Below are 53,672 nucleotides of genomic sequence, written 5' to 3'. Positions count from 1 at the left end.
AACCCCTTTTCGGTAAAGGTATATGTGGGACTATCTCCAATTCTATGGTATCTTTGTCAAGTACTTTGTACATGGGCTATGGTATTTGCGTGTGGTAACACAAATGTCCGTAGCCCTATCTTTCGATCCAAAAAAAGTTTAAATCACTTCATCTATAGCTTCCCTTTCCCCAAACTATCAAATCCATAAATTCCTACTACAAAACCTATTAACATCACTTATTATACCCCCGATATTTATATTAAAAATAATTTTATATCTTTACCGAAACCATACCAGACCGTACTAGATTTGCAAAAAAGATAGTTCCGTACCTGATTTAATATTCCCACTATGAGAAATGTATTGACCTTTTTATGTATAATTTTCAGCTCGTTTTATGTCTTATCACAAGATATGCTTGTTGAAGCAGAGAGTTTTGACAACCCTGGCGGTTGGGTCGTAGATCCACAATTCGTGGAGCAAATGGGCTCGCCTTATCTCAATGCGCACGGCATGGGCAAACCTGTAGAAAATGCATCTACAAAGGTTAATTTTAAAAAATCGGGCACCTATCATATTTGGGTACGTACCATGAACTGGGTCCCCGGCGAATGGGAAGCCCCCGGAAGATTTCAATTAAAGGTAAACCAAACCGTGCTCGACACGGTTTTAGGAACCCGCTCCGGTTGGGGATGGCAGTACGCCGGACAGGCCAAAATCAATAAAAAACAAGCCACTCACATTGAACTGCAAGACCTTACGGGCTTTAACGGGCGTTGCGATGCCATCTATTTTTCGACAAAAAAAACCACGCCCCCCTCTTCCTTAAAAAAATTGACCGCTTGGCGTCAAGAAATTACCGCCGAACCCAATGCCCCCGAAGACTTAAAAACCTATGACCTGGTAGTTGTCGGTGGCGGACTGGCAGGTTGTGCGGCGGCCATAGCAGGAGCCGAACAAGGACTGAAGGTTGCCTTAATTCATGACCGGCCCGTCTTAGGCGGGAATGCCAGTGAAGAAATCCGGGTACACACCGAGGGCATTTATGGTAATTTTGAGCGCATCCTAACAAAAATTGATACCAAACATTATCCTAATGGATCGGCCGAGGCCAAGTTCGACCAACAAAAAAGAGATCAAAACGTTAAGAGTTACGAGAACATCGACTTATTTCTGAACTGGCGTGCCTATGATGCCATTTCCGAAGATAACAGTATCAAATACGTAGATGCCAGACAAACCTTTACAGGGGAAAGAAAACGGTTTACGGCCCCCTATTTTGTCGATTCTACCGGTGATGGTTGGATCGGTTTCTGGGCAGGTGCCGAATTCTCGTACGGTCGGGAAAGTGTCGATACCTACGGAGAACACTGGGAAGAACATGGCGAACTATGGAGCCCGAAGGAAGCCGATAACGCCGTCATGGGTTCTTCCGTACTTTGGGGGTCTACCGACACCGATACGCCCCAGAGCTTTCCTGAAGTACCTTGGGCCATGCCGGTCGCAAAAGACTATGCCGAGGTCAATGGCGAATGGCAGTGGGAGTTTAGCCGAAACGACCTAAGCCAAATTGACGACGCCGAAGAAATACGCGACCATATGCTTCGTGCCATATATGGTTCGTTTTCCAACGCCAAAAAAGACGAGGTCAACAAAAACCGAAGGCTGGAATGGGTTTCTTATTTGGTCGGTAAGCGCGAATCAAGACGATTGGTGGGCGACCATATCTTTACGTTTAACGATGCCAAGGAAGGACGCAAATTTCCCGATGGTGTAGTTATCGAAAAACGAGCGGTAGACGTGCATTACCAAACGGTCTTGGAAGACGAGAAAAATCCAGATTTCATTTCCGAAGCCCTTTTTTATAGAGGACCACAATACTACATTCCTTACCGAAGCCTGTATTCAAAAAACATCAAGAACCTGTTTATGGCCGGGCGTAACTTCAGTTGTTCGCATGCGGGACTCGGCGGACCGAGGGTTATGCTTACCACGGGACAGATGGGTGCGGCCGTAGGCTATGCGGCTTCCCTATGTAAAAAATACGAGGTTATGCCCCGTGATATATACACCGGCTATTTAGACGAATACCTAAATTTGATCGAGGAGCAGAAATACGAAAAAATTCCCACCTCTAAAAAATGAGACAGATTGCCATAGTCTTCCTCTTGCTTGTATCCCATCTTTGTGAAGCGCAATTCGGGTCGGCTATCGCATTTCCCAATAATTCCAAAAGAACAACCCTGGATACCAGTCCGGAGTTCTTCGTCTTAAACTGGGAAGAAGGCTCCGTGCTTGATATCGCGGAAACGCCTATGACCATAATGGTAGATTCGGTCGGGGCCCAAAAAATAAACATACTGCGTAACAAAGACCGCGCGCCCGTACTGTATTCCTCCAATATTGTTACTCCCGTTTGTGCCGATGGCGACTGTAAACTGATGCATATTACCTTATACTGGACGCTCTTGGGCGATTATGCCGGATTTGACCGCTCTGTTGAAGAGCCATTGACCAAACACGACCATGACGAGTTTTTATTCACCGATTACTGGAAGCTACACGAATTGCTTCAAGACCATAATTCCATTTTAAAGAGAAGGGCCATCGATGAACTGGTCACCAAACCGAAGCCCTCTAAAATAGAAGGTGTCGATGCCTTGTCGGGAGCAACGGTAAAAGAGGTGAAAGAATCCGTTGTGTCGGGCGCACTCTACTCCTGTTATGTGGCCTGGCACTTGGTCCATGGTAAAATCAAGGAAGAGCTAAAAGCATATACGCTTGGGCAACAAAATGAAGATATGTTGCTTCGTATGCTCAACAGTACACATACCAATTACCAAATGTATGCCTTGGAAAACCTTGACCAGAATCAATACAAGGCCAATTTCCCTAGAATTTCGGAGCTTTTTAAATCGGGAATTCCTCTGGTCCGGTCCTTCATCATTAAAAACCTGGCCGATATGTTTACCCAATCGCCATCGACCATGCAGCCCTTTTGGGATGCCCTACCGCATATTGACATTAATACCCGAAGTCTACTCCTGAAGCATATCGATACCGCTTCGGAGGCTACGGTAACCGCGATTTCGACACAATTGGGTGTATTGACCAAAAACCAGCTTCTCAAGTTTCTATCGCATTTGGAAGATAAAAAGTCATTATCTGCCGAAATATTGGAAAACCTACGGCGCTTTGCCGCTTCATCTAAAGAGAAGAATGCCTATATTGTTGTTCAATTTTTAGAAGATTACAGCTAGTTGCCCCTTTAAACCCTTACTTTATGATATCGTTCGTTATTGCTATTGCTGTGTTGGTTATCGGATATTACACCTATGGAAAATTGGTGGAAAACATCTTTGGTATCGATACAAAAAGGGAAACCCCGGCAATACGCTTACGTGACGATATTGATTTTATGCCCCTGCCCGCTTGGCGCATATTTCTTATCCAATTTTTAAATATCGCGGGCCTAGGTCCCATTTTCGGGGCCATTGCAGGAGCCATGTTCGGTCCTGCCGCCTTTCTGTGGATCGTACTGGGAAGTATTTTCGCAGGAGCCGTCCACGATTACTTTTCGGGCATGCTCTCCGTTCGCCATAACGGATTAAGCATAAGTGAAATCGTTGGAATTTACTTAGGACCTAAAATGAAACATATCATGCGGTTCTTCACGGTGATACTCTTGATTTTTGTAGGTACCGTTTTTCTGATGGGGCCGGCAAAAATCATAGACGGCATGACCGGTAATATGTGGAACCTTTGGGTTTGGGTAGGAATAATTCTCGCCTATTACATTTTATCTACCCTGCTGCCGATTGATAAAATGATAGGCAAACTTTATCCCGTTTTCGGTATTGCCATGCTTTTAATGGCCTTGGGTTTGCTCATTGCCCTATTTTTCGGCGATTACCAGATTCCTGAACTGACGCCTGCCAACTTAAGGAACATGACCACCGACCCCGAAGCAACCCCACTTTTTCCCATACTTTTCGTAACCATAGCCTGTGGAGCCATATCAGGCTTTCACGCGACCCAGTCGCCACTCATGGCACGTTGTATGCAAAACGAGAGATTGGGCCGGAAAATCTTTTTTGGTACGATGATTACCGAAGGCGTAGTGGCCCTTATATGGGCGGCGGCGGCCATGACTTTTTTCGGGAATGTAGGCGGACTCAATGAAGCCATGTTGGCCAACGGGAATAACGCAGCTTGGGCGGCCAATGAAATATCGCTGAATATGTTGGGGCATGTAGGCGGCATTTTGGCCTTATTGGGTATTGTAGCGGCCCCTATTACATCTGGTGATACCGCTTTTCGCTCGGCAAGGCTGATTTTATCCGACATTTTCAAGAACGACCAAAAGAAAATCAAGAACAGGCTCTATATCAGTGTCCCTCTTTTCATCATCGCTTTTGCCCTTACCCAAATCGATTTCGGAATAATATGGAGGTATTTTGCCTGGAGCAACCAAACCTTGGCCACGGTTGTCCTATGGACGATTACCGCCTACTTGATCTACGAACAAAAGATGTTTTGGATTACCCTTATACCTGCCCTTTTTATGACGATGGTATGCACCACCTACATTCTTATCGCCCCGGAAGGCTTTCAATTGGACAATGACTTGGCCTATATGGGAGGCGGTATCCTTACCTTAATAATCTCGCTGCTTTTTTGGTATTATGCCGTTCAGCGCAAGAAAGTATTTGCGCAGCTGATGTAATCGGAATGTTAGAGCGAGCTTCTTAAAATCAATTTGGTTTCATTGCCCTTTCGCTCCCTTCGCCCCTCCAATATCATTTTGGCGGCCTCCTCGCCCATTTTCTTGAAGTCGGTGCTGATTACCGAAATACCTCCATCTAAAATCTCCTTGGTACTAGTGTCGTTATAACTTATGAGTCCGATTTCCTTGCCAAGCTTCCAGTTCGATTTACGCGCCAGTTTTATGATCTCTACCATATCACGGTCATAGGCATCAATGGTAATATACAGACTTCCCTTTTCAAAATAATCAGGAGAAAAATCATCGTATACATCGCCTTTAAATTGGTGTTCCGAACAGAACCGCTCAAAACCTTTTTGGACAAAATCACCATGGGGTGCATTCCTGCGGTTGAAAAGGACCAATCTTTGATATTTATTGACCAATTCGATATGTTCCTCCAATAGATTGAAAATATCGTTTTCAAAATCTTGAAAGACCATGCCGCATCCATTGTTGACATTAGGTTCATATTTATCAAGAATGATCAACTTTTCCGGCGGTATCTTGTTCAACACCTTTTGAACGGATTTAGAATCCTTGATATAGGTGGTTATTACAAAATGGGTGTAATTCTTTAGGTTATCCAGAATTAACGGAGCAAATATCTCAATATTCTGATGGTGAAAATACAGACGCACTTTGACCTTATCTCCTAAACTCGAAATCAATGAGTTATAAAGATCTTCCTTAAAAGGCGTAAACTTATCGAGCATAAAAAACACCTTGTACTCGGTCTCTACCGAAAGATCGTTCACAAAATAACCAATTTTGTCGACCGCCCTAACGATTCCCTTTTCACTCAAATGGTTCAATGCCTTAAAAACCGTTTCCCGACTGAAATTAAAATGCGCCGAGAGCTTGTTCACCGATGGCAACCTTTCGTCCAGTACCAACTGCTTCTGTTCGATCTGTGACGTAATACTATCGGCAAGTAAAAGATATTTGGGCTTCTTCGAGTTCTTTTCGATACTAAGTTTTACCATTTATTGTTTCTTGGTGGAACGGAATGACGACAAAAATACTAAAACTAAAAATGCCCTAGTCCGTATTGGTATGTCTTTGAATTTTCCTGAAAAATACAATCTATTTTCAAAAAATCAAGATTAAAACGGCACATCCTACTTCAAATCACTCCCTTCACACATCTCTCATTTAAGACAAAACAATAAGGAAAAATCTTATTAAACCTATTTAATATGAGAGTTTTACAATTGTAAGACCCTTAAAATCCATATTTCACAAAAAAATATTTGGCAAACTTAGATTAATGTTATTTATTTGTTAACGGACTAGACCAGACTAGACTTGTAATCTAGTACGGTCGACCCTATATAACTCACTATTCACCTCTCAACTAAAACTAAAGCTTATGAAAAAAGCGGTCTTATTTTTTCTCCTATCGATATTCGCGCTTTGCGAAATATCGGCACAAATTATGGTCTCAGGTACCGTAAGCGATGAACAGGGTATCCCTATACCCGCTGCCAACATTGTTGAAAAGGGAACGACCAACGGAGTTGTTGCCGACTTCGACGGAAACTTCAGCATTGAAACCCAAGAAGGGGCAACCCTTGTTTTCAGCTCAATCGGTTATGGAACCGTTGAAAAAACCGTTAACAGTGAAACAACCTTAAACATAACCATGGCAGAAGAAGCCTCACAACTCGATGAGGTGGTCGTAGTAGGGTACGGAACACAAAAGGCGGTCAACCTTACCGGATCGGTAGAAACCGTAAAGGCCGAGGAAATAGCTAAGCAACCCGTTGCCCAGGCCTCGCAGGCATTGGCAGGTCTTGTTCCCGGTCTTACAGCGACCCAATCTAGTGGCCAACCGGGCTCAGACGGTGCTGCCATTCGTATTCGCGGGGTGGGAACTTTAGGTAATGGTGCCAAAAACAACCCCTTGATTTTGGTCGATGGTATTCCTGACGACATCAACGGATTAGATCCCAGTGACATTGAATCCATTTCCGTTTTAAAAGATGCCTCGGCAGCGGCCATATATGGTTCACGTGCTGCCAACGGGGTAATCCTTATTACTACCAAAAGAGGTAAAGAGGGAAAAATAAGTACTTCCTATAATACCTATGTTGGAATACAGAGCGTAGCGCAAAACTTAAAGTTCTTGGATGGACTTGGTTATATGGAAGCTTTTAACTCTGCAGAACCTGGTGCTTTTTCCGATGACATACTCAACCAATACCGTTCTGGTAATGGCGTAGGTACCGAAGCCTTGCCCGACACCGATTGGGTAGACCTGCTTTTTAATTCGGCCGCCGTACAGCAATACCACAGCCTTTCGGTTCGTGGGGGATCTGAAAAACTTAAAGTGGCCAGTTCCATATCTTTTACCGACCAAGACGGTAACATCGCCAACTTCAAGTTTAAACGATATAACGGTAGGTTCAACCTAGATTATGCCCTAAGCAAAAAGCTAGATTTGGCCTTTGACCTCAACTTTAGAAGGGAACAAAAAAGTCAACCCGCCCGTCTTCAAGACATTACCCGTTCAGCATACCGCCTTCAGCCCCTGTTCATCGCCTATAACGATGATGGGACTTACGGTCCTGGTTTTGGAGGTAGTAACCCTGTGGCCTTGGCCAATTCGTCCGCAAAGGATGAAACCATTTCAAACTACTTCAGGGCTTTGGCAAAAGTGACCTATAGACCTTTTAACAACTTTTCTATCTCGGCCACCTATGCCCCTCAATTCTTTGACAGGGACCAAGATGATTATAGGGCTAAATACACCTATTACGAAGGTTCTGGCGGACCTGCTCAAAGTACTATTGGCGCCGGTAAGTCTGAAAGTTCCCTATTTAAAGAAACTTTCACTACGTTCCAAGACAACTTTAACGCCGTTGCCAACTGGGGCAAGAAATTTGGTGATCACGACATCTCTGTCTTAGGAGGATATGAATTTCTAAAATTCAAATCGGAAGTATGGTCCGCTAGCAGGAGAGGATTCGTTCTAGATGAATTTAGGGGCTTAGACAACGGATTGCCCGATACACAATTAAACTCAGGTAGTTCAACCCTTAACGGATTGGAGTCCTTATTCGGACGGATCAACTATACCTATAAGGATAGATATCTATTTGAGGCCAATGTTAGAAAAGATGCTTCTTCCCGTTTTGCCAAAGGTTATCGTTCGGCCACCTTCCCCTCTTTTTCAGTGGGCTGGGTAGCATCGGAAGAGAACTTTCTAAAAGATAATGAAACGATTAACTTTTTAAAGTTCAGGGCTTCTTGGGGACAATTGGGCAACCAGTTCATCTTTTCGGCCAACAAGACCGACAATAATGGGGATGCCGTACAAGGTGCCGACGGTTCGGCCGTGGCAGAAGAAGTCAACTTCCCCTACACCTCGCTTTTCGGCCTTGGTAATGCCAATGCCGTTATCGGTGGTACACCTACCGTAGGTGGAGCCCAATTGGTTTTGGCCAATTCGCAATTGCAATGGGAAACCGGGGAAACCCAAAACATTGGTGTAGATGCCAAATTTCTCAATAGTAAATTATCCTTTACCGGTGAGTATTATGTTCGTAAAACAAAAGACATCCTTTTAGGCGTTACCATACCCACATCGGTTGGTTTAGAGGCCCCTGTACAGAATGCGGGTGAAGTCTGGAACACAGGATACGACATCAGTTTGGGTTGGAACGATATGATCGGCGAAAACTTTCGCTATGGCATCAACATCAATTACTCCGGTTTTGATAACGAGATCAAAAGCTTGGGCGGCCTTGACCAATTGCCTCCAGGAAACACCATTAATCGTGTTGGGGAAGAAATTGGTGCAATCTACGGCCTAAAGGTAGACGGTCTTTACCAAGAAAGTGATTTTGACGTAGACGGAAACCTCAACGCTTCCTTGCCCACACCTGGTTTTGGGGCCATTCAAGCAGGTGACATCAAATATTCCGATATTTCAGGTCCAGAAGGGGTTCCCGATGGCTTGATCACCAATGATGACCGAACCATTATAGGTAGCAATATTACTACTGAAAACTGGGGACTTGAGCTATTTTCCGCTTACAAAGGCCTTGACCTTTCGGTTTCCTTGTTAGGTGCCGGAGGAAGGGATGTGGTCTTGGAAGGAGATGCTGGTTGGGCCTTTTATAACGCAGGAAAAATCCAAGAATGGCAAGCCGACTATTGGACACCCTCCAATACGAACGCCCAATACCCCCGCTTGACCCCAGGAAGTTCACACCCGAACTGGCGCGTGAACGAAACCTGGATGCACGATGCCTCCTATGTAAGGTTAAGAAACGTAACCCTCGGGTATAAATTACCCTACGACCTGATCGACAAGTTTAGTATTTCTGCCGCTCGAATCTATGTGTCGGGTCAAAACCTAGCCACTTGGGACCATATGCCAGAAGGTATAGACCCATTGACCCCACAATTTTCACAAGGTAGTTTTTACCCTGTAACCAAGGTTTTCACAATGGGCCTTAACGTAACATTCTAATCGCATAATTTCTATACAATGAAAAATATAAAATATATCATCTTGATAAGTCTAAGCTTGCTGGTTTTCCCTGCTTGTGAAGACACCGTATTGAACTTAGAAGACCCGGGCAGTCCTACGGATGCAACTTTCTTTAGAACCGAAGCGCAACTAGAAGTTGCCCTTACGGGAGTCTATGAAAGTCTAAACTACGTGCGAAATGTTCCTTTTCCACAATTATTGGATCACACCACCGACTATGCCTACAACAGGGGTAATGTCGGAGGTACCGTAGCGGTCACTACCGGTGGTGTTACTTCTACCGAGGCAATCGTAAACGGTTTCTGGGACAATTTCTACACAGGCATCCAACGCGCCAACAACTTGCTCACCAACATGAACAAGGCCGAAGACGCTTCAGACCCCAATCGCTTCGAACAGATCAAGGCCGAGGCTTTATTCTTAAGAGCCCTCTTCTATAGCTATTTGACCGAGCTCTATGGTGATGTTCCCTTTAGGACAGAGGTAACCTCATTGGAAGATCTTGAAATAATCGCCAGAACGCCCAAAGCTGAAATCGTTGCGAGCATCATTTCTGACTTAGAGGAAGCTGCCGCGATCTTGCCCCCTACCCAATCGGCCAACGAAAGAGGACGGGCTTCGGGCAATGCCGCCAATGCACTGATTTCACGTATTGCGCTTTACAACGAAGATTATGAACTGGCCGAAAAGGCTGCACTCAAGGTTATGAACTCCCCCGAGGCGCCTAGCCTATACCCCGACTACGAAGCCTTATTTACCGATTCAGGTGTTGGCTCCGCTGAAGTCTTACTTGACCTTTCGTACATGAACGGCACAAAAACACACAGTCTTTCTCAAGTACAAGGAAGTCGTTTCGGTGGATGGTGCCAATTGGTACCCAACCAACAAACAGTCGATAGTTATGAGACCGTAAACGGACTTCCCATTGACGAAGATCCTGATTTTGACCCTGCCAATCCGTTTGAAAACCGTGATCCCCGTTTGGCGGCTACGATTGCGCTACCAAATAACATATGGACAGGTCACATCATTCAACAACACAGTGACAGTATCGCGACTTGGCGTATAGAAGATGGTGTAAAGGTGGAAAGAGTCTTTAACCCTAATGCGGCCAACCCGGCAGGACGAAAAATCATAGATCCCTATGATGGTACCGAGTATGTAACCGGAGGAGCCAACCGCTTTACAGCCTTTACGGGTTATTTCTGGAAAAAATTCTCTGACGCCCCTAGGTTATTGGGTTCATTGACCGGAGGACCAAGTCCCCTTCAATCGGAACAGACCATTTACCTTATGAGGTACGCCGAAGTACTGTTGAACTATGCCGAAGCCAAGATAGAGGCCGGAACCATAGATGCAAGTGTATTAAATGCCATCAACGATGTACGTGAACGTGCTTACAACAATAGTGGCTTTACATATCCCGAGGTAACGACTACCGATCAGGCCGAACTCAGAAAAATAATCAGAAGGGAACGCAAGGTAGAATTTGCCGACGAAGGTTTACGCCTCTTCGATATAAGAAGATGGAAAATAGCCGAAAAAGTATTAAATACCACCGTTTTGGGCGGACCTGCAAACGGCTTCAGCAAAATAGGGGATTTAGACTTTGTTCCCAATATTGATGATGACGGTTATATCGATTACACCGGGGCTCCCTCACAACCAAGGGTTGAATTGGGGAACCTTGATTATAGGGAATTGGAAGAAAGAACATTCGATCCCGGAAAGCATTACCTATGGCCCATACCCCAAGCCGAGATTGATGCTACCGAGAATGTCGTAACCCAAAATCCCGGGTATTAAAATTCATTGATTTTGTTTTTGTTAGTTTTTTTGAAAATAGGGGATATTAGGTCTATCCCCTATTTTTTCACTACATAAACAAGAATAATAAAGTATATTCATAAACAAGAATGGGCACCATAGATATTACGGTAATACTAATTTTTACTTTACTCGTGTTTGTATGCGGACTAAGTTTCTCAAAGTCCGGCAAAAACATGAAGTCATTTTTTGCCGCAGGCGGGGCACTGCCCTGGTGGATGAGCGGACTTTCTCTCTTTATGAGTTTCTTTTCCGCGGGCACCTTTGTGGTATGGGGCTCCATAGCCTATTCCAGCGGCTGGGTAGCAATCACCATTCAAACGACCATGTGCATAGCCGGTGTACTTATCGGTTTTTTCATCGCCCCGAAATGGCAAAAAACCAAAGCGCTGACCGCCGCCGAGTTCATTACGGACCGCTTAGGTTACAGCACTCAAAAAATTTATACGTATCTGTTCCTGTTAATATCCATTTTTACTACTGGTGCATTTTTATATCCCGTAGCCAAGATTGTAGAGGTATCAACAGGTTTCCCCATAAGTACCAGCATAATCGTACTAGGAATCTTAATTTTAATTTACACGGCAGTTGGCGGCCTTTGGGCCGTAATCGTTACCGATGTACTTCAGTTTGTAGTACTTACTGCGGCCGTTTTAATCGTGGTACCGCTTTCACTTGATAAAATTGGGGGCATAGGGAACTTTGTTTCGCAAGCACCCGAGAATTTTTTCAATTTGGTAAATGAGGAGTACACATGGGGCTTTATGATTGCCTTTGGATTGTACAACCTCTTCTTCATTGCGGGCAATTGGGCCTATGTACAACGCTATACCAGTGTGGCCACCCCAAAAGATGCCAAAAAAGTAGGATGGCTTTTCGGCGGACTCTATCTCGTTAGTCCGTTAGTTTGGATGTTGCCCCCTATGATCTATAGGGTACTGAACCCAGATTTGGGCGGCTTGGCCGACGAAGGGGCCTATCTCTTAATGTGTAAGGAAGTACTGCCCGTAGGAATGTTGGGGTTAATGTTAGGCGGAATGATCTTTGCCACATCGAGTTCGGTCAATACAACTTTAAACATCTCGGCAGGTGTCCTGTCCAATGACCTTTACAAACATTTTAGGCCCAATGCCGACAACGATCAATTGGTCAAAGTCGGTAGAATGGCAACCATAGGTTTGGGCATACTGACAATTATAATCGCCCTCTTGGTACCATATATGGGCGGCATCGTAGAAGTGGTCATGAGTTTGGCGGCCATAACGGGCGGTGCCATGTTCTTACCTCCCATGTGGGCCTTGTTCAGTAAATACCAAACGGGCAAAAGTGCCTTGATCGTTACCGTAGTCACTTTGGCCATCAACGCTTTTTTTAAATTCTTGGCCCCTAGCCTTCTCGATTTTTCGTTTGACAGGGCCCAAGAAATGGGATTTGGCATGGGTATTCCCGTATTGCTTTTAGCGGCATTTGAAATATATGCCCGTACACAGAAAAAACCGACCATAGCCTACGACAACTATCAACTTAAAGTTGCCGATAAAAATTTGGAGGCGGAAGAAGAATCCGCTTCCGGAAACCAAAAAGGCACACGGGTCATAGGTATAGGCGTAGCCCTAACCGGTCTATTGATCGTAATACTATCATTCATGGCCGAAACCGGAGCGGTACTCGTAGGTGGAATGGGACTTTTTGTCTTACTGTTAGGCAGTTTTATTATCTATAAATCGAGTCAAAATATTTCAGGCTAAGCGGCTCTACCTACATTTTTTCCTTAACACACCAAATCAAATTATTAAAGTTCAAATTGCATTTTATGATTTCAGAAGCATATAGTCCACAAACGAGAAATACAAAGACCGTAAAACTACAGGCCGACCTTGTTGTCGTCGGTGGAGGTCTTTCAGGTGTCTGTGCCGCCATAACCGCGGCACGATCCGGCCTAAAAGTCGTTCTTATACAAGACCGTCCCGTACTTGGTGGAAACGCCTCGTCAGAGGTTCGGCTGTGGAGCCTGGGTGCCACCTCTCACATGGGCAACAACAACCGATGGAGCCGTGAAGGCGGATTGATCAATGAAATCCTTTTAGATAACCTAAAACGAAATAAAGAAGGCAACCCATTGTTGTTCGACACCGTACTGCTTGAAAAGGTATACGAAGAGAACAATATTACCCTTCTACTTAATACAGCGGTCTATGAGGTTGAAAAAGGCAAAGACGACCAGGTAAAGAACGTAACCGCCTTTTGTAGCCAGAACTCAACGACCTATATCGCCAGCGCCCCACTTTTCTGTGATGCTTCCGGTGATGGTATAGTTGCCTTTATGGCCGGAGCCTCGTTCCGTATGGGGGCGGAGACCAAAGAGGAGTTTGATGAGGGATTCGCACCGAATATCGAAGATTATGGCAACCTTTTAGGGCACTCTCTGTACTTTTACACTAAAGATGTAGGCAAGCCTATTAGCTATACGCCTCCCTCCTTTGCCATAAAGAATGCAGAAGAACTTCCACGTATCAAAAACTTTCAGTTAGGCGACCATGGTTGTAAATTGTGGTGGGTAGAGCACGGCGGACGCCTCGATACCGTCCATCAATCGGAAGACATTAAATTTGAACTGTGGAAGGTGGTTTATGGGATTTGGGACTATGTAAAGAACAGTGGCAAGTTTCCCGAAGCGGCCAACCTAACGTTAGAATGGGTAGGCACCATACCCGGCAAACGGGAAAGCCGTCGTTTTGAAGGCGACTTTATGCTGACCCAAAAAGATATTGTCGAACAACGCGATTATTACGATGCGGTCTCCTTTGGCGGTTGGGCCATGGATTTGCATCCCGCCGATGGCATCTATAGCGAACACAACTCTTGTACCCAATGGCATGGTAAAGGCGTATATTCCATACCCTACCGTTGCTACTATTCAAAAAACATCGAGAACCTGTTCCTTGCGGGCCGGATTATCAGTGCCAGTCATGTGGCCTTTGGTTCTTCAAGGGTTATGCTCACCTGTGCACACGGAGCCCAAGCGGTAGGTCAAGCCGCAGTTCTATGTAAAGAAGAAGGTTTACTTCCTAAAGACATTGCTTCCAAAGAACACATTGCAAAGCTGCAACTGGCCTTGAACAGAAACGGACAAAGTATTCCCCGCATCGCCCTGAACGACACCGATGACTTGGTAGCAAAGGCGAATGTAGAAGCGAGCTCTAGCTTAAAGTTCAAAGGTTTTTCGGAAGCGGACGACTGGCACCCCCTAAAGTTCGGACTTGCCCAAATGCTACCGCTTAAGGCGAACGAAACCTATAGTTTTGAAATTGAAGTAGATGCCTCGGAAGCAACCAGCCTAGAACTTCAGCTTAAAAGTTGTTCGACCCCTAACCATTTTACCCCAGATGTGGTTATTGATAAAAAGGAAGTCGACTTACAAAAAGGAAAACAAAAAATTACTTTTACCACTACCAAAACACAGGAGCAAGATCATTATTCGTTCTTCTGCCTAATGAAAAACGAAAAGGTAAAAGTCCGTCTTTCAGATGAGCGTATCACAGGTTTAATGACTGTTGAGAATAAAATAAATAAAGCGGTATCCAATTACGGAAGACAAGACCCTCCGGCCGACATCAATGTTGACAGTTTTGAGTTTTGGACCCCCGAACGCCGTCCTAAAGGAAAAAATATAGCCCTTCAAATGGCAAAGGCCCTACCTATTTTTGAACCCGATAATATCAAAAACGGCGAAGTTCGGCCCAACGCTAACGGAAACACCAATGCCTGGGTTGCCGAAATAGAAGATAAAAACCCGACACTGCACTTAAAATGGGACGATAAAGTCAATATAAAAAGCATAAAACTCTTTTTTGACTGCGACTATGACCACGCCTTGGAAACTACCCTTATGGGACATCCGGAAGATGTCATTCCTTTTGTGGTGGACAATTATACGGTCAAGGATGCTTCCGGCAAACTCTTAAAGGAAGTCAAAGGAAATTACCAGGCCATAAACACCATTGAATTGGACGAAGCAATTAGTACCGATGCATTGGTCTTCGAGTTTAGCAAAAAAGAAAGGCATATACCTGTTTCCCTATTTAAAATATCAGCTTATAACTAATCCCTATAAAAACAAAATGGTTAAGAACGTAATTGGAATTTGTATCATTCTAATTCTGGGTACTTCGCAAGTCGATGCCCAGAAAGATACCCCTGTCCGATTACCTGATATCGCTTCCTTTGACCAAGACCTATTTGTTCCTGATATCACCCAAGGCCCACCTGAAGCGGGTAAGCGGGTGCGTCAAACCTTGGCTTCGTACCAAAACACCGAAGTCTACCACTTGCTCTACCTGCCCAGCAATTATAAAGAGGGCGAAAAATACCCGGTCATTGTCGAATATCCGGGCAATGGGCCATATACAAGTGCTGCCGGTGACCTTTCAACGGGCCAGGTAGACGGTTGCAATTTAGGCTACGGCCTTAGCGAAGGCAAAGATTTCATTTGGGTGAGCATGCCCTTTATCAGTGTTGATGGCCAAGAAAACCAAAAATGGTGGTGGGGCGACATCGAAGCAAGCAAAAAATACTGTATGGACGCGGTCAAAGAGGTCTGTGACAAATATGGAGGTGATGCTTCCAAGGTCGTTTTGGCCGGGTTTTCACGAGGAGCCATTGCCGTAAACTATATCGGGCTTCGCGATGATGAAATTTCCCCTCTTTGGAAGGCCTTTATCGTCAATTCGCATTATGACGGCCTAAAGACATGGGACTACCCCAATTCCGACAAGGCTTCCGCCCTTGAACGGCTGAAACGGCTGAACGGGAGGCCCCAGTTCATTTGTGCCGAGGGTCATGGAACAAGTAAAAGTAAAAATTACCTTGCCCACTCAGGAATTCAAGGAAATTTTACTTTTATGGATATTCCCATTAAAAACCATACCAATACTTGGCCCCTATACCAATTGGAAGAACGGAAGATTATAAGGGCATGGCTATCGGAAGTAATCGAAAAAAACTAAAAAACAACAATGTACCATGAGAAAAGTAATCTTGACATCGGCATTCGCTATCGCCATTCTGATAAGCATTACTTCATGCAAAAATGCGACCGAGGAAAAAAATAAAGTCCTTAGCATGCGCTATGGCAATACCGTGGTTTCCTTGTTGACTGCAGCCAACGGCCAACTAGCCTTCCTTATCAACAAAGACCGGCAGGTGGTTCTAGATACTTCGTTATTAGGTCTTAAGGTCGAGGGCAAACATTTAGGAAAGAATGCCTCCCTATCGCTTTTAGAACAAAAAGAAATAGCCCTAGAATACCCTCTTAACGGCATAAAAAGTAAGGCCTCGTACACAGGAGATCTATACATATACGAGGTTTCCGAAGCGGATGGAAGCGATTGGAAATTAGAATTTCAACTTTCCAATGAAGGTGTGGCCTACCGTTATATGGTTTCTGGCGAAGGTACCCAACATGTACAGGGCGAAGAGAGCAGTTTTAAACTACCGAACGAAACCAAAGTATGGTACTTTGAGCGTGATAACGATTGGAAGTTGAAATCGCATGCCGGTGAATGGCTTTCCGCCGATATTTCCGAGATGCCAACGGTTTCCAAAATGGGTCCGATACAAGGCTTGACCCTCACTTGTGAACTTCCACAAGGGGGATATGCACTGTTGGCCGAAGCCGGTCTCTTTAATTATAGCGGTATGCGTTTGGAAGCCATAGGCAAGAATTCGTTCAAGGCGAATTTCGAAGAAGGCGATGCCGGGTTTGATGTGAAAGGTAGACTTACCACTCCTTGGCGCTGTGTTCTTTTGGCCGATACCCTGAACGATTTGGCGAACAATACTATGGTAGCCTCCCTTAACCCTGCTCCAGATGCCAATTTATTTGCCGATACCGACTGGATCAAACCCGGAAAGTCCGTTTGGCACTGGTGGTCGGGAAAATACGTCAACTATAAAGAAGAGCACGATATGGTCGATGATGCCCAGTCGCTTGGTTTTTCATATTCCATGGTAGACGAAGGTTGGGAAAGATGGCCCAATAAATGGGAGTCGGTTACCAAGCTTTGTGATTATGCGAAGGAAAAAGGAGTCGGTATTTTTGTTTGGAAGCATTCCAAGGAAATCAATTTCCCCGAAAACGATTATGCGGTAATGAGGCATTTTTTAGACAGCGTAAAGCAGACCGGTGCCGTTGGGGTAAAAGTCGATTTTATGAACGGCCAGGGCAAATCGATCATCTCCTTTGATGAAGCCTTACTAAAAAAAGCGGCAGAACGGCAATTGATGGTCAATTTTCACGGTTGCCAACAAAGTTCGGGCGAATATCGCACCTACCCGAATGAGGTTACCCGTGAAGGTATACGTGGCCTAGAGGTGAACCATATGAAAGAGGGTCCCCTACCCGCTTCCCACAATGCCGCATTGCCGTTTACAAGATACGTTACCGGTCATGGCGACTATACCCCACTCGGCCTTACCGAGCCAGGTGAAACTACTTGGGCCCATCAATTGGCTACTTTGGTCACTTTTTATTCGCCCTTTAACTGTATTGCGGAAAACACCCAGTTTCTACTGAAAACCAAGAGTGTTCAGCCTGCATTGGATTTTATTAAGACCGTGCCTTCGGTCTGGGACGAAACCTTTGTCTTGCCCCAAAGTAAGATCGGGGAATTGGCGGCCATAGCCAGACGTAAAAACAACGACTGGTATTTGGGCGTACTCCGTAGTGGTCCTTCCCAAGAAATGCAAATCGACTGTAGTTTTTTAGGGGATGGTGAATACCTCGCTGAAATCATTACCGACGATACCGAGGCCGAGCGTATTAATTTGGAAGGACTTAATAAAGAAGCCAACCTACGCCAATGGAATACGGCCCTACCCTTTAAAAAATCGACCGAAACGGTTTCTCAAGAAAAAACGATAAGCATTCATTTGGCCGAGCACGGTGGTGCCACCATAAAGTTTACCAAAAAATAAATAAGACCCATGAGAGATTTTGCTTGCCTAGCACTTTTTACAATCGCTTTTCTAAGTTCATGTTCACCTAAAAAAGCTGATACGGTTCTAAAAAACGAAACCCTTTCCCTTAACGGGGAATGGCACTTTTTAGCTTCTAACGAAGAAAGTGAAGAACAGCTATTGACCGCAGATTACACCGAGTGGGATACCCTGAGCGTACCAGGAAACTGGGACGTTGAGAACAAATACGCCCATTTTAAGGGCAAGGGGTATTACCAACGTAGTTTTACCCTTCCCGAAAATTGGCAAAAAAAACAGGTCCGATTAAAGTTCGATGCCGTTTACGAAACCTCCAAAGTGTGGTTGAACGGTAAGTTATTGGGCGAACATGAAGGGGGCTACACCCCTTTTGAATTCAACATAACCGACGAAGTACGCACCGATAAACCGAACTCGATTTTGGTCATGGCCGACAATACCTTTAGAAGAGGTGCTTGGTGGGCTTGGGGCGGTATAAGCAGAGACGTATCCTTACTTGCCCATAACGATGTTCGCTTGGTTCGTCAACATATTTCAGCTGTGCCCGATTTTGACAACGGCGTAGTGGACTTTGCCATTTCCTATAAAATTGAAAATAATTCCGACTCCCCACAAAACCTGAAGATCAATCCTGATATCCTTGGGCCCGACCATAAATCGTGGCAACCGCAAACCCTTGAAGTGACGGTAGCCGCAAACGAGACCATAGAAAAGGTATTGACCTTTAAAAAGGAGTTGAAGGAAGTAGAATTATGGCATTTTGACCGACCACACCTTTACGTTTTAAATAGTAGCCTCGTTTCTAACGATCAAGAAGTCGATGCCGTTTCCGATAAATTCGGTATTCGAAAAATGGAGGCCATTGGTGAACAATTATTTCTCAACAACGAGGCTGTTCGGCTAAACGGTTTCAACCGGGTACACGACCATCGCCTGTACGGTAATACCGAGCCCGACGAACTTATAAAGAACGATATTCTAGACATCAAAGCCCTTGGAGGTAACTTCTCAAGGATCATGCACGCGCCTGCATCGAAGAACCTTTTACAGTTCTGTGATAGTATTGGCTATATGGTTATTGAAGAAATTCCCGTTTGGGGCCGTGGCGCACCCAATGCTACCCCCGATAACCCACGAACAAAGAAATGGTTGGACGAAATGATTGCGCGCGACTTCAACCATGCCAGTGTGGTCGGTTGGAGCATGGGTAACGAAATTGGCAACCCTGACGGTGAATGGCAAGATATGACCATGACACCCGGCCAGTACGAATATGTAAACGATATGCTAGACCATGTGGCCTCCCTAGACTCTACACGCTTGAAAACCGTGGTAAGCTTTACATCGCACCTGCCCTTGGCCCAACCTGGTAACGAGCCCTACGAAAAACTTGATTTGCTCTGTATGAACTCCTACGGGGAAACCTATGAAAAAGTGGGCAGGGCCCATGCAAAGTTTCCGGGGAAGCCTATTTTTATTTCAGAGATTGGTAACAAACAGATCGGACTCACACCCTATGCCGGGTTCAGTGATACCCTCATTGAGCAACTTGACAAAATAAGAACGCTTCCCTACGTCGTAGGTTCCGCGCTATGGACCTACAACGATTACCGAAGCGACTACAAGGCTACACCTCCCTCCGAAAACAGGGCTTGGGGCGTGGTCGATGTATGGAGAAACAAGAAAAAAGCCTACAAACAGATTCAAGATATCTACGCGCCTGTTCAAGGTTTAAAAGCTAGTGTTGGTAAACAGTCCCTTGCAATCACTTTGCTCCCCAGAAACGAACAAGACATTCCCGCCTACATTATGGAAGGATATACCCTGGTATATGAGCTTTTTAACGCCGAAGACCAATCAATCGGCAAAGAGCGTATTGAACTTCCCATCATAAAACCCGGGGACGACGCCCTGGAGTTTAACTTCAAAAAAGAAAACAACGTCGCCCGAATCGATGTCGGTCTATGGTCACCCATGCAAATCGAGGTAAAAACCGCTTCATCAAAAGTATGGAAAAAGCCCACCGTAGAAGCCTCCGACTCCCCTGTAATAGAGTTTTTGGGCCGGAAAAGCGAAAGTATTTCCATAGGCTATACCGTAAGCGAAAAAGATTCTATTTTCACTTTTAAATATGGAAACGCCCCTGAGCATCTGACCGAAGAAATAACTACAGATCTAATGGGGGCCATCAAAATTAAATGGCCTTTGTCAGAACCCTTTTTCGTGAAATTAAAATCCGACGTCACGGATTGGTCCACTACAGAACAACTCATAGAGTAACATAAAAAATTTCAGAACCAAAACCAGAATCCTTGCATATGAAACTGATAAAAACCTTTTGTTTGGCATTACTGCTCATTCCATGCCATGCAATGGCCCAAGACAGTACTAACGACCGTCCGAACATTGTTTGGATCATGCTCGAAGATTGGGGTCTTGACCTGGGATGTTACGGCACCCCGGGAATAGAAACCCCCGTTACCGACAAGCTCGCCTCCGAAGGCATACGCTATACCAATGCCTTTTGTACCTCCCCGGTTTGTTCCACTTCGCGTTCGGCCATGCTTACGGGCTACCACCAAAACTATATCGGGGCGCAACAGCACAGAACGGCCAAAGAAGACAAGAAACCTTTGCCTTATGGCATTAAACCTATGCCCGTACTCTTAAAAGAGGCAGGGTATTTTACGGCTTTAATGATCTACGACAAAACCGACGCCAATTTTAGCGGCGATTTGGGTTTTATGGGAAAAGATTGGAAGGAACGTGAAAAAGGACAGCCCTTTTTCGCCCAAATAACCTTGGGCGGTACGCACCGAAAATGGAATCGCGATGCCAAAAACCCCATAGACCCTGCCGATGTAGTACTCCCACCCTATTATGTTAACACCCCTTTTGCCAGACGTGACTGGGCCAATGGTTTGGAACAGATGCAAATTTGCGATCGCGAAATCGGTGACATTCTCGATCGATTGGAAAAAGAAGGTCTTGCCGAAAATACCTTGATCTTTCTTATTGGCGATAACGGCCGCTGCCATATTCGCGGAAAGCAGTTCTTGTATGATCCGGGACTTCAAGTGCCTATGATCATCAAATGGCCCGGTAAGGTCGCTCCCGCCCAAGTAAACACAGATATGGTACAGACCATTGATATTACCGCTACCATTCTAGACGTCGCCGGGGCCAAACCGAAACATGAGCTACAGGGAAAAAACCTTTTTGAAGAGGAATCGAAGAATAGGGAATACATTTTTGCCGCAAGGGGACGAATGGGCGGTACCCACGATGCGATGCGTACCATCCGTTCAAAAAAATACAAATTGATCCATAATTTGATGCCGGAACGTGCATGGTTGCAATACAGTGGCTACAAAGAAGATATGTACCCCATGTTGGCCGAGATGAATATCATGTATATGGAAGGAAAGCTTAATGAAGACCAGGCGAAATTCTTCGCACCTTCAAAGCCCGAGTTCGAACTCTTCGATATAGAAAAGGATCCCTACGAATTGAACAACCTTGCCAACGACCCGCACTATGGGGATATTAAGGATAAACTCTTGGAAGAACTGTACGTTTGGAGAAGATCGATCAAAGACGAAGGGGTATCGCAAGAATTCAGGGAAGGCGGACTCTCGTCCAAATACCCTACCCGAACACTTGAAGAATGGAAGGAACGCTACGAAGCTTGGAAGCCCTGGGTATTTCGCAAGCCTAAATCAAAAGTGAAGCATCCTTTCGTTAAGAAAGACTATTAAAAACAAGACTTATGCAGCTCAAATCCTTTGTATTCCATACGCTATTCCTAGTATTCGGAATTTGCCATGCCCAGACCGAAAAAGTCGACCTCCCCGGCGAGGAGCGGATGTTACTTAGCGGAAATTGGAAATTCCACGCTATTTATGGCGAAGGCTCGAATTACATTGATATTTCCGAAACCCTTGAAGATATTGTCATCGACAATACCGATAAGGACCGGGTTTCGGTAAAAGGAGATTGGAAAACCCGATCGGAAGGAGAACGCGGGTCCGGCTTTTTGGGTACCGATTATTTACAGCGTGACTTTAAATCCGGCGAGTCGGATCAAAACTATGTACGTTATCGTCCCGAATTACCCGAATCAGGGTTTTACGAAGCATTTGTCCGCTTTCCCTTTGCCTCACATCTAACGGCGGAAGTGAATGTCAACCATGCCCAAGGAATTACGGCTGCCTATTTTAACCAACGAAACCGTTGTGACCAATGGTTGAGCCTTGGGGTATTCAGTTTTGACAAGACTTTAGACAGCTATGTGGAAGTAACCGCCATCACGGCCAGTACCGTAGTTGCCGATGCAGTGATGTTCAGACCGGTATCGAAGGAAAAAATGGAAGAAGCGGATATTGAAAAGTCTTCCGTTTTTCAGGTTGATTTTGATGATTCCAATTGGAAAGACCTACGGGTACCCGGGCATTGGGGCATGCTCAACGCATATTCGAACTATACCGGTAAAGGCTGGTACCGGAAAACCTTTGAGTTGCCCAAGAACTGGAAATCGGTTTCAAACGAGCGGATTAGGTTAAAATTTGATGCCGTATACCACATTGCCCGAGTCTTCTTAAACGGGGAATTGGTCGGGCTACACCAAGGGGGCTTTACCCCATTTGAATTTGATATTACCGACAAACTAAATTATAACGGCCAAAACGTACTGGCCGTAGAAGCCGACAACAATGCCCTTGTAGGGGCTACTTGGAACTGGGGCGGCATCATTCGCGAGGTACATCTTATAAAAAACAATGATGTGCGCATCAGTTATCAATACATACATGCCGATCCCGACCTAAAAAAAGGTTCGGCAAACCTGAAGCTTAAGGTTCGAATCAAGAATTCATCGACTCGCCAACGTTCCGTTTTGCTGGCTGCGCATATTGAAGAAGCCTCAAGTCCTGTTGATTTGACGTACAAGGTAAAAGTACCGGCCAACAGCACCCAAGAAATACAACTGGCCACAACCCTACCCGCCACCGATGTAAAACTTTGGCATTTTGATACCCCTAACCTATATCATCTCACAACAACGATATCGGAAAACGGGCAGGTTTTAGATACCCAAAAAGACCGATTCGGTATCAGAAAAATAGAGTTGACCGACTCCCAACTGATTTTAAACGGCGAGCCCGTACGCTTGTCCGGTTTTAATCGGGTTAGCGACCATAGGTATTGGGGCTCTTCCGAACCGCAATATTTGATCGACAAAGATGTAGACCTCATGAAAAATGCCGGGGCCAACTTTATGCGCATCATGCACGGCACCCAGAACAAAAAATTAATGGACCGCTGTGATGAGAAAGGTATTTTGATTTTTGAGGAAGTCAATGTGCGCGAACTCACCAACCCCGAGTTTACGCCCCCGCATTATCCCTTGGCCAAGCAATGGCTTAAAGAAATGATTGAACGCGATGTCAACCACCCCAGTATTATCGGTTGGAGCGTTGGCAATGAGCTAAAAGACCACTTTGATTATGCCAAAGAAACGATTGACTACGTCAAGAAGGAACTAGACCCATATCGCTTGGTTACCTGTGTAAGCAACAGCGGATGGCGCGATTCGGCAACTCCCGAAAACGACCCTAACACCTTAGTGGATATCATTATGCACAACCTCTATCCTTTTCAAGGGACTCCCGATAAAGTGTTTAAAACCTTACGCGCGAAATGGCCCGACAAACCGATATTCATCTCGGAATACGGCATAAAGCCCATGGCCACCACTTCCTTGGATGGCGACATTCCCGAACTATCGGAATGGAACGATCATTTAAGGGGCAAAAACACCTATGTAATCGGGGCATCGTTGTGGACGTTCAACGACTATCGGAGCGGTTACGCGGCTACTTCACCTGAGGAAAACCGAGTTTGGGGCCTGGTCAATACATGGCGACAAAAACGAAAGTTATACCATCGCATCCAAAAAGAAAACAGTCCCCTAGCCGATTTGAAAATCGATGGGATCGATTTAAAAAACGGAGGGGCCAAGGTAAGAATCACACCAAAACCCGTAAATGCTTACCCCGTCTATAGCCTCAAGGGCTATACGCTTGAATTTACGATGTATGATAAGCAAGGGGAAATTCTTTTTTCCAAGACCCACAGCCTTCCCCATATCGTTCCTGGTGGCAAGCCTACGGAAGTCGCTATCGATTGGCAACGGTATATGACCGGTATGGCCCAAATACATGCCGCGGTGATTTCACCCAACGGCTATATTAGGCACCAGACCTCGATCTCCCTTGAGCTTCCTGAAAAGACATCTATTCTCGCCATAGAAAAGGGGCATGGCACCGTACGCGTGCATTACCGGCCTGTTTTCGGAGCCGACACCTATTACGTCGCATATGCCGATGGAAAGGGCCTCGAAAGGAAGTCCGACACCAGCACGACCCATAGTATTGATATAAAAGACCTCGACCCTGAAGAAGAGTACACCTTCAGCGTCATTGCCCAAAATTCGAAAGGAAAAAGTGTTCCCTCCGGCACGCGTACCACCAATGCGAACGCTGATGTACTTCCTCCTATGATCTGGGATGCCTTTCTATCGGACGGAAAGCTCGTCGTTGGCTATTCGGGAGCACCGGACGATGTGGAATATATAGTGAAATACGGTTTACGAGACAGTTATTTCCCCTATAAAAACAGTACGCGGACCAAGGGTATGACCGTCATCGATTTTGAAGGCGACGACCCCCACTTCGTGAGCATCAAGAAAAAGACCAAGACCGGAGAAAGTGATTGGTCAAAACCGATCCATGTTTACACAATAAGAAACAAGGAGAGATATAGAAACTAAGTAAAAAAAATTAACCCATAAAAGTTTAACATGGGAAACCACCCATGGCATTTCAGCTCCATTAAAAACAACAATATGAAAACACTCAGCCTAGTCATTGCTTTTGCCGGTATTTGCCATCTAACGGCATGTAAGAACGAAAAAAAGACCCTCTCGACAACCGAGACACCGGCAGTAAGCCAAGTATCGGAAAAAAGTAAAATCCCCGACTACAAAATAGAATTCGGAAAGGTCTCGCCCAAATCCATATTCAGAAACGACAGTCTCAGTATCTGGGGCGGTTCTATGGTCAAGGGCGAAGACGGACTTTTCCATATGTTTTACTCCCAATGGCCTAAAAATATTGGTTGGGAATGGGTAAACTACTCCGTAATAGCCCATGCGGTATCAGAATCGCCCTTTGGCCCTTTTAGACATAAAGATGTTACCTTACCGGACCGCGGGGCGGAATTCTGGGACGGTTCTACGACCCATAACCCGACCGTACATAAGTTCAATGGAAAATATTACCTGTATTATATGGGGAATACGGGCGATAAAAAAATAGTAAGTACGCCCGGAAAACCTAAAATAAACTGGGTACACCGCAACAACCAACGCATAGGGGTAGCCGTAGCCGATTCGCCCAACGGCCCTTGGAAGCGGTTCGACAAACCTGTTTTGGACATATCTCCTAACGACGATGCCCTTGATGCCTTAATGACATCAAATCCGTCGGTATGCCAAATGCCCGATGGAAAAATCTTAATGGTCTATAAGGCCGTAGGGAAAAAAGACCCCTTACCAGGTGGTGGCCCCGTGGTTCACATGGTAGCCATAGCGGACAGTCCTACCGGTCCGTTCAAGAAATATCCCAATCCCGTTTTCACCTTCGAAGGCAAACGCTTTCCTGCCGAAGACCCATACATTTGGTATCAAGATGGTAAATTCAGGGCCATTGTAAAACGTATAAAAAACGACGGTAAAACACGTGAATTCTCTTTGGTACACTACGATTCGGAAGATGGTATCCAATGGGAGAGAGCCAAATATTTTGAAATTTCCAAGCGCATCGTCGAATGGGAAAACGGAAGAACCCAACAGTTCGAACATTTGGAACGTCCGCAAGTATACATGGAAAACGGCGAACCTATAGCTCTCTTATGTGCGGCCGACACCCTTGATGCCAAGGGAATTCGAGAGTCGTTCAACATTCAGATTCCTTTGAAAATAGAAAAAATAGCCCCCTAAAATAGGACTCAAAACAAAAGCTGTTCAAACTCTAAAACAACACCTATGCAAGTCAATCTTTTTCTCAAGCAATCGACCTTTAGTCTTCTAATGGCCCTATCGCTTATCGCTTGTTCCGAACAAAAAACGGAAACCAAGTCGACCCCAACGGAAGATTCCGCAACTACGGAACACAAAGTATTTCCCCATAAAATGCCCTCCGAAAAACCGGATATGCCCTTAAGTGCCGCCGCGGAACGTATGTTCAGCTATCCCGCTCCCCGGGTACAGGATAACGAGCTTTTTTCGCAGTTCAAATATACCCGTCTTAAAGGCTTTGATTACAATAATGGGGATGGAACCATCTCTCGACGAGACCCCTCAAGGCCCATTTTAGTGAATGGGAAATATTATATCTACTACACTAAAAGAGATACCAAAGTGCCCCCCATCGGTTGGAACCGTGCCAAGGAAGCTACCGATGAGATTCCATCTACCGATTGGGACCTATGTGAAATTTGGTATGCTACCAGTGAAGACGGAACAACATGGAAAGAAGAGGGTGTTGCCATTGCAAGACCCGAAAAGCCTAAGCCCGGATGGCGTTCAGTGGCTACACCCGACATCTTGGTTTGGAAGGGAAAATATTATCTATACTACCAAGCGTTTAACGAGCCGAGCGGACTAAGAGGCGATTGGTGCCCTGTTTCGGTTTCCTATGCAGATTCTCCCGACGGACCATGGACACATGGTGGCGACTCCGTAATTCCTTTCGGAAAGAAGGGCGAATGGGACCAAGATGCCACACATGATCCACAGCCGATAGTCTACAAGGGAAAAATTCACCTCTACTATAAGGCCGCCTATAACAAATGGCCCGATATTCGCGATAAATATGCCGTGGGACACGGTCTTGCCATTGCCGATGATCCATTAGGCCCATTTGAAAAACACCCCTTGAACCCCGTAATGACCTCGGGACACGAAACCACCTATTTCCCCTTTAAGGAAGGAGTGGCCACATTGGCCATAAAGGATGGTAACGAACGATATACCATGCAATATGCCAAAGACGGTGTCAATTTTGAAATTGCCTCGGTAGTTTCACTGGCCCCAACCGCAGCCGCTCCTTTTGCCGCGGATGCCTTTACCGATTCGGGTAACGGAAGAGGGGTTACTTGGGGGCTATGCCACTTTACCAATGCTAGTAACAACCCTAAAAAAGGCTATTCGATCATCGCCCGATTCGATTGCGACCTAAGCCTTGACGTTGATGACCCATTCTATAAAAACACAGGGGTATGGCACAGACCAGAGGTTTATTTTGCCCAGGCACCCCGCAAAAACCTAAGTCCCGAAGGACGATAAAATCAGCTCATTATCAAATTATAACAGTAACAAGAGCGGTTGTTAAACGGTAGTAAAAACGTAATTAAAAGACTAAATTTAGCAAGGACCTTTTTTTAGGGTACGGAAAACCCTTTATCATTCTCTTTTCCTTTAAAAAGGTCCATTTTAACAAAAACGAAACTACCAAACCTCTACTTTTATGAAATTCAGTCCTTTTGCCCTAGTTCTAGTTACATTGCTGTCCTTTAATTTTTCCATCGCCCAAAACCAAGATAGCAAACGCCCCAATGTGGTTCTTGTTTTTATCGATGATGAAGGATATGGCGATGTAGGCGTCTATGGTGCCACCGGTTTTGAAACGCCCCATATCGACCAATTGGCCGCAAAAGGCACACGCTTTACCAACTATTACTCGGCACAACCTGTTTGTAGTGCTTCTAGGGCGGGTCTTATGACCGGCTGTTATCCAAATCGCATAGGGTTCTCGGGAGCGCTTTTCCCACGACATGAGATCGGCTTGAACAAAGATGAGCTTACCATGGCCGAAATGTTCAAGGAGCAAGATTATAAAACGGCCTGCTTCGGCAAATGGCATATGGGTTGGCAAAAAGAATTCTTGCCATTGCAACATGGGTTTGATGAATTTGTTGGCCTACCCTACTCCAACGATATGTGGCCGCACGACAGTGCTACGGGGGAACATCTTTCCGCTGAAAAAAATAGAGCTAAGTTTCCTGATTTACCAATTATTGAAGGGAACAAAACCATAGCGTATGTCAAAAGTTTAAAAGACCAAGACAAGTTGACAACCCTATACACCGAAAAAGCGGTAGACTTCATCAATAGAAATGCCAATGAGCCCTTTTTTCTATATGTACCCCATACCATGGGCCATATTCCCCTCGGCGTATCGGATAAATTTAGGGGAAAGAGCGAACAAGGCCTTTATGGCGATGTTATGATGGAAATCGATTGGTCGGTTGGCGAAATCGATAAGGCCCTTAAACAGAACGGTATAGCTGACAACACTATTTTTATTTTTACTACGGATAACGGACCTTGGTTGAATTTCGGAAACCATGCCGGCTCTTCAGGAGGTCTTCGCGAAGGTAAAACCACAAGCTGGGAAGGCGGACAAAGAGTGCCCTTTATCATTCGCTGGCCAGGAAAGACCCCAGAAGGAACGGTCTCGGACAAATTGGCCTGTGCGGTAGATTTGCTTCCTACCTTCGCGGCGATTACCAATGGAAAACTATCCGACAATAAAATAGACGGCGTAGACATATCACCGCTTTGGAAAGGACAATTTTCAGAAACGCCTCGTAATACCATACTATACTATCACGGAAAGAACAACTTGAACGGAGTTCGAAAAGGCAATTGGAAACTGGTATTGCCCCACACCTACAGTAGCTATAATACCGAACCCGGCAATGATGGCAAAGGAGGAAAAAGAATAAAAACCGTAGTAGAGCAGCCCGAACTCTACAATATGATGCGCGATCCGGGGGAAAGATATAACGTAATCGCCTATCATCCCGAAAAAGTAAAAGAACTGATGCTAGAAGTTGAAAAGGCCCGTAAAGCATTGGGCGACCTGAACGTCGGCATTGAAAGAGGAACTGAAAACAGGGAAATCGGCAAACTCTAAAGAACATTTTTGACATCCATAATTTACCAAAACCAAAATGACATTTATATGAAACTGAATCGACTCATCTGCTTGCTGGCCTATCTTCTACCTTTGATTACCATGGCCCAAGAAAAGAAGCCCAACATCGTCTGGATTTTTTCCGATGACCATTCCTATCAAACCATTGGTGCCTACGGTGGTAGGCTACAAAGTCTGAACCCAACGCCCAACATCGATAAATTGGCAGCGGAAGGTATGCGCTTTGACAAAGCCTATGTTGAAAACTCAATTTGCGCCCCCAGTAGGGCCACGTTGTTAACGGGAAAAATGAGCCACCTCCACAAAAAAAAGGACAATACCAAAAAGACCGTATTTGACCACGACCAACAACAGTTTCAAAAAATTCTTCGGCAGAACGGCTACCAAACAGCCATGATCGGCAAGATCCACCTTCCCGGAAAAATGCAGGGTTTTGATTATTGGGAGGTACTTCCTGGACAAGGCAAATATTACAACCCTGATTTTATTACCGAGGAAGGTGACACAAACTACAAAGGCGAATACGTTACCGATGTTATTACCGACCGTGCCCTGAATTGGTTAGAAAACGAACGCGATCAAGACAAGCCCTTTATGATGATGGTACACCACAAAGCACCACACCGTAACTGGGATCCGGCAGAACGCTACATGAGCAAATACGAAGATGTAGAAATACCCGAGCCCGATAACTTTTTTGACGACTATGCCACCCGCACTACGGCGGCCCATAAACAAGAGATGGACATTGCTACCAGCATGAATACCCATATTGACCTAAAGGCAGAAGGTGACCGCTATGCCAATGACCCGAGATATAAGGAACGCTACGCTAAATTCGCCGCAGCCAAGCTTAAGGGAGAAGCCTTGGTGAAATGGAAATATCAGACCTATATGAAAGACTATTTACGTTGTATCTGGTCCGTAGATGAAAGTGTGGGCCAGATAATGCAATCGCTTAAAGAACAAGGTCTAGACGAGAACACCATCGTTATCTACTCCTCTGACCAAGGCTTTTACATGGGCGAACACGGATGGTTCGACAAGCGCTTTATGTACGAGGAATCGTTTCGTACGCCCCTGATCGTAAAATGGCCGGGAACGGTAAAACCAGGAAGCGTAAACACCGACTTGGTACAGAACATTGATTTTGCAGAAACCTTTCTTGACTTGGCCGACGCCCCCATTCCAGATGATATGCAAGGAAAGAGTGTCGTACCCCTATTAAAGGGCAAAGCCCCTAAAAAATGGCGTAAATCTATCTACTACCACTATTATGAATACCCCGGGGCCCATGCGGTCCGCCGCCATGAAGGTGTGGCCAACCAGCGTTACAAACTGATTCGTTTTTATGGGGAAGATGTGCCCAATGGGGAAGAATGGGAATTTTACGACTTAGAGAAAGACCCTTCGGAAATGAACAATATATATGGCGTATCTACAGTGGCGAAGCAAATTTCAAAAATGAAAAAAGAGCTCGCCAAATTGAAGCTTCAATATGCCATAGCCGAGTAAATAAAATTGCAGTTACAAACAAAATAGACGATGAAAAAAATACTACTGGCCGCCTTGTTATGCGCTTCAGCCTATGGTTCTGCGCAAGAATCAACACCTGACCCAAAAAAATTCGAACCCTACGTTAACCAATTGGGGTATAATATGGGCGAATCTAAACGCTTTGTCTGCTATGGCGCCGAAGACGACACTCCTTTTCAGATTATAAATACCCGTACGTCAAAAACGGTATTTGAAGGTAAAATCCTGAATAATGAAGGATGGTTTTCAGGGTTTAACCCCACAGGCTCAAACGATGAATATATCATCAAGGTTGAGGGCCATGGAAATTCGGTTCCATTTTCCGTAGCCGACCACCTTTTGGAAACCGCATCTTCAAAATTGGCCTATGACTTTTTTGTCGATGCCAGGGGGTTTGCCGATTTGGAAACCTATGATATGGCTTCGGTCTATGGGGGCGGCCCCACTCGTGACGTCGGGGCATACGGACTCGAAGCCGTCTTCGAAGTCTTACAATATGCCAGCAACCCGGCCCTCTTCGACAATTGGAAAACCGAACTGGGCGACAAAAAAGTGGCCGATCTTATCGACCTTATTCTTTGGCACGCCGAATTCGCCTATAAATACATTGACTATAATGGCCCCGTAAAAACCCGTCACGGCACCTTGGGCTATCAAGGACAGCCGAGAATGACATACGATTATTGGAATACCTTAGACCAACTGGCTGCCGTTTGTGCCGCCTATCATTCCTTCTTAAAACCATACTTGCCCGAAGAAACCTATCAAAAATATCGAAAAGCCTGTTTAGACCATTGGGAAGCTTATGACCGTCATAAGGTTGTTCGATTTTGGACGTACAGTACAAAATGGGTCGATAAAGGCTTTCAGGAATTTAATGAAATGGGCAATGCCTACGGGCAATCGGTCTTTCGTAACCTCTTCATGTACGAATGCGAAAGACATGAAAAAGACGGTAATCCCGAAAAGTTTTTGAAATGGGCGCAATCAGGCGCTTCCGATATCATTAGCAATTGGGACTTTAATAACCCCCGTCATATGTGGTGGATAAGAAATGCCGAACATATAACGCCACAGGCCCTGTCGTTCTTTTTATTGTTGGCACCCGACAAGGCCCCTGAAGGCACAAAAGAAAAGCTGGAAGCCTGGGCACTTCATATGAAACAAAAGAGCAATAACTTCTGGAAATACCGCAAACATAGCGAAACCGAATGGGCCCACCCCAAAACCAAGGAATTGGGCGGGGCTCCGGCCTTAGGAGGCTCCATGTTCGCCGTGGCACATTTACTGAACGACCCTGATCTTCGTGCCTTGGGCTGGGCGCAAACCGATTTTGTTTTCGGAGTGAATCCCGTAGGAACCCATCTTAGCAACAAAAGTGAGGATCGCGTTAAAATCGGGGACTATTGGCCGGGAGTCGAAAAAGGATGGCCACAGTCGCATCCACATGGCTACGGCGAACTCGGTAAGGTCAGGGGCACCCTAGACGGCTCGCCCTTAGACGGACAATTTCCCATTGCCGAAAAGCTCGAAGCTATTGAAGGGAAAAACGAAGGTCGCGTTTTCGGAAAAAATGCCTACGCGACGGAAGGTTGGGGTATCTCCAATCGAGGGTGGCAGGCCACAGTAACCTTCTCTACCCTAGGAAGCCATAGTCTCAAAGTTTTTGATGCGAAACACAAAGAGGAAATATCAAGTGTAAAACCAGGCCAAAACATTACCATTCAATTGAAGGCGGCCCTAAACCTTGACCGAAATGCTATTGACCAAGGATGGGTGTTGTTAAAGCATGGGGAAGAAACTAAAAAAATCAATTTGAAGGAAAGCGGAGCCAATACCGGAACCTTTGTTGGTAGCTTCAAAATACCGAAAAATTCGTCGGTAAGCTTTTTAGTTTTATCTTACGGCTATCTAGGCCTTGACAAATCGGTCAGGCTAGACGTAAAAAACTAAACCAACACCTCTTTTAACATGAAACATTTTTTAGATTATTCAGTTTTTTTTATCCTCGTAATAGCAGTGGTATCCTGCAAGAATAAATCTGAAAAAATGACCATGGGAGAGGTGAAACAAGAAGTTCTTGAGCCAAGTATAAAATTGTTGGTCGGCACGCATGCCGAAGGGGATGATGCGGGCATATACCAACTGGATTTCAACACCTTAACAGGTGAACTATCCAACCCAAAGCATGTGGCCAAGGAAGGAAGGGCCGGTTACCTCTACCTGTCAAAGGACGACAAAAGGGTATACTCTTCCAACGGGACAAAGCCTGGGAGCGTTTCAGCCTTTGTATGGAACGAAGACGGAAGCCAGTTGGAAAAAATCTCCAATTTACCGAGTGAAGGTGATGGGGCCTGCTATATTGAATTGAGTCCAGGTGAAGACCTTCTAGCTGCCGCCAACTACGGCTCGGGAAGCATTGTTATGTATGCCGTTGACGAAAACGGGGAAATAACCGGAAAGCCCGTAGCCCGACAACACAAAGGCAACGGCCCACATCCCAATCAAAAATCGGCCCATGCGCATTGTGTAAAATTCAGCAAATCGGGCGATTTTCTCTATGCGGTAGACCTTGGTACGGACCAAATTTTGGCCTATCCGGTCTCCAATGACGGTTCACTGGAAAAAGCACATGTGGCCTTACAGTTAGAACCCGGTGACGGACCGCGCCATTTGATATTTCACCCAACGGAAAATAGGGCCTTTATCATCAATGAGCTCTTCAGTTCGGTAATTTCGGTGGAAATGGATACCAAGACCGGTACTTTTACGGCCATTGACAAAAAGAGCACACTTCCCTTAGGATATGACGGTCCGAATGCCTGTGCCGATATCCATTTGAGCGATGACGGAAAGTTTTTATATGCCAGTAACCGCGGGCATAACAGTATTGCTATTTTTTCGGTATCGGACGATGGGCATATGACCTCTTTGGGCACCGAGCCCGTTCAAGGGGATTGGCCTCGTAATTTTACTTTGTCGCCTGACAATAATTTTCTGCTCGTCGCCAATAGAAAAACCGACGACATTGCCGTATTTAAACGGGACAAAGCCTCGGGATTACTGTCATTTACCGGTAAAAAAATAGGCCTACCTCAACCGGTATGCCTTAAATTCAGATAGTTATTCTCCCCTCTTGGCTGATAAATGTAAAAAAATTGCCATGGATTTACGTGTCGCCAAAAGGAGAGAGCAAACTACTTCGAAGCAAGCCCGCGAGGCATCAAAAGGAATACACCTTGATTTCGAGGCAAGTCTCGGGGCATTTAATCTCGATTATCGAGTAAAACTAACTATCCGTGCTTTCTAAATTATATCTAAATTGATATACTTATGTTCTTGATCTACTTCTTCTATGACCATTCGCTGCTCTCCGGCAGGAAAGTCCCATACTAAAGTATCACCTTGGGCATAACCGATCACGGCCGCACCCATGGGGGTCAAAATTGAAATTTTATTACTGTTCACATCGCTCTCGGTGGGCACTACCAGTTTGAACTTTTTGCGCCATCCCGTTTCAGATACAATGCTAACGGTCGAATTAAAACGAATAACATCTTCCGGCATCTCGGCTTCGTCCCGAATTTGGGCAGACTCTAATTCGCCTACTAACTTCTCGACCGATTTGCGAAGCGTCTTGTCTTTATAATAGCCCGTCAGGTTCATGAACCTTTTCAACAGCACATACTCTTTCTTCTCTATTACTAAGCCACCATACTTCATGATTCTATTATTTATGGAAAAATACCTCGTTGAACATAAGCTTCTTCTAAGCGTTCTATGGCTATGATGAAAGCCGCAGTACGCATATCTATCTTCCGGTTTTCGGAAGTTTCTACTACCTTGACAAAAGACTCCCTAAGCTTTTTCTCTAGCTTTTGAAGAACTTCGTCCAATTGCCAAATCTCACCGTTACGGTTTTGAAGCCATTCAAAATAACTTCCGATAACCCCTCCTGAATTACAAAGGATATCCGGTAAAATAGCCACTCCTTTTTTCAATAGGATCTCTTCAGCGGCAACATCGGTCGGGCCATTGGCTCCCTCGGCAATCAAATAAGCTTTGACCGAAGATGCATTGGCCTCCGTAATCTGGTTGCCCAGTGCGGCAGGGATACAGATATCACAATCCAATCCGAAGAACGCGGCATTATCTAGGGTTTCAGCCTTTGCAAAGCCCATGATACTGCCCTTATTGGCCTTAGTGTACGCCAAGAGGTCTTCTACAGGAATACCCTCTTCGTTTACAATACTGCCATAGGCATCTTGAACGGCGATCATTGAAGCGCCTTCCTTTTCTAGAAAATGCGCTGCCCAATACCCTACATTACCGAAGCCTTGAACAATAAACCGTTTGTCTTTCAGGTCTATGTTCTTGTGCTCCGCCCAAAATTTGATATTTAGGAACACGCCGTAGCCCGTAGCCCGGTCACGCCCTTGCGAACCTCCTGCCCCAATTGGCTTACCGGTAACCACATGCATATTGGTAGACCGCTCTGCCGGCGATTTTGTCGACATGTACGTATCTAAGATCCACGCCATGGTCTGGGGATTGGTATTCACATCGGGAGCGGGTATATCGAGCTCTGGACCTATATTATCGCCCAAGGCATACGTAAACCTGCGCGTGATGCGCTGTAACTCGTCATTCGAGTATTTGGTAGGATCCAACTGAATTCCTCCCTTGGCACCGCCGTACGGCAAACCTGCCAATGAAGTTTTCCAGGTCATCCACATAGCCAAGGCACGCGCTGCATCGATATCTACCGTAGGGTGATAGCGAAGTCCCCCTTTATAAGGACCCAACGAATTGTTGTGCTGCACCCTGTACCCCGTAAAGATTTCAACCTCCCCATCATCCATACGTACCGGAAAATGAACGACGAGTTCGTTGTTGGTCACCTCTAATATCTTTCTGATATTTGGGTTAAGATCAATGATGTCGGCAGCATTATCGAACTGTCGCATCACGTTTGCGAGCATGCCTTGCTTTAAGGCTTTTTTTTGCTCGGGTGTTTTAACTATCATATTTGTATACTTAAAATAAGACCTCTTCGGCCTTGCGATTTCTCTTGTGACGTTGCGTTTTCGGTTTGAGATGACCGTTATCCGCTTTAGTTTGGTCGTGTACATGCATATATTCACTACACGAACGGATAAAATGTTTGTTGGATGTAACTACGCAACTATTTACATGTTGACACGTATTGCAAATACTTCTGGTATATAAGTTCATACGATGCTAGTTTTTTTAGATTAACAACTAATGAAACCTGCCCGATAACCTTACAGGGTAAGCCATAAGGCGCGGACAACCGGGCAGATTTTCATAACCAACTATCAAAACTAATTTGTAAGCAACTCGCCCGATGCCAATGCATCGTCGATATCTGCGGAGATGAGCGTATGGCTCCCGAAGAAACGACCGCCATCTTTGCGCTTTATTTTTATCTCGGTAGCGCCGTCTTTTCCTTCTTCAATAGACGTTACCACTACCTTGTTTCCTTTTAAAGACTTATAATTGGCCAAACCTCCCCTTTTTATAATGAAATTGGCCCTAGGTAATTCTATATGCTTGTATTTCTGACTAGTAGGCACTCCTATTTCAAGTACATCGCCCACCTTTACCTGCTCTCCTTTCTTATGGGTATCCCCCTGTGCATGCAACAGATTCGCCGAAAAGAAAAACACTACCAAATATTTAATCATCCTTTACTCCTTTTAAGATTAATAGTTCTACTTTTTAAACTGGTAGATTTTCTATTTCCATAGCCCCTTTCAACTCATCGTGATAGTGATCTACCTTTACAATTTTCAACGAAATACTATCTGCAGGGGAACCATATTTAAAAACATCGTCTTCGGAAAGCCCCAAAACGGAAGCCCCAATCTTACTGCACAGGGAAAATCTTTCGTTTTCAATGCATGCATCCTTGGGCCGGACCACCTGAAATGCTTTCTCCCATCCGAATATACTGCTCACCGTAACCATGGAATTCAACCGTACCACATCTTGTGGCATATCATCGGCCTCGACCACCAAGGCGGTCGCTAAATTCCCTTGAAAAACCTCGAGCACATCCTTATGGCTGTAATCCTCTATATACTTATTTCGTTCAAGGCATTTTTTAACCTCTTTAAAATCGTTCTTGACGAACACCAAACTACCGTACTTCATATGTATTTGTTTTTTAAGTGTCCGCTCAAATTTGTTGTGCCAAGACTTGAGCAAAAGCCATACCCATACGTAGGCCAAAGCCAAAAACAAATACAAATGATTGACAATCAACCACAAACAGTTAATTATTTTTAAAATGCAGATAAACGAACCGAGGAGAATTTACCCATTAGGAGAAAAACTCCCCATGTCTTTACTTGAGCTTTTCACGTAAGGTCTTACGGTCTATTTGAAGAATTTCGGCCGCCTTGGTCTTATTGCCCTGTGTATGTAGCAGTACACGCTGTATATATTCCTTTTCCATTTGTTTTAAGGAAGGAAAGGAGGTCTGTGGAAAATCGATTTTAAACTTTAGCGTATCAGGAAGCTCCTTGACCGTTATAGCCCCGTTAGACATGATAACGGCGCGCTGGATTACGTTTTCCAACTCCCTGATGTTCCCGGGCCAATCGTAGCGTTTCAATACCTCCAAGGCGTCTGGGGTCATCTTTAGCAAACGGTCTTTGTACTCTACCCCGTACTTTCTTAAAAACTTATCGACCAAAAGGGGGATATCGGACTTCCGCTCCCGTAATGGCGGTACTTCTATTTCCACCACCGTTAGACGGTAATATAGGTCTTCTCGAAATTTATGGTCCTTAATGTCTTGTTGTAAATCGGAATTTGTGGCCGCGATCACACGAATATCCACTGCTTCCGTTTTTCTAGAACCCACCTTGGTCAGCTCTTTCTCTTGAAGTACCCGCAACAATTTGGTCTGTACGCTCAAGGGTGCCGTTCCTATTTCATCTAGAAACAAGGTGCCGCCCTGTGCGGCCTGAAAGAAACCGTCCCTATTGTCATTAGCTCCCGTAAAGGCCCCTTTTACGTAACCAAAAAGTTCGGCCTCCAATAAATTTTCGGGTATGGCCCCGCAATTGACAGCCACAAAAGGAGAGCGGGAAAACTTGCCCGAATAATGAATGGCCCGGGCTACAAGTTCTTTTCCGGTACCACTTTCCCCCTTTACCAAAACCGTAGCCTTATTATCTTTGACCCTCTCGATTACATCGGTAATCTTCTGAAATGCCTCAGACTCACCGATCATTTCATTATTTATATTTACGAACTTCTGCGTACCGCCCTTATTGATCGTTTTCGTCCTACGGCTTTCACCGTGCTCGAATGCTTTTTCTACCGCCTGACGCAGCTCTTCCTTGGTAAACGGCTTGGTCAAATAATCGATGGCTCCCGACTTAATCACCTCTAAGGCCCCATCTACCGAAGGATAGCCCGTAATCACCAACTTTGGCAATTCAGGATAATGCTCATCTGCGAACTTCAACAATTGCAAGCCGTCTATCTCGGGCATTTGAATGTCGGTGATAAGAAGGTCTATGAACGTATCTTTCATCACATGTAGGGCTTCCTTGACCGAAACCGCCTTGTAGGTGTGATAGTTCATCGACTGAAGATGACGCTGTAATAACTCCAGGATATTGATGTCGTCATCGACCAATAAAATATTCTCTTTTTGAAGCATATCTACAATTTAGGAAAATCTAGAATGAAAATCGTTCCTTTGGGTTTGTTCGGCCTGTGTTCAATGGTACCTCTATGGCTACTGATAATACCGTGTACCACACTTAGGCCCAAACCAGAGCCCTCGCCCAGGGGCTTTGTGGTAAAGAAAGGTTCAAAGATCTTATCTTCTATCTGTGCCCCTATGCCCTCTCCCTGATCCGAAATACCGATTTGAATTGTCTTTTCTTTTTCCTCGACCGATACAACGACCTCTCCTTTAACGGGTGAGTAATAGATAGCGTTCATCACCAAGTTAAAGAGTACCTGGGTAAGCTGTACCTTATCGGCGCGTAGTTGAATGGACTTTGAACTGATCTTTTTGGTCAGGCGAATGTTCTTGGCCCGTAACGAGGGGGTCAACAATTTTAGGGTGCTTTCTACAATGGGGTTCAGCTCCACCATTTTCATCTCTTGCGGCATTTCGCAGGCAAAGAACATCAGTTTCTTGACTATCTCCCTACTGTAGATGGCATTTTCAACAATTTTATCAAGATCCCTCAAGGCCCCTTTATCTTTTACCCGCTCTTTGAGCAATTCGGTAAAGCCTAAAATATTTGCCAAGGGAGTATTGAGCTCATGTGCGATACCGGCCGTAATTTCGCCCAATATGTGCAACCTATCGGCACGTTCCATTTGGCGTTTGACCTTCGCCTCGCTATCCCTGATCTGTTTTCGTTCAAGTAGGCTTCCTATGGCTATGGCTACATTGTTAAGCAGGTCTTTTTCTTCCTCAAGAAAGTCCACATAAAAATACCGGTCCTCCGGATAACCGACTTCTATTACCCCACTCACCTTGTTGAACACCTTGATGTCGGCGTGCATAATAGTCATCTTGGAATGAAAACCTTCGGTCTGGACCGAGTAGTCTTCCAAATTCAGGTAGGCCTCTGCCACATTGTTGAACTGTAAAGCCTTTTTGAGCGAATGTACAATAGCCTCCAATGAGGTTTCAAGCTGGTCAAAATCTGAATTTACAATTATGGAAGTTACCTCGTAGAGACAGGTCAACTCCTTGATGCGTTCTTTTAACTTATGTTTGATCGTAGCCATACTTCAGAAATACTTCTAACTACAAAGATCACATTTATAGTAGACTTCGTCGAAGTATAAACAAAAAAAGTTGAGACCGTACAAAATGGGGGCGGTCTCAACCTAAAAAAATAACCAATGGGTCGGTACAGCCTATTTGTCAAACGTAAAATCGGGTAGTTGTATAAGCCCGCCTCCCTTTAGGGCCGACTCATGGGCCAAGATACCAGGCCAATAAAACCTTCATGGGTTCGTAAACGAAATACGGATCGGCCATACCTGTAAATTACTTATCGATAAAAAAATGACCGCTTTACAAGCCTGTTACCAAAATGGGTTTAGAACCTTGTCCAACTTTAAGCGACAGTTTAAGGCCGCTACCCACCATACCCCTACAACTTACAAAGAAGGCTATCAACTGAAATAAGTCAAAAACTCTCTCAAAAGCTTAAAATCAAAGGATTTATGGAATATTTACATGCCTTTAGGGCACTTTTGGACCATTTTCATCATTTACAGACAAAAAAACAAAAAGCCAAAGCCCTCATCAGTAAATTATAACTATCTTGAAGGTATATTCTTATAAACCCAACCAACTTGGAGAAATCGACCGAAAAAGCGGAATCAAAAATACCATACCATAAAATATTCATCGAACAGGCGCCCACTACTATTGTAATGCTCGATAAGAATATGCATTGTATTGCCGCATCACAGCGTTGGATAAAAGAATATAAACTACAAGGGGTAGAAATAGTGGGGCGTAGCTACTATGACTTATTCCCTAAAATAAGTGAAAGCTCAAAAGAAATCCACCAACAATGTCTTACCGAGGCGATAAACACGACCGATGAGGCCGGTTTTATGGATAAAAACGGGGTGGTAAAATGGCTCCATTGGGAGATTTTCCCCTGGTTCATTTCTGAAGGAGAGATCGGGGGGCTTTTTATCAATACCATAGACATTACCCCACACAAGGAAAATGAACTCAAAAAAGAACGGACGGAGGATATTTTCGCCCAAACAAAGGAAGTGGCCCGATTGGGCACTTGGGAAATCGATTTAACCGATAACAAAGTATACTGGAGTAAAATAACCCGTGAAATACATGAGGTTGCCGAAGACTACTCCCCTAACCTTGAGGAAGCCGTAAATTTCTTTGAAGAAAAGTACAGCCGGCCCAAAATCAAAAGCCTCATTCAAGATGTCATCGAAAATGGGAAGCCATTTGACCTTAACTTTGAACTTATTACCGCCAAGGGCAATCGCCGATGGGTCCGTGTCATCGGAAAACCCGAAATCGTAGATGGCAATTTAAAAAATGTGGTCGGTCTTGTTCAAGATATCAGTGATGTTACATTTTCAAAATTGGAACTGAATAAGGCCCATGCCCAGTTGAGATCTATTTTCAATTCGAACCACAACGTAATTTTCTCTACGAGCGAATCGGGCTTTATCGACCATTTTAACAAAGGGGCCGAAAAGCTTTTAGGCTATTCGGCCGAAGAAATGATCGGAAAAAAAACACCTGCCGATTTCCTGCCTTTAGAAGAAGTAAAAAAGTTCAAGTATGATGTAGCCACCCTGATCGGCAAATCGCCCGTAAATTTTAACCACCATTCCGATATCACCTATGAAGACCTCAGTGATACAAGGGAATGGAACTATATCCGAAAAGATGGTACAAGTGTACCCGTTCAGGCCACGGTATCCAACCTAAGAAACGAAGAAGGAATAAATATCGGTTTTACCGTAGTGGCTACGGACATATCAAGATTAAAGGAAATAGAACGCAGACTGGTCATTAAAAACGAGCGTTTGAATTATGCCGAACAACTTACAAAAATAAGTCATTGGCGTTATCGCCCGTATACCAATGAGACCTTTCACTCAAAAAACCTTTTGCGAATACTTGAAATCGATAATAGCACTACTATGCTTACATTCGAAGATTTTCTGAGCTATATACACCCCGATGACCGTGAGGTGATAATTATGCATAATAAAGAAAGTCTAAAAAGCAAAGTATTTCAAAGCTATACACATCGTATCATTTCGGCTAAGGGCAATATAAAGATCATAAATAATATTGGCGAGGTAATTCTCGATAAGAAAGGTGAAGTTGTAGAACTGATCGGTACGGCCCAAGATGTCACCGAACTCAAAATGGCCGAAAAGAAATTTAAGGGACTTTTAGAATCGGCGCCAGATGCCATGGTCATCATTAACAGCTCTGGTTATATCCAACTCACCAACAAGCAAACCGAACACCTATTTCAGTTTACCTCAGAAGAATTGTTGAACCAGCCCGTTTCCAAAATCATACCCCAAGAGGTCTTACCTATCAGCAAGAAAAATATAAGTTCATTCTTCAACGGTTCAAAAGTGAAGCAATTGGGTATAACCGAACCGCTTTTCGGCATTCGAAAAACAGGTCAAAAAATACCGGTTCAAATAAATATGGCCCCATTACAAACCGAGGAAGGCACCTTGGTTTCATTGGCCGTTCGTGATATTACCAAACAAAAGGCAGCACAAAGAAAAATTCTTAAAGCAAAGGAAAACCTTGAAATACTCGCCAAAACATTAACGGACAAAAACCAACAACTGGCCGACTTCACCCATATCACCTCACATAACCTTCGTGCCCCGGTAAGCAATCTGAACTCATTACTAGACATTTACAAAACTACCGATAGCAAAACCCTTCGTGAAAGTTTATTCGACAAATTCGAAACGGTAATAAATCACCTTACCTCAACACTAAATACTCTAGTTGAAACGTTAAAAATCAAAAGTGAACATAATGAAGACGATATTGCCGAAATTAAGTTTAAACAGGTGCTTCACCGAACCGAAGAAATTTTAGCCGGTGAAATATTAAAATCGGGAGCCCGAATTACCGCTGATTTTTCGGAATGTCAGACCATACGTTACCATACCATATATATAAAAAGCATATTCTTGAATTTAATAAGCAATGCCATAAAATACAGAAGCGAAGAACGTATACTTGAATTAGAGATAAAATCAATGATGGTAGATGGTAAAATAATGCTGCAGTTCAAAGACAACGGCCTGGGTATTGACCTCGAAAAGCACGGCAATAAACTGTTCGGACTGAACAAAGTATTCCATAGGCATCCTGAAGCCAAAGGTGTGGGACTATTCTTGACCAAATCGCAGGTAGAGGCTATGGGGGGAACTATTACCGCTAGCAGTCAAGTCAACGTCGGAACTACGTTCACAATAAATTTTAATTGAGCATAACACATGAGTAAAACCCCGAAAATCTGTATCATCGATGACGATTATATCTATCGATATACTGTTGTAAAAAAAATGGAAAATATGCGTTTAGACGCAAGTACCATGGACTTTGAGGATGGAGAAGAGGCCCTCAATTATATAACCGACCACCTTGATAGCGACACCGAATTACCCGATGTTATTTTTCTCGACATCGATATGCCGGTTATGGACGGATTTCAGTTTTTAAAGGAATTCGATAAGATCAGGTATCAACTCAAAAAGAAAATAAGCATCTATATGATTTCTTCTTCTTTGGATCCCATTGATATCGACAGGGCAAAAAGGGCAAATGAAATTTGCGACTATTTTGTAAAACCCATAAAAACCGAACAGCTCGAACTCGTATTTACCCAGCTGAAAGCCAGCTAGTCTTAAGCCTATTAAGCTATTAGTCTATTCGGGACTGTATTCAGACAATATCGTTTTATAAAACTTATAATAAAGTTAACCAGAAAGTCACCAAGCCTTTCTGGTTAGCTTTCTTTGTTTATAGGAGTACCCTTTTCAATTCAACCTGTAAGCACGAAGAAATACTTCCCTTCAAAAAAGCCCACCTTGCGGTTGAGGCTTCCTTCGCCCTTCATAAACTGAATTTTTAACACTATTACCGCCATTAAACCTAAAAAATGGTAAAATAGTGTTACCGCTAGTTAAATTTCGCAAATACTCCCCTCTTTTTTTATGCTTCTTTTGTAAAATTCAATTGCATATTATCAAATTCATATTTCGACCTAACGCATTAAAATATTGAACCCTAAGTGAAAAAACACAAGATGTAACCGACCAAAAAAGGAGAATGCACCAACATTCCCCTTTAGAATTTCATGCCAAGCATGATGTAAAGTATTACCCCATTGATCCTGGGGCATGTTTAACTCTAACTAATTCAAATTTATGAAAATCAAATGGTTTACTGATGCGGGCTGCCCAAGCAACTCCATCAAGAGATTAATCGTTCTTAAGTTCGTAATGATCTTAACAGTAACGATTCCAATCCAATCACACGCGATTTCCGGTAGTACGGAGCCGTCATTGGAAAATGACCACACCACCAATCCAATCCAACGAACCGTAACCGGTACCGTTTCGGATGCCATGGGCCCATTGGCTGGTGTAACCATTCTTGTTAAAGGTAGCAGTAATGGAACTTCAACCGATTTTGATGGAAATTACAGTATTGAAGTTGACGACGATCAGACGGTGCTGGTATTTTCATATATCGGTTATTCTACAAAAGAGGTACAAGTAGGCAATCAGTCTGAAATCAATGTCACCCTGCAAGAAGACGCCGCCAAGCTCGATGAGGTAGTGGTTTTGGGGTATACCACCCGAAAAAAAGGCGAGCTTACGGGCTCTGTAAGTACCGTTAGCTCCGAACAAATAGCAAAGGCCGGTAATAAAGATTTGGCCAAGTCACTGGCCGGTACCGTACCAGGGCTCATAATAGCCGATAGAGGTGGTTTACCCGGCTCAACCAATGGTGACGACCTTACACTTCTTATACGAGGTAAATCTACATTGGGAAACAATTCACCATTAATTCTAATTGATGGTATAACCGCAAGTACTTTTTCTCATTTAGCCCCACAGGATATAGAATCCTTAACGGTATTAAAAGATGGTGCCGCCGCCATTTATGGTGCTAGAGCTGCCAACGGTGTTATTTTAATTACTACCAAAAGAGGTAAATCCGGAAAACCTAAAATTACGTTGAGTTCTTCTTATAACGTATCAAAATTTTCGGTTTCACCAAACCTGATGTCCTCTGAGCAGTACGCCATTTATAACAATGAAATTGCAGAACGAAACGGAACACCGCTTCCGTATACATCGGAGCAAATCCAAAAATACGCTTCAGGCTCAGACCCTATCAATTTCCCTAATACAGATTGGGCCGCACTTACTTTTGCCAAGTCTTCACCTGAATCCCGTAATTCGGTTTCCATTTCTGGAGGTAGCGACAACGTAAAGTATTTTGTAAGTGGCGATTTTATCAGTCAAACCGGTATGTACAAGTCCGGTGACCTTAATTTCAAGCAAAAACAGGTTCGTTCAAATATTGATATCAACCTTACGGACAACTTTAAGATAGGAGTAGACCTTTCCGGTAGATTTGGCGATAGAAACCAACCTGGTGTAGGAGTTAGCGAAATTTATAGTCGTATCAATACCAACCAACCTACGGAAGTAGGTGTTTACCCTAACGGATTACCTGGTTGGGGAGGTGAAAATGGTGCCAACCCTTATGTAATGGCCACCAACCAATCCGGTTTTACAAAACAGACCGATAACGAATTGCGTGGTAGATTTTCTTATGACTGGAACCTAGATAACACCATACCCGGATTAAGTTTAAAAGGTTTTGCCGGTGTTAGAAGAATGAACAATGATATCAAAGATTGGTACACCCCTTGGACGGTTTATACCTATCAAGAAAGTAACAACGAATACGTTCCTACACAAGGTTTCGCCCAAGCCGAAGGTAGCCAAAGAACATTACGTGAGAGCTTTTGGAAGTTTGATGAATTGCTCTTGAATTCCACGCTTCACTACTCAAAGACTTTAGGTGACAATCATTCCATTAGCAGTTTTGTAGGTATTGAGCAAGCTACTTCTAATCAACGTTCCTTTTGGGCCGAGAGAAAAGGTTTTCCGACTTCGGAACACAGTGAACTTTTTGCCGGAAGCGACGAAGGCCAACAGTCTTATGGCGAGTCCCAAGAATGGGCCCGTCTGAACTACTTTGGCTCGTTTTCGTATGACTTCAAAAAGAAATATTTTATAGACCTCACCATACGTCACGACGGTTCAGGCAACTTCGGACCCGGAAAAAGGTTCGGCACCTTCCCTGGTGTAGCCGCCTCATGGGCCCTTCACCAAGAATCATTTCTAGAAAACGTAGATTGGCTCAGCGCTTTAAAAATTAGAGCCTCATGGGCAAAAATGGGTAACGACCAAATTGCCCCCTATCAATATTTGACCCGTTACAACTACGGCGGGCCTACCAACAGTGCACAACCGAACTATACTGTATTCGGCACCCCAGGGGTTAGCTACAATGGCTATACCAGTGCCAACGTACCCAATGAGGACATTACTTGGGAAACCGCATACATGAAAAACATTGGACTCAACTTCTCCTTATTCGATAACAAACTGTCGGGTGACGTCAATTACTTCTACCAAAACCGTGAAGATATTTTGGTGACCCGTGCCGCAGCCATACCAGATGCTGCCGGTATTACCTTACCTGCAGAAAACATCGGAAAAGTAGATAACTTTGGCTGGGAAGTAGAATTGGCATGGAACGATAAAATAGGGGAAAACTTCGGTTATAACCTTGGGGCCAATTTTACACAAGCAAAAAACGAGGTGGTATACATGGCTGAAGCAGCCGATGTTCCTGAGTGGAGAAAAAGGGAAGGCCATTCATTGGACTCCTACGTCACCTACCCTACTGCAGGAATATTTAGAGACCAAGCACAAGTTGATGCTACAGAGGTTAAAATAGATGGTACTACAGAAGGTGAACCGATCTATTTAGATACTGATGGAAATGGTGAAATAAATGCAAACGACCGTGTTCGTGCCTATTCTTCAAATGTTCCCGAAATACAGTTCGGCTTCTTTGGTGGGTTCAATTATAAAGATTTTGATTTCAGCTTCCTATTTCAAGGACAGGCTGAAGCCGAAATGTTGATTTTCTTTGAACGTCCCGGAGCGCGTCCCGATTTTCTTTTCGACCAAAGATGGACCCCTGAAAACCGCAACGCCCGATATCCTAGGGCCTATTCCACAGGAGATAAGTTCAGCGGAAACCAAAGTGGTAATTCCGCCAATTTTGAAGGAGCCGATTTATGGTTGCACGACGCCTCCTTTGTTAGGCTAAAACAACTGGAACTAGGCTATACTTTTCATAAAGACGACATAAAACTAGGCGACCTAAAACTTTTTGTACGCGGATACAATATGTTGACCTTGTTCTCTGATGTAGCCGACTTAGGATTAGATCCAGAAGCCAATGGATACTATGACTTTAGGGAAAGTACCTACCCATCGTTACAGACCTATACTTTAGGTCTTAACCTAAGTTTTTAACCTGTAATGAAGCATAGTCAAGTTTAACAAACTTGAAGTGTTAACGAACGATAACAACAAAATTTAAATAGAAATGAAATACATTAACATAAAGCAATTCTGGGTGTTAATAGCCATTTTCGCAACTGTAGGTTGTGAAGATGTATTAGACACCGAAGCTTCCGATGCTTTTACCGAAGATATTATCTATAGCGAGGTCGACCAGGTCGAAAGACTGGTATACCCCGTTTACAACAGCACCGAAAGCTGGGGTCTGAACAAGGCCCAATGGTGGTCAATAAGGTTCAATATTGAAGTAGGATCCTTTGAGGCCAAATTCAACTTTAACGACCTAGATCAACTTAGGTTAAGAGCCGGATGGTCTCCAAGCAATGTGGGTGTCCTTGCCGAAAAATGGGGTACTTATTGGGACTACGTTCGGTTGGCCAATGAATTTTTAGATAAGATCGACGACAGTGAGGCCATGAAGACCGACCCAGATAAAGTGGCTGTTCTTAAGGCCGAAATGAAATTTTTAAGAGCTAATATTTACAGTAAGCTTATTAAATTTTATGGAGGTGTTCCTATTTTAGAAAATGCCTTAGGTCTCGATGACGATTTTGCCTTAGTAAGAAACAGTTATCAAGAATGTGTTGATTTTATTGTCAAAGAACTTGATGAAGCTGCGGCCATCCTTCCCGAATCGCGTCCGGACAGTGAGTTCGGCCGTGCCACGAAATTATCGGCCTTGGCCGTTAAATCACGTACCCTACTGTATGCGGCAAGTAAACTGCACGATCCGGAAACGGAACCTAGTGGTCCATTATACGATTATCCCAAGGCCAGCAAATGGCAAGATGCGGCCGATGCGGCCAAGGAAATCATTGACTTAGTAGGTGCTCGTGATCTTATTGCCGTAGACGATGCCAAAGGATACCAAGATTTATTTTTATCCCCTAATCAAGATATCTTGTTCGCCCGTGCTTATAGCGCTATTTATTATGATTTTGGCACCGATGCCAATTCATTATGGAACCAAACCCAAGCCCCTAGCGGGTACGGCGGTTGGGCAATGTCTTCCCCTACCCATAATTTTGCGCTCTTGTTCAATATGGCCGACGGAAGCAGCACCGCGGATGGGGCATACGACCCCGCCAACCCAAACGAGAACCGTGAGATGCGCTTTTATGCCGACCTGTTCTATCAAGGTTCCGAATTTAGGGGACGACCTGTAGACTATGCCTTAGCGGATAACCCAAGTGAAGCTACCCCCCACGGATTGGATTCGCCCGAAGGCCTTGGAAACACCGGACATTCATCAAAAACAGGATATAACATCAGAAAGTTTCAAGACGAAAGCGTTGGCCTTACGGATGTATCCCCTAATCGCCCATACATATTATATCGCTTGGCCGAAATCTATTTGAACTATGCAGAAGCCCAATACCACTTAGGTCAAGAAGGAATTGCCCGTGAGTTCGTAAGCAAGGTTTCCACAAGGGGACTTCAACCGGCAATTACCGCCTCTGGGCCAGAACTACTTGAAGCCATTAAGCGGGAAAGACGAATAGAACTTGCTTTTGAAGGACACAATTTCTTTGACGAAAGACGATGGATGAACGAAGATCACCTTGGTTTTGATGTTAAGGGCCTAAAATGGAGGAAGGCCCCAGACGGCACCTTGACCAACGAAGAGTACACAGTTGTTGAGCGACCATGGTTCGAAAGACAATATTACCTTCCTATACCACAGTCAGAAATAGAAAAAGCGCCTTCAATGGTTCAAAACACGGGATATTAACATGCCGAGTTTCAAAGATACATATTGAGTTGTTTGTTGAGTTAGTTTGTCGCCAGGGAGCTTTAGGGTTCCCTGGCTTTTTTTTGCCTAAAGCACAAGAATCCGAAAACCCCGAACATAAAAACAGGGAACCTCCTATTGTAGATTGGCTCCCCGTTTTCAAATACTACAATTCCCTAATACAATCTCGTCCCTATTTGGTTTCCTTTTGGTCGGATAAGGCCCCCACCTTTCTCAAATAGACATAAAACGCTCCAAAACGAACACCGTCTTCCCTAATAAAACTCGTTTTTAAACGTTTACGGCCTTTCACCAAATACGCCTTAAAGGTTACGTTAGTTGACTTCATGTCAACGGGACTATCCAGATGCAGTGCATCAATATCTAAACTCGCACTTTTTAGCGGATACGAAACACCTTGGGGCAAAACCTTATACCATTTTTCCGCCTGTCCGAACTGTGGTGGCGTAGCATTGAATGCCAGGTTCGATTCCTTGGGCCATCTACGCAACTCAATTTCATAATATCCGTCCTGTTGTACATCTATCATATAAAACCCATCGGCAAAGGCCGGTTTTTTGCCAGATTCGGGATCTCGGATATACGATTGGTTCCACGCTATGAGATCCGAGCTATGCAGGTCATGAACGGTAATCGTGGTTTCTTCAATTGAGGGCACACCAACTTTATAGGCCTCGTAACGCGAAAAATCACGCGACGTATAGTCCCACCACTTTTCATAGGCTTCACGCATCTCCCTTACCTTTTCAGGATGTTTTGAAGCGATGTCTTTTTCTTGTCCGGGATCTTTCCTAATATGATATAGTTCTTTGCCATCTATAAGTCTCCAATCGTCATCCATAACAGCACTCATCCTCCATTTTACAGGTTGCTGTAAACGATTGTTGTCTACTACGCAATAGCGGTGCGGAAGCTTCTCCACTTCCTTGTTCAACAAGGGCGCCAAGCTTTTTCCATCATAACCTAGATTTGGAACTTTTCCCAAATCACATAGGTCGATCAAGGTAGGAAGTACATCAAAATTCATGGTCAGTTGATCGATCGAGCGCCCCCCTGTTAGCTTGCCGTCTTTCCAACGCATAAAGAAAGGGACACGATGTCCGCCTTCGTATTGTGAACCCTTATGTCCGCGCATACCCGCGTTATAACCTTGAACTTTTCCTTTAACCACTTTATGTCCCGTCTGGGTACCGTTATCCGTCATAAAAATCAAAATGGTATTGTCTTTCAAACCTAAAGCCTCCAGTTTTTTATCTAGAAGGGCAATATTGTCGTCAATATTTGTGATCATACCATAATAGGCCTTTTGGTCATCGTTGATGGTTTTTTCGCCCTTGTACATATCGTAATACTTCTGGGGTACGTTCAATGGGCCGTGAGGGGCGTTCAATGAGATATAGAGGAAAAAAGGATGGTCCTTTTTTCTTTCCATAAAATCCATTGCCTCCGAGAAAAAGATATCGGTGCAATAGCCTTCAAACTTTTCGGGAACCCCGTTTCGCCAATACGTGTCATCAAAATAATTGTTCTGCCAATAATCGGGGGTTTGGCCTACACCTCCTCCTCCGTGTACTACGGTTTCTTGAAACCCTCTATCTTCGGGGCGGTACGGATAGGCATCGCCCAAATGCCATTTTCCGTACATTCCGGTAGCATATCCGTTTTCCTCAAAGACCTGGGGCATCAATACAAACTTTTCACGAAGCAAACTGGCGCCGCCAATGGTATGCCATACTCCCGCACGGTTACCGTCCACTCCCGTTAACAAACCCGACCGGCTAGGCGCGCAGGTCGTTCCACTATGAAAATTCGTGAAACGGACGCCCTCATCGTGTAGCTTGTCCATTGTTGGCGTTTTGATAACCTTGTTGCCATGGGCCGCAATATCCCCATAGCCTTGATCATCGGTCAAAATTATGATCACATTTGGCTTTTTATCTGTTTGTGCCATTGCCATCGTACCCAAAAGGCTAGAACCTAAGGCCCATGCGTACAATACTTTACTTAGTATTCCCATTTATTATTTTTTATGAATGTTCTTATTTTTCTTCTTTTTGGCCTCTTGCTCAAGCAACTTTGTATAGGTATGATATTGTAGTGCTCGTGCCTATAAAACGATTCCTTTCCTTTCTACTCCAAAATAATTGGGACTCCAACCAAAAAACAAACGTCGGTACACAGGTAGAAAACCACTTATTAAGTATTAAAGAAGGCAACTAGCTCATTGAGACGAAAAAATGATATCCCCTAAACTATTTTTTTGAGGTTTTTAAAAATTCCAATCGACGGACGACCTCCGATTTCTTTTTCCTGAAATCAGGGGAAATCTTACGCTCGTCAATCGGGAAATTATATCCGTAGTCATGTGACCCCAAAAGCACAATGGAATTTAAGATCAATAGGGCTTCGGTCTCGTATTGGGCCGAATAAAGTGCCTCTAGCATAATAGGAACGGGATCACCGGTCTTGGTCATTCCCAGAAATTCCGCAGCCCTTACCCTATTGACCGCTTGCCCGTCATTTTTCGCTATTTCTTTAATGTCAGGGGCAAGGGCCTTTACGCCGTCACCGAAACTACTACAGACGATCAATGCCCAATACCGTTGCCATGGATCCGAAGATTGCAGCAAGTCTTTTAATTGTGCTTGTACAGCTGCAGCTTCTTCCAACATTAGGTTGGCCGTTGCTATATAATCTTGAATTTCCTTCTGATGTGTCCTTCCAAATTCTACGGGCGCATCAAAGGCATTTTCTATCAAGTAAAATTCAGGATAAAACGACAGGTCGGGCATACCTTCGACCCAGTCGTTCAGTAGACCGCGCATTTCTTGAACCTTGGCTTCGAATTTAGGGTCACCGGCCAAATTGACGGTTTCATAGGGATCGCTTTCTACATCGTAGAGCATTTCTGGGGCCCGCGATTTGAAAAAGGCGGACTGTTGCTCGTTTAACCTTCCTTCTTCGTACATTTTTTCCCATTCGCCATAAGCTGCTTGTTTGTAACGATACTCATTCATCAATCCGTCAAAATTAAAGGGCTGGTAGTTTCTTATGTATTTGTATTTGCCCATACGCACGGAGCGCACCATATCGTACTTTTCATCGAACCGATCGGCATATCCGTAGGTGACATTTTCTTGATCTAGTTCTTTTGCGTCTACCCCATTTCCCAAAATCGGCTTGCCGTCTATTTGTTCGGGTATTTGAACGCCGGCCAAGTTCAGTACCGTTGGTGCCAAATCGATAAAGCTTACGAAGCGATCGGTTTTACTTCCTATTTTTAAGTCGACCCAATCTTTATAGTTTTCAGGAATACGAACTACCATAGGCACGTGTAGTCCGGTTTCATAGAGGTAGCCTTTACTGCCCGGCAATACCCCGCCATGGTCTCCGTAGTAGAAAATGAAGGTATTTTCCAAAAGGCCATCTGCTTCAAGAGCCTTGACCACTTCTCCCAATTGGCCGTCCATTTCCTTGATTTTATCGCGATAACGGGCGTTCGTATAATGGAAAAGCTCAGTATCGGGATGATTCGGTTGCACCTTATATTTTTCCCCTTGGGCGATGGTCGGCACATTTTCCATATCGCTTTCAGGAAAGTGTACCCGCGATTCATGGGTAGTTCCTATATTATGTACATAAAAAAAGGGCTGGTTCCCCTTGCGTTTTTTCCATGTGGCCTTCCCAGACGATTCGTCCCAAGCATCATCACTTTTTACAAGGTTGTAATCTTCCTTGCTGTTATTGGCCGTGTAATAGCCTGCATCACGGAGATAGGCCGGAAACATTCGTAAACTATCGGGCATGGGCACCAATTTCGAACGCCTATGAAACTGTGCCCCGATTCTAGGCGCGTAGCAACCCGATATAATCGTAGACCGTGCCACACTGCAAACGGGAGCATTCGAAAACGCACGATCGAATTGTATGCCATGTTCTGACAGGGCTTCGATATTAGGCGTCTCTATTCCGTTTTCATCAAACAACTTCAAATAGTGTTTTGAATTATCCTCCGAAACGATCCAGACAATATTCGGTGGTTTTTGGTCGACTTTTTCCTCTTCCTTACAGCACAGATTAAGTAGTAAGGCAAGTACAGGAAAAACAAGGTGTAACTTCATAGTTTTTATATTTGGAATAAAAATCGAATTTAAAAATGACGCGCTTTAGGTCCTTCCCCAAAAATGTCATTAATCTTTCAAATTCCATAAAACTATCACTCTTAATTGTAGAACAAATGTCTTTTGTATAGAAATCGTAGCGTTGTTTTGGCCTAAACAGCCGATAGCTTCCTCTCTCCTTTTAATTCATTGGTTCGTCCCAACGCATCGTTTTTGACCCTAGGGATCGAAACATATGTTTAAAACCATAACACTTTTGATTTTTTAAGGATAAAAGCAGGCGAAATATATGGGTTCGATTAAATTATTCGTCACGATGGGAATTGAGAAACTATATGCAACGTGAAGTTATGCTGTCGCCAAGTGAAATAATGGTTACATCACCCGACCAAGAATTTTTAAACCGTGTTATTGAACTGCTCGAAATGAACATAATGGACGCCGAGTTCAATGCAGAATCGCTCACTAGCGCACTTTCTATGAGCCGAAGTGCCGTTTACAATAAGTTCAAGGAATATACCGGACTATCGACCGGGGAATTTATTAGAAGATTCAGGCTTAAAAGGGCGAAACAGTTATTGGAGACCACTGACCTGACCGTTAAGGAAATCCTATACATGTCAGGATTCAATACGGCCTCGTATTTTACCAAATGTTTTAAAAAGGTATACAGGGAACTTCCAAAGGAATATCAGGCCTCACGGCGCCAAGAAGACAAAGCTACGAAGGAAGCCTTGCTTTGACCTAGAGCCTTTATCATGTAGTATACAAAGACGGCAGTCTGTCTCAAAACCACCTTTGATTTTGAATAAATTTAAGCAATTTGTGGTACAATGGATATCGGCCTGAAAGAAGGTTGGATTTTCATAAATAGGGATATAGGGTCCAAGAGCGCATATTTCGG

At 44.3% G+C, this 53,672-nt stretch carries 32 protein-coding genes and 1 pseudogene; 24 read left to right on the top strand and 9 right to left on the bottom strand.

Annotated elements, in window-relative coordinates:
* Positions 1-333 precede the first annotated feature (333 nt).
* From B4Q04_RS21440 to B4Q04_RS21430, 3 genes are read left to right on the top strand one after another with little or no spacing between them, the layout of a single operon-like run.
* Positions 334-2,127 (top strand): FAD-dependent oxidoreductase, encoded by a 1,794-nt coding sequence (locus tag B4Q04_RS21440; RefSeq protein WP_013994940.1) that lies wholly within the window; start codon positions 334-336, stop codon positions 2,125-2,127.
* Positions 2,124-3,242 (top strand): hypothetical protein, encoded by a 1,119-nt coding sequence (locus tag B4Q04_RS21435; protein WP_013994939.1) that lies wholly within the window; start codon positions 2,124-2,126, stop codon positions 3,240-3,242. The genes B4Q04_RS21440 and B4Q04_RS21435 overlap by 4 nt, the downstream gene beginning before the upstream one ends.
* Before the next feature lie 23 nt (positions 3,243-3,265).
* A complete protein-coding gene (locus B4Q04_RS21430; RefSeq protein ID WP_088698047.1) occupies positions 3,266-4,708 on the top strand; it encodes a carbon starvation protein A in 1,443 nt (480 codons plus the stop codon).
* 8 nt (positions 4,709-4,716) lie between these two features.
* Here the strand turns inward: B4Q04_RS21430 and B4Q04_RS21425 are convergent, their stop codons facing one another.
* On the bottom strand, positions 4,717-5,733 hold the full coding sequence (locus tag B4Q04_RS21425; RefSeq protein ID WP_013994937.1) for a GntR family transcriptional regulator: 1,017 nt from the start codon (positions 5,731-5,733) through the stop codon (positions 4,717-4,719).
* A 386-nt stretch (positions 5,734-6,119) separates the two neighbouring features.
* Between B4Q04_RS21425 and B4Q04_RS21420 the strand changes: the two genes are divergently transcribed.
* From B4Q04_RS21420 to B4Q04_RS21350, 15 genes are all read left to right on the top strand, one after another.
* Positions 6,120-9,227 carry a SusC/RagA family TonB-linked outer membrane protein gene (locus B4Q04_RS21420; protein WP_088698046.1) on the top strand — a complete coding sequence of 1,036 codons (3,108 nt, stop codon included), beginning with the start codon at positions 6,120-6,122 and terminating at the stop codon, positions 9,225-9,227.
* Between the two features lie 18 nt (positions 9,228-9,245).
* Positions 9,246-11,054: a RagB/SusD family nutrient uptake outer membrane protein gene (locus tag B4Q04_RS21415; protein WP_013994934.1), complete on the top strand. Its 1,809-nt coding sequence runs from the start codon at positions 9,246-9,248 to the stop codon at positions 11,052-11,054.
* 197 nt (positions 11,055-11,251) lie between these two features.
* Positions 11,252-12,823, top strand: coding sequence for a sodium:solute symporter family protein (locus tag B4Q04_RS21410; protein WP_231854768.1), 1,572 nt, complete (start codon positions 11,252-11,254; stop codon positions 12,821-12,823).
* 65 nt (positions 12,824-12,888) lie between these two features.
* Positions 12,889-15,180 (top strand): FAD-dependent oxidoreductase, encoded by a 2,292-nt coding sequence (locus B4Q04_RS21405; protein WP_088698045.1) that lies wholly within the window; start codon positions 12,889-12,891, stop codon positions 15,178-15,180.
* 16 nt (positions 15,181-15,196) lie between these two features.
* Positions 15,197-16,081, top strand: coding sequence for a hypothetical protein (locus B4Q04_RS21400; protein ID WP_123772413.1), 885 nt, complete (start codon positions 15,197-15,199; stop codon positions 16,079-16,081).
* 16 nt (positions 16,082-16,097) lie between these two features.
* Positions 16,098-18,050, top strand: a complete 1,953-nt coding sequence (locus B4Q04_RS21395) for a glycoside hydrolase family 97 protein (RefSeq protein ID WP_088698043.1) — start codon at positions 16,098-16,100, stop codon at positions 18,048-18,050.
* A gap of 9 nt (positions 18,051-18,059) precedes the next feature.
* Complete coding sequence (locus B4Q04_RS21390; RefSeq protein WP_088698042.1) at positions 18,060-20,351, top strand: glycoside hydrolase family 2 protein; 2,292 nt, start codon at positions 18,060-18,062, stop codon at positions 20,349-20,351.
* 38 nt (positions 20,352-20,389) lie between these two features.
* Positions 20,390-21,829, top strand: a complete 1,440-nt coding sequence (locus B4Q04_RS21385; RefSeq protein WP_201723434.1) for a sulfatase — start codon at positions 20,390-20,392, stop codon at positions 21,827-21,829.
* A gap of 11 nt (positions 21,830-21,840) precedes the next feature.
* Positions 21,841-24,900, top strand: coding sequence for a glycoside hydrolase family 2 TIM barrel-domain containing protein (locus B4Q04_RS21380; protein WP_088698040.1), 3,060 nt, complete (start codon positions 21,841-21,843; stop codon positions 24,898-24,900).
* A 75-nt stretch (positions 24,901-24,975) separates the two neighbouring features.
* The gene (locus B4Q04_RS21375; RefSeq protein ID WP_123772412.1) at positions 24,976-26,130 is read left to right on the top strand and encodes a glycoside hydrolase family protein; all 1,155 of its coding nucleotides are present in this window, start codon (positions 24,976-24,978) and stop codon (positions 26,128-26,130) included.
* Positions 26,131-26,175: 45 nt separating this feature from the next.
* Positions 26,176-27,477 (top strand): glycoside hydrolase family 117 protein, encoded by a 1,302-nt coding sequence (locus B4Q04_RS21370; RefSeq protein ID WP_236631074.1) that lies wholly within the window; start codon positions 26,176-26,178, stop codon positions 27,475-27,477.
* Positions 27,478-27,658: 181 nt separating this feature from the next.
* Entirely contained in the window at positions 27,659-29,110 is a 1,452-nt protein-coding gene (locus B4Q04_RS21365; protein WP_013994924.1) for a sulfatase, read from the top strand.
* 48 nt (positions 29,111-29,158) lie between these two features.
* The gene (locus tag B4Q04_RS21360; RefSeq protein WP_088698039.1) at positions 29,159-30,646 is read left to right on the top strand and encodes a sulfatase; all 1,488 of its coding nucleotides are present in this window, start codon (positions 29,159-29,161) and stop codon (positions 30,644-30,646) included.
* 30 nt (positions 30,647-30,676) lie between these two features.
* Entirely contained in the window at positions 30,677-32,620 is a 1,944-nt protein-coding gene (locus B4Q04_RS21355) for a cellulase N-terminal Ig-like domain-containing protein (RefSeq protein ID WP_088698038.1), read from the top strand.
* Positions 32,621-32,638: 18 nt separating this feature from the next.
* The gene (locus B4Q04_RS21350; RefSeq protein WP_013994921.1) at positions 32,639-33,790 is read left to right on the top strand and encodes a lactonase family protein; all 1,152 of its coding nucleotides are present in this window, start codon (positions 32,639-32,641) and stop codon (positions 33,788-33,790) included.
* Between the two features lie 183 nt (positions 33,791-33,973).
* Here the strand turns inward: B4Q04_RS21350 and B4Q04_RS21345 are convergent, their stop codons facing one another.
* The 6 genes from B4Q04_RS21345 to B4Q04_RS21320 all read right to left on the bottom strand — a co-directional run bounded on the left by B4Q04_RS21345 (position 33,974) and on the right by B4Q04_RS21320 (position 39,457).
* The gene (locus B4Q04_RS21345) at positions 33,974-34,390 is read right to left on the bottom strand and encodes a GreA/GreB family elongation factor (RefSeq protein ID WP_013994920.1); all 417 of its coding nucleotides are present in this window, start codon (positions 34,388-34,390) and stop codon (positions 33,974-33,976) included.
* Positions 34,391-34,401: 11 nt separating this feature from the next.
* Complete coding sequence (locus tag B4Q04_RS21340) at positions 34,402-35,694, bottom strand: Glu/Leu/Phe/Val family dehydrogenase (protein WP_013994919.1); 1,293 nt, start codon at positions 35,692-35,694, stop codon at positions 34,402-34,404.
* Between the two features lie 318 nt (positions 35,695-36,012).
* Entirely contained in the window at positions 36,013-36,375 is a 363-nt protein-coding gene (locus B4Q04_RS21335) for a hypothetical protein (RefSeq protein WP_088698037.1), read from the bottom strand.
* A 34-nt stretch (positions 36,376-36,409) separates the two neighbouring features.
* Positions 36,410-36,844, bottom strand: a complete 435-nt coding sequence (locus B4Q04_RS21330) for a GreA/GreB family elongation factor (RefSeq protein ID WP_123772411.1) — start codon at positions 36,842-36,844, stop codon at positions 36,410-36,412.
* 193 nt (positions 36,845-37,037) lie between these two features.
* Complete coding sequence (locus B4Q04_RS21325; RefSeq protein ID WP_088698036.1) at positions 37,038-38,366, bottom strand: sigma-54-dependent transcriptional regulator; 1,329 nt, start codon at positions 38,364-38,366, stop codon at positions 37,038-37,040.
* Positions 38,367-38,368: 2 nt separating this feature from the next.
* On the bottom strand, positions 38,369-39,457 hold the full coding sequence (locus B4Q04_RS21320; protein ID WP_013994915.1) for a sensor histidine kinase: 1,089 nt from the start codon (positions 39,455-39,457) through the stop codon (positions 38,369-38,371).
* A gap of 235 nt (positions 39,458-39,692) precedes the next feature.
* On the opposite strand from B4Q04_RS21320, the pseudogene B4Q04_RS21315 reads away from it, so the two are divergent.
* The 5 genes and pseudogenes from B4Q04_RS21315 to B4Q04_RS21295 all read left to right on the top strand — a co-directional run.
* Positions 39,693-39,863: pseudogene (locus tag B4Q04_RS21315) on the top strand (helix-turn-helix domain-containing protein); the annotation flags it as partial.
* Positions 39,864-40,033: 170 nt separating this feature from the next.
* The gene (locus B4Q04_RS21310; RefSeq protein WP_088698035.1) at positions 40,034-42,700 is read left to right on the top strand and encodes a PAS domain S-box protein; all 2,667 of its coding nucleotides are present in this window, start codon (positions 40,034-40,036) and stop codon (positions 42,698-42,700) included.
* Between the two features lie 9 nt (positions 42,701-42,709).
* A complete protein-coding gene (locus B4Q04_RS21305; protein WP_013994911.1) occupies positions 42,710-43,117 on the top strand; it encodes a two-component system response regulator in 408 nt (135 codons plus the stop codon).
* 525 nt (positions 43,118-43,642) lie between these two features.
* Positions 43,643-46,846: a SusC/RagA family TonB-linked outer membrane protein gene (locus B4Q04_RS21300; RefSeq protein WP_236631073.1), complete on the top strand. Its 3,204-nt coding sequence runs from the start codon at positions 43,643-43,645 to the stop codon at positions 46,844-46,846.
* Between the two features lie 73 nt (positions 46,847-46,919).
* Positions 46,920-48,626, top strand: coding sequence for a RagB/SusD family nutrient uptake outer membrane protein (locus tag B4Q04_RS21295; protein ID WP_088698034.1), 1,707 nt, complete (start codon positions 46,920-46,922; stop codon positions 48,624-48,626).
* Positions 48,627-48,819: 193 nt separating this feature from the next.
* Here B4Q04_RS21295 and B4Q04_RS21290 read toward each other — a convergent pair whose 3' ends face one another.
* Positions 48,820-50,664 carry an arylsulfatase gene (locus B4Q04_RS21290; RefSeq protein WP_088698033.1) on the bottom strand — a complete coding sequence of 615 codons (1,845 nt, stop codon included), beginning with the start codon at positions 50,662-50,664 and terminating at the stop codon, positions 48,820-48,822.
* A 235-nt stretch (positions 50,665-50,899) separates the two neighbouring features.
* Positions 50,900-52,768: a sulfatase-like hydrolase/transferase gene (locus B4Q04_RS21285; protein WP_088698032.1), complete on the bottom strand. Its 1,869-nt coding sequence runs from the start codon at positions 52,766-52,768 to the stop codon at positions 50,900-50,902.
* A 335-nt stretch (positions 52,769-53,103) separates the two neighbouring features.
* On the opposite strand from B4Q04_RS21285, the gene B4Q04_RS21280 reads away from it, so the two are divergent.
* On the top strand, positions 53,104-53,511 hold the full coding sequence (locus B4Q04_RS21280) for a helix-turn-helix domain-containing protein (protein WP_088698031.1): 408 nt from the start codon (positions 53,104-53,106) through the stop codon (positions 53,509-53,511).
* Positions 53,512-53,672 lie beyond the last annotated feature (161 nt).

The sequence above is a fragment of the Zobellia sp. OII3 genome, from assembly GCF_002211465.1.
Lineage (GTDB): Bacteria > Bacteroidota > Bacteroidia > Flavobacteriales > Flavobacteriaceae > Zobellia > Zobellia galactanivorans.
This window is presented reverse-complemented; position numbering and strand designations above follow the sequence as displayed.

Bases quoted from the DNA above. Each gene is read 5' to 3' on its own strand.
- B4Q04_RS21435 (WP_013994939.1), top strand. From the start codon at position 2,124: ATGAGACAGATTGCCATAGTCTTCCTCTTGCTTGTATCCCATCTTTGT.
- B4Q04_RS21360 (WP_088698039.1), top strand. From the start codon at position 29,159: ATGAAACTGAATCGACTCATCTGCTTGCTGGCCTATCTTCTACCTTTG.
- B4Q04_RS21285 (WP_088698032.1), bottom strand. From the start codon at position 52,768: ATGAAGTTACACCTTGTTTTTCCTGTACTTGCCTTACTACTTAATCTG.
- B4Q04_RS21370 (WP_236631074.1), top strand. From the start codon at position 26,176: ATGCAAGTCAATCTTTTTCTCAAGCAATCGACCTTTAGTCTTCTAATG.
- B4Q04_RS21425 (WP_013994937.1), bottom strand. From the start codon at position 5,733: ATGGTAAAACTTAGTATCGAAAAGAACTCGAAGAAGCCCAAATATCTT.
- B4Q04_RS21320 (WP_013994915.1), bottom strand. From the start codon at position 39,457: ATGGCTACGATCAAACATAAGTTAAAAGAACGCATCAAGGAGTTGACC.
- B4Q04_RS21305 (WP_013994911.1), top strand. From the start codon at position 42,710: ATGAGTAAAACCCCGAAAATCTGTATCATCGATGACGATTATATCTAT.
- B4Q04_RS21325 (WP_088698036.1), bottom strand. From the start codon at position 38,366: ATGCTTCAAAAAGAGAATATTTTATTGGTCGATGACGACATCAATATC.
- B4Q04_RS21345 (WP_013994920.1), bottom strand. From the start codon at position 34,390: ATGAAGTATGGTGGCTTAGTAATAGAGAAGAAAGAGTATGTGCTGTTG.
- B4Q04_RS21395 (WP_088698043.1), top strand. From the start codon at position 16,098: ATGAGAAAAGTAATCTTGACATCGGCATTCGCTATCGCCATTCTGATA.
- B4Q04_RS21335 (WP_088698037.1), bottom strand. From the start codon at position 36,375: ATGATTAAATATTTGGTAGTGTTTTTCTTTTCGGCGAATCTGTTGCAT.
- B4Q04_RS21350 (WP_013994921.1), top strand. From the start codon at position 32,639: ATGAAACATTTTTTAGATTATTCAGTTTTTTTTATCCTCGTAATAGCA.
- B4Q04_RS21390 (WP_088698042.1), top strand. From the start codon at position 18,060: ATGAGAGATTTTGCTTGCCTAGCACTTTTTACAATCGCTTTTCTAAGT.
- B4Q04_RS21295 (WP_088698034.1), top strand. From the start codon at position 46,920: ATGAAATACATTAACATAAAGCAATTCTGGGTGTTAATAGCCATTTTC.
- B4Q04_RS21355 (WP_088698038.1), top strand. From the start codon at position 30,677: ATGAAAAAAATACTACTGGCCGCCTTGTTATGCGCTTCAGCCTATGGT.
- B4Q04_RS21365 (WP_013994924.1), top strand. From the start codon at position 27,659: ATGAAATTCAGTCCTTTTGCCCTAGTTCTAGTTACATTGCTGTCCTTT.
- B4Q04_RS21405 (WP_088698045.1), top strand. From the start codon at position 12,889: ATGATTTCAGAAGCATATAGTCCACAAACGAGAAATACAAAGACCGTA.
- B4Q04_RS21340 (WP_013994919.1), bottom strand. From the start codon at position 35,694: ATGATAGTTAAAACACCCGAGCAAAAAAAAGCCTTAAAGCAAGGCATG.
- B4Q04_RS21380 (WP_088698040.1), top strand. From the start codon at position 21,841: ATGCAGCTCAAATCCTTTGTATTCCATACGCTATTCCTAGTATTCGGA.
- B4Q04_RS21415 (WP_013994934.1), top strand. From the start codon at position 9,246: ATGAAAAATATAAAATATATCATCTTGATAAGTCTAAGCTTGCTGGTT.
- B4Q04_RS21290 (WP_088698033.1), bottom strand. From the start codon at position 50,664: ATGGGAATACTAAGTAAAGTATTGTACGCATGGGCCTTAGGTTCTAGC.
- B4Q04_RS21400 (WP_123772413.1), top strand. From the start codon at position 15,197: ATGGTTAAGAACGTAATTGGAATTTGTATCATTCTAATTCTGGGTACT.
- B4Q04_RS21385 (WP_201723434.1), top strand. From the start codon at position 20,390: ATGAAACTGATAAAAACCTTTTGTTTGGCATTACTGCTCATTCCATGC.
- B4Q04_RS21375 (WP_123772412.1), top strand. From the start codon at position 24,976: ATGAAAACACTCAGCCTAGTCATTGCTTTTGCCGGTATTTGCCATCTA.
- B4Q04_RS21280 (WP_088698031.1), top strand. From the start codon at position 53,104: ATGCAACGTGAAGTTATGCTGTCGCCAAGTGAAATAATGGTTACATCA.
- B4Q04_RS21410 (WP_231854768.1), top strand. From the start codon at position 11,252: ATGAAGTCATTTTTTGCCGCAGGCGGGGCACTGCCCTGGTGGATGAGC.
- B4Q04_RS21420 (WP_088698046.1), top strand. From the start codon at position 6,120: ATGAAAAAAGCGGTCTTATTTTTTCTCCTATCGATATTCGCGCTTTGC.
- B4Q04_RS21330 (WP_123772411.1), bottom strand. From the start codon at position 36,844: ATGAAGTACGGTAGTTTGGTGTTCGTCAAGAACGATTTTAAAGAGGTT.
- B4Q04_RS21440 (WP_013994940.1), top strand. From the start codon at position 334: ATGAGAAATGTATTGACCTTTTTATGTATAATTTTCAGCTCGTTTTAT.
- B4Q04_RS21430 (WP_088698047.1), top strand. From the start codon at position 3,266: ATGATATCGTTCGTTATTGCTATTGCTGTGTTGGTTATCGGATATTAC.
- B4Q04_RS21300 (WP_236631073.1), top strand. From the start codon at position 43,643: ATGAAAATCAAATGGTTTACTGATGCGGGCTGCCCAAGCAACTCCATC.